Genomic DNA, 57,671 nt, shown 5'->3' with positions numbered 1-57,671 from the left:
GCGTCGCTGGCGTTCATCGCTGGCGCCTCCATGCCTCGTCCGCGGCCGGCGCCGCCCCCGGTCCCGGCGCGCGTCGCCGGGGTGGCTGCCGATTATCGCGCGGGCGGGCGTCCCGGCGGAAGGAGCCCGGGCGCGCGGGCAAGCGGCCGGGCGCGGAGGCCGTTGCCGGTCTCCGCGCCCGGTTACCGCACCGGTCCGGTGCCCGGGTCAGGTACTTCGGGCACACCGGTCGTGCGGGCGCCTTGGTGCATCAGCTGCACGCGGCGCCGTTGAGCGTGAACGCGGTGGGCGAGGCGTCGTTCGAGGTGAAGGTGCCCTGGAACCCGAAGGAGGTGCTGCCGCCCGCGGCGATGGTGCTGTTGTAGCTCATGTTCACGGCGGTGACGGCCTGGCCCGACTGGGTGACGGTGGCGTTCCACCCGTTGGTGATCTTCTGGTCGCCCGGCATCGAGAACCCGACGGACCAGCCGTTGACGGCGGCGGTGCCGGTGTTGCTGACGGTGACGTCGGCCGTGAAGCCCCCCGGCCACTCACTGGTCCTGGTGTAGGCGACGTGGCAGGTGCCGCCGCCCGTGCCCCCGGTGGTCGTGCCTCCGGTCGTGGTGCCGCCGGTGGTCGTACCCCCGGTGGTGGTACCCCCGGTGGTGGTACCCCCGGTAGTCGTACCGCCAGTGGTGGTACCCCCGGTCGTCGTGCCACCTGTCGTCGTGCTCCCGCTGACGTTCCAGGTGAACGACGCGGTGCCCGTCGCCCCTGTGGAGTCGGTGGCGGTCACGATCACCGAGTAGGTTCCCGCGGTCGTCGGGGTGCCGGTGATCTGGCCGGAGGAGCTGATCGACAGGCCCGCGGGCAGTCCGCTGGCCGAGTAGGTCAGGGTCTGGCCGGAGGCCGAGTCGGTGGCCTGGATCTGGAGGCCGGCGATCGCGGTGCCCGTGGTCGCGCTCTGGGTGCCGGGGTTGGTCACCGAGATCGTGTTGGGGCCGGTGGTCGAGCCGTAGCCGGCGGCGGTGATCGCGGCCTGCACGGCGTTCTCGGTGGCGTCGGTGGGGTAGCCGGCGGTGATGGCGCCCTCGAAGAACTCGCCCTGGTCGGAGTTGCTGTTGTCGCCGCCGGTGCCCAGCAGCAGCGAGCTGTCGGTCTTCATCGGCGAGTATCCCTTGGGCAGCGCACCGGAGTAGGTCGTGGTCAGACTCCCGCTGGCGGCGTTGCCGTACTTCAGCGTGAAGTTGCTCGTCCCGTTGTTCTTCTCCCAGGCGCTGACGAACGGGTAGTGGACGCCCTGGTTGTTGGGGTCCTTGTTGGAGCCGGTGCCGGTGTGGTACATGCCGTTCTCCAGGTCGGCCTCGACCCAGGGGCCGGTGCCGACGCAGCCGCCGAACCAGCAGGCGTTGCCCCAGTAGATGGCGTTCATGGTGGCGTTGCCGGTGTCGGTGTGCGAGTTCTCACCGCTGCCGTAGTCGAAGCAGCACCACTGATTGGTGAGGTTGGACGAGGTCACCATGTAGATGCCCTCGGGCTGCGAACCGGTGGGCGCTCCGGCGGCGTGGTCGACCCGGTAGCCGACGCCCGAGGTCACCTTCACGCCGTAGACCTGGTGACCGGCCGCGGTGATGGGCAGCGCCGAGGCGTTGGCGCCGATGTCCGACCCGTTGGGACCGGGGCCCTTCCACAGACCGCCCGAGGAGATCGGCAGGTCGTTGTGCTTGCTGGTCTGGTCGTAGATCTTGGTGATCGTGCACGTGGTGCCCGAGCAGAACGAGACCTGCGAGGCCCCGTCCGCGTAACCGCCCGCCGACAGCAGGCCGATGTCCTTGTAGCTGTGGTCGGAGGAGCGCTGGACCTGGTACAGCGGCCCGCTGTACGCCGCGAACAGCGCGCGGGTCGTGGAGTGCGCCGCGATGCAGGGCGTGCCCCCCGCCGCGTAGATGTCGCAGGGCAACGAGGAAGCCGCCGCGGCCGCGGGGTGGGCGGCGGCCGTGTTCGTGGCGGGGCCGCTCGCGGCGGCCCGGCCGCCGAACACGGCCGCCGCCATCGCCAGGACCAGGAGGAGCACGGCGAGCGGTCTGACCCGGCGCAGGCCGGCGGACGAGGGATACGTACGGTCATGCATGAGTGTTCTCCTTCGGTCGCGGGGTTGTGGTGCTCGCGTTGAAGCGCGTGTGGGCAGGTCCGCCCGCCGGGACACCGGACCGGCGGGCGGCTGCTGGTGGTTCAGCCGGAGAACCGCGCGTCCGCTCCTGGCCGGACCGGGCGCGGCGGACCCCGTCCGGAACCGAGTGCCGGCGGCGCCGGCACGGCCGCCGGCACACGGTTCCGGGCGCGATCGCCCCGCCCCCCGTCGTCGAGCCGCCGCCGTTCAGCCGCCGATGCCGTCCGGACGGGCGACGGGGGCCTGTGGTGTGGCCGTCCGTATCCCTTGAGGCATCCACGCAGCGGATGGCGACCGTCGTCCGCGGCCCACCGGCCGGGGCGTACACGAGGAACCGCACCGCACACCGGCCGCGTTGGGCGCCCGGACATTCGGCGCCGTGCCCGGGGTCAGGACACCCGCGCGCCATCGGCGCGGTGCGCGGGTGCCGCCGTCGGCGAGCGCGGTCGACGGGACGTCGGCGCGACGGTCGGCGGGAGGGCCATGCGTACGGGCGGGCGGGCCCTACGGGCGATGGCCGTGGTCGGATCCCACCGTCAGGTGACGCGCGCTCCTGGTCCGCGGACGCGGGCAGCGGAGGGGGGACGCACTGCTGTGGTCATGAGGCACTCCTGCATGAGGGTCGCGTCGTTGTGAGCGCTCACAACCCTCGCCGTGGGGGGATCGCATGGAGATGAATGGCACACGTGCCCCCTGTACACCAGGCGGCAGGTGGCATGAGACTGACACATGGCGGGGCCCAACTCAAGGGTGCTGCACGGTTCCGCGGTCCGGCACCGCACCGCTCCATCGCCCGGGTCGCCGGCCACGCGCCGGGCGTGCCCCGTCCACGCTTCCGTAGCCGCAGGTCACGGGGGACCGGCCTACTCCCCGCACCCGGACGACCCGGCGGTCCGGGCAGTCGTGTGCCGCAGGGTGCCGGCACCCCGGTCAGGGCCGTTCCACCGAAAATGGGCTTACGGATGCGCCGGGCCGCGGAATGTGTACGGCAGGGCGAGCGCCGCGCCACGAGCCTCAGCCTCGCGGTCCACTCGCCTCGGCCGCCGCCCCCGCTCGCCTGCGGCGCGGCAGACGCGGGACGCGCGGCGCACGCGGGCTCCGGGGCCGGGGCGGATTGCCGCGGGCCGGCGCGTCCTCCAGCTTGAGCGTGAAGAGCGTGGCCGCCGCGCACATCACGGCGAGGACCAGGTAGACGGTCCGGTACGTGGAGGGCGGCGCGGTGCGCAGGCCGTGCGGGGTGCCGGCGATGAGCAGGGACGCCACCAAAGCGGGCGCCAGTGCCGTGGTGAGCTGGAACACCACGCCGCCGAGGGTGGTCGCCTGGCCCATGTCCTCCTTGCCGACCGTGCTGACCGAGGCCACCGTGAGCGGCATGAACACCGCGCCCATGCCGAGCCCCAGCAGGAACATGTAGAGCCGCATGTCCCACGCCCCCGTACCGGCGTCCACGTTCGTCATGCACCCCAGCACGACCGTGACGAACAGCAGTCCGCCGGCGATGATCAACCGCGGGCCGACCCTGTCGTACAGCCGCGCCACTACCTGCACGGTCAGGGCCACGCCGATGGCCTCGGTGAAGGTGCTGGTGCCGGAGCGCAGGGCGGACCCGCCCTGGGCCTCCTGGATGAACAGCGGGGCCGCGTACATCGCGCCCATGAACGGCACCACGCCTATCAGGCCGATCACCTTGGTGTCCCTGAAAACGGCGTCCTTGAACAGCCGCAGCCGCAAGGCCGGGGCGGGAGTGCGCAGTTCGACGACGATGGTCGCCGCCACCAGTACGGCCGCGGCGGCGAGGCTGCCGGCGATCGCCGGGGACGACCAGCCCTGCCGGGCGCCCTCGCACACCCCGTACATCAGCAGCGACATCGCCCCGGCGGACAGCAGGAGGCCGGGCACGTCGAGCCTGCCGGGTGCCGGATGGCGGGGGTTGTCGAGGAAGAGCAGGCCGAAGAGGCAGGTGGCAACGCCGAGGGGAAGGTTGACGTAGAAGACCCAGCGCCAGGAGAGGTCGTCGACGAGCACGCCGCCGAGCATGGGCGCGATGGCCGGCGCGGCCTGCTGCGGGATGGTCATGACGCGCGAGGCCCGCACCCGCTCGGCCGGCGTGAACGTGCGGAAGAGCATCGCGCCGGCCACCGGCATGAGCAGCCCCCCGGCCAGGCCCTGCAGGCCCCGGTAGAGGACGAGTCGGCCGAGGCCGTCCGCGGTCCCGCAGAGCACGGACGCCGCGGTGAACAGCCCCATCGCGCCGATCAGCACCGGCTTGCCGCCGAAGCGGTCGCCGAGCCAGCCGGACAGCGGGATGGAGATGCCCACGCACACCGGGTACACCACGGCGACGCTGTCGCTGCCGGCCGCCGACACGCCGAACTGGCGGGCGATGGACGGCAGCGCGACGGTGGTGATCGCACCGTCCAGCACCACGAGGAAGAACGTGGCGACGAACATGACGGGTACGACCAGGCGCTGATCGAGGCGGCGGCCGGGCATGCTGCTCCTTCCCCGGGCCCGGGGCGGTCCGCGGCGGTCGGCGGACATACGGTTGGGTCGGCGCACAGCCGATATGCTGAGTCTACTCACTATGAGTCGACGCACAACAGGTGGAGCTCGTAGAGGGAGTGAGGCGGAACACCGTGGTGGAGACCCGCAGCAGTGACGTCCTGGTCGACGACCTTTTCCGTACGACGGTGCGGCTGCGCACGTACGTCGACGCCCAACTGCGCTGCCACGGCCTGTCCGTGTCCCGTCTGCGGCTGCTGCGGGCGCTGGCCACGACCACCGAGCCGCTGCGCATGCGCGACCTCGGCGAGGCGCTGGGCATCGCCCCGCGTACCGTCACCTCCCTGGTCGACGCGCTGGAGCGGGAGGGCCTGGTCGAGCGGGTCCGGCACCCCACCGATCGCCGCGCCTTCCTGCTGACGCTCACCCCGGTGGGCCGCACGGTCCACGCGAAAGCCGAGGAGATCGACCGGGCGGCCCTGGCCACGGCGACCTCGGCCCTCACACCGGCCCAGCGCGCCACCCTCCTCGACCTCCTGTCCACGCTGCGCACGGCCGTCCCCGACGCCCCGCCCGGCCCCCTGGAGTAAGGCGGGCCGCCCGGATGGCGGCACCGAAGGTGACCTCGCCGCCGGTCGCTCGTTTCGGACGTCATGATCAACAAACTCGCGGTCACCGCCGCCACAGGCGCCATGATCGCCACCACCGTCCTGACCGCCACCTCCCCCGCCCACGCCGCCCCTGTGCACGAGAGATGCTCGGTGGCGACCCTGCGCGGCGCCTACGCCGGCAACATCATGGGCACCTCCAACACCGGGCCGTTCAACCTCCAGTCGATGACGGTCTTCCACGGCGACGGCACCGCCACCGGCATCAAGGTCACCTTGGCGAACAGGTCGGAGGTGACCACGTTCACCGCCAACGACACCTACACGCTGGCCGCCGACTGCACCGGCACCCTGACGGCGGTGCGGAGCACCGGTGTCGTCGCCCACTACGTGATCGCGGTCGTCGACGGGGGCAGGAAGATCGACCTGCTGCAGACCGACCCCGGTTCCGTCGCGAACGGCGCGTTCGACCGCGTGGCCGGGTAGGGCGTCCGCCCGCCGGGCACCTCCGTCCGGGCTCCGGGCTCCGGGCTCCGGGCTCCGGGCTCCGGGCTCCGGGCTCCGGGCTCCGGGCTCCGGGCTCCGGGCTCCGGGCTCCGGGCTCCGGGCTCCGGGCTCCGGGCTCCGGGCTCCGGGCTCCGGCGGGAGTCGACCACCGGCCGGGCGCGGCCTGGCCGGTGGTGCCCGCGCGTGCCGGGGGCCCGGGCGGCGGCTGTCACGGGGCGACGCGCTCCCCCCTTCGAGAGGGCGTCCGGTGCGCGGGCGCATCGATCGACTCGACGGGTCGGAGCGCGCCTTGGGGCGGCGCGTGCGGCTGGAGAACGGCGACGCCCGGAGGGCCGGGCGGGAGGGCGACGTGGGTACGGTTGCAGCCAGCCGTCCAGCCGCCAGGAGATCGCGCCTATGTCGTCCGCCCCCGCCGTCGCCACGGCGGTCCCTTCGCCGCGGGGCCTGCGCCGCGCCACCATGGCCACGTACATCGCCTTCGCCGGCTCCGGCTTCGCGTTCGCCGGCTGGGCTTCGCGCATCCCACAGGTCCGCGACCACCTCCATCTGTCCCCGGCGCGCCTCGGTCTCGTGCTTCTCGCCATCGCCGCCGGCTCGCTCGTCGCCCTCCCGCTCGCCGGGCCGGTGGTCGACCGACTCGGTTCCAGGCGCACCGTCACCGCCATGGCCGCGCTCATGGCCGTGAGCCTGACCACCGTGGCCCTCGGGTACCTCGGCGGTCTCGCCCCGGTCGTGGCCGGACTGTTCCTCCTCGGCTTCGCCAACGGCGCTTGGGACGTGGCGATGAACGTCCACGCGGCGGTGGTCGAGCGTCGTCTCGGCCGCTCCGTCATGTCCCGCTTCCACGCCGGCTTCAGCCTGGGCACCGTCGCGGGGGCCCTCACCGGCGCGGCCCTGGTCGCGGCCCACATACCGGTCACCGCGCACCTGCTGTTCGTCGCGGTGGTGGTCGCGGTCGTCGTGCCCTGGGGGACCGGCATGTTCCTGCGCGACGACGCGGGGGACGACGCGGGGGCACCGGAGGAGCACGGCGGGGCCGCCGCGCGCGGCCCGCTGGCCGCCTGGCGCGAACCCCGCACGCTGCTGATCGGCCTGTTCGTCCTCACCTTCGCCTTCGCCGAGGGAACCGGCAACGACTGGGTCGGCATCGCCACCATCGACGGCTACGGCACGGCGGCCGTGACCGGAACCCTCGCGTTCGCCGTGTTCCTGTCCGCGATGACCCTCGGGCGCTGGTTCGGGCCCGCGCTGCTCGACCGGCACGGCCGCGTCCCCGTTCTGCGCGCGCTGGCCGTTCTCGGGATCGCAGGCTCGCTGCTGTTCGTCCTCGCCCCGGCGACCCCCCTGGCGTTCGCCGGAGTGGTCCTGTGGGGCCTCGGCACCTCGCTCGGCTTCCCCGTCGGCATGAGCGCGGGCGCCGACGAGCCCCGGTACGCCGCCGGCCGGGTGAGCGTCATCGCCTCCGTCGGATACTGCGCCTTCCTCGCCGGACCGCCCTCCGTCGGCCTCCTCGCCGACCACCTGACCGTCCTGCGGGCCATGACCTCGGTCGCCGTCCTCCTGGGCGTCGCCGCGCTCCTGACCTCGGCCATACGGTCCCCGCGGGACAGCGCGCCCGACGCGGAACCGGTACCGGACGCCGCGCCTCGGTGACGGCCCCCGAACGGGCGCTGCTTTGCGCGGGCCACCGCGGGCCACCGCGCGCCGCCGCGGGCCACCGCGGGCCGCTGCGGCCTTGCCGGAACGGAGGCGTCCGTCGTGGCCGGCCGCCGCTGCCGGAAATGACCGCGGGGGCGCGCTCGTCCCCGTCAGCCGGTGGCTCGGGCGCGTCGCACCTTCCCCCCGCGGCACCTGCCCGTGTGGGCGAGGGGGCGTGCTGTCGTACGGCGAGCGGCGGCCCGCTCGTGATCGCGCCCCCTGGCCGCCGGTAGGCTCCCGGGCCATGACCGTCGCGCGTTCCGCCGCCCTGTTCGTCGTCGCCGCCCTGTTCGAGATCGGTGGCGCGTGGCTGGTCTGGCAGGGCGTGCGCGAGCACCGCGGGTGGCTCTGGATCGGTGCCGGCGTGGTCGCGCTCGGCGTGTACGGGTTCGTCGCCACGCTGCAGCCCGACGCCGACTTCGGCCGCGTCCTCGCCGCCTACGGCGGGGTCTTCGTGGCCGGCTCCCTCGCCTGGGGCCGGGTCGCCGACGGCTACCGCCCCGACCGCTTCGACCTGATCGGCGCCGCGATCTGCCTGGCGGGCATGGCCGTGATCATGTACGCGCCCCGCCGCCACTGACCGGGCCGGGCGCCCTGAAAGCTCCGAACACAATGGCCGCCCTGCCCGCCGCCGCATCCGTATGCCGCCGCGCGGGGCGAGCCCGGCCCGGGGCGAGCGGGGCCGTTACGTGCGCCGCCTGCTCGCGTCGCGCAGCAGCGCGGCCAGCGCCGCGCGCAGCCGCCCGTACCGTCGTGGCCCGTTGCGTGGGACCGGCGGCGCCTTGTCCTCCTCGGCGTCGGGTCGCGTGTGCCCCTGGGCCTGCTCGTGCGTGCCGTCGGGGGGAACGGTGGACTGGTGCGGGAGGCGCGGGGTCAGCGGGACGGAGTTGCTGCGGGCTGCTTCGGCGCGCACGAGCGCGGCAACGGCCCGGTAGGGGTCGCTGGGCACGACGGGTCCTTCCTGCGCGAGGCGGGGTGATGGGGGCTGCGGCGGCCGCGTCCCCGCCGTCGTTCCGCGTCGTGCGGACGAGTCGGTGGCGGGGGGCGGCCGGGCCCCGTCAGCAGCGCAGGACGGTGCCGTGGAAGGACGTGAGGGCGGAGCCGGGCGCCGCGGGTGAGGCGTGGGTGGCGGCGGTGTCCGTCCCGGTGCCGCCCCAGGCGGCCGGGGCGGTCAGGGCGCACGCGGTGCCGGTCGCGGCGGTCTGCACGTGGACGGCCGCGGCCGCGCACGGCCCCTCGGCCGGATGGGAGTGGTGACCCTCGCCCTCCGGGGGGAGGCCGAGCCGCGGCGGGACGCGGTCCGCGGGGTGCGGGAGCGTGAGGGCCTGGTGGGGGCGGTCGCCGTCGGGCAGTGCGGCGTAGCGCAGGCCGGCGGTGGACAGGGCGTGCAGCAGGACGATCATCGCCACGAGCAGGACGGCCCGACCCGTGCGCCGACGGCTCGGACGCCGGCCGCCGCTGGTGTACGCCATGGCCCCTCCCTCCGGCGTCATGCCCAGGAAATCCCCTGCCACGGCCGCCATATCCTTGCATTTGTCAGAATTCACCTATATCAGCGATATATGGCACCGGCGGCGGCCCGGACTTGACGCCTCGCAACGGCTCCCCCGCGGTTCGTCCCGCGCGCGCCGACGGCGTTGCGGCGGTGAGACGGTGGCGCGTCGGCGGGCCCGCCCCGCCGTCCAGTCGCCCCTCCCGCCTCGCGGGCGCGGGTATGACAACGGTCTTCACTGCAGGCTTTGGCGGTCGGGGCACCCGTGCGGTTGGCTGGCGGCAGCCGTACCCCCACCGAGCGGACGAAGGACGTCATGAGCGAGCAGCACGACCTGGACGGCGCGCACGGCCACGGGCACGGCGGCGGGCACGCCGGGCACTCCCACGGCGTCGCCGCCGACGCGGACCGGCGCTGGCTGGTCATCGCGCTCGCCTTGATCACGGCGTTCATGGCGGGGGAGGTCGCGGCCGGGTTCCTCGCGCACTCCCTGGCGCTGCTCTCGGACGCCGCGCACATGCTCACCGACGCCGCCTCGATCGTGCTGGCGCTGGTGGCGATGCGGCTGGCGGCCCGCCCGCCCCGCGGGGACTACACGTACGGCCTGAAGCGGGCGGAGATCCTGTCGGCGCAGGCCAACGGCATCACGCTGCTGGTGCTGTCGGCATGGCTGGTCTACGAGGCCGTCCGCCGCCTGGTCAGCCCGCCCGAGGTCGCCGGCGGGCTGGTGCTCGCCACCGCGCTGGTCGGCGTGGCGGTCAATCTGGGTGCGACGTGGGCGCTGTCGAAGGCCAACCGCACCTCGTTGAACGTCGAGGGCGCCTTCCAGCACATCCTCACCGACCTGTTCGCCTTCGTCGCCACCGTCATCGCGGGCGTGGTCATGGTGACCACCGGCTTCAGCCGCGCCGACGCCATCGCCTCCCTGGTCGTGGTGGTCCTGATGGTCAAGGCCGGCACCGGCCTGGTCCGCGACGCCGGCCGGATCTTCCTGGAAGCCGCCCCGGCCGGGATGGACCCCGACGCCGTCGGCGACCGCCTCGCCGCCACCGATCAGGTCGCCGAGATCCACGACCTGCACATCTGGCAGATCACCTCGGGCCAGGTGGCCCTGTCCGCACACGTCCTGGTCGTGCCCGGCGGCGACTGCCACGCCGTGCGCCGGACCCTGCAGCGGCAGTTGCGCGCGACGTACGACATCACCCACGCCACACTGCAGGTCGACCACCTCGGCCAGAACGACGACGCGGAACTGCTGCAGATCACCAGCCGTCCGCCCGCCGACACCGAGGAGCCGCACGGCGAGGACGCCCACGGCCCGGTCCACCACCGCGGCCCGCACCGGCACTGACCCACGGCCCGGCGACCCGAGCGGGCGACCGCGCCCCGGCCCGAGGGCGGTTCCATCGTACGGACGGGCCCGTGCGCCGGAGGAGGCCGGCGATCCGGGGGGAGGCTGTCAGCCTTCGCGACCGGGGAGCATGGTCAGGGCCCGGGAGCGCTGCGCGACGAGGTCGTCGTAGGTGCCGTCGCGTTCGGCCCAGCGGTGCATGAGGACGCCCTTCACGAGGATCTCGTGGGGGGTGGGGTCCTGCGCGAGCAGGTGCATGACCTCGGTGGCGAAGTCGTGGAGCGGCAGTGCGTGCGGGTTCACCTTCTCCTGGCCCGCTGTGGCGACCGCCGGGGGAACGAGCTCGACGACGCCGACACCGGTGCCGTCGAGCTGCGCGCGCAGCGCCTCGGAGTAGGCGTGCACCGCGGCCTTCGAGGCGGCGTAGCTGGGCATGGGCGGGAACGGCAGGAAGGCGATGCCGGAGGTGACCGTGACGAAGGTGCCGGCGCCCCGCTGGACCAGGTGCGGGGTGAAGGCGTCGACGACCCGGACGGTGCCGACCAGGTTGGTGTCGATCGTCGTCTCCGCCACCTCGAAGTGTGCTGGGTCGCGCAGGTCCTCCAGGAGCATGACTCCCGACATCGTCACCACCGTGTCCAGCCCGGGGTACCGGGCGAGCACGGCGTCGCGGGCGGACGCGACGGAAGCGCTGTCCGTGACGTCGATGCCGAACGCGCCGAACCCTTCCCCGGCGAGTTCCGAGAGCGCCTCCGGGTTGCGGCCGCCGACGGCGACCGTGCTGCCCGCCGCCGCGAACCGCCGGGCCAGCTCCCGCCCGATGCCCGAGGTCCCGCCGACGACGAAGACGGTGCGGTTGGAGAGGTCCATCAGATCTTCCCTTCGGTTCAGCGCGCCGAGAGCGTGCGGGCCCGCGGCGCGGACAGCGATGTCCACTGTCTGTCTCACGTGCCACCGCAGTCTTGACGGGATCCGCCGGGTGTGGCAGAGCCCCCGTCTTCCCTGGTCCTGACAGGGCCCCCGCTGAGGCACCCGCACCGCATTACGGTGTTGGCATGAACGACGAGGAATCCGGCAACCGGCTCGGCAGCTACCTGCGCGCCCGGCGCGAGCTGGTCTCCCCGGCTCAGGCGGGACTGCCGCCCGGCGGGACCCGCCGCGTGCCCGGCCTGCGCCGTGAGGAGGTGGCCCTGCTCGCCGGAATCAGCCCCGACTACTACCTGCGCCTGGAACGGGGACGTGACAAGAACCCCTCACCTCAGGTCCTCGAATCACTCGCACGCGTCCTGCGGCTCGACGAGATCGAGCGGACGTATCTGCTCGGTCTCGCGTCGGCACGCCCCAGGGCGCCGCGCCGCAAGCGGCCCGAGCACGTACCGGCGCGGGTGCACGAGTTGCTCGCCCACCTTCAGATCCCGGCGTTCGTCGAAGGGCGTGCGTTCGACGTCCTGGCCTCCAACCCCATGGCCGTCGCGCTGAACCCCCAGCTGCGGCCGGGTCGGAACCGGCTGCGTTCCGTCCTCCTCGATCCCGAGGAACAAGCCTTCCAGCAGGACTGGACGAAAGCCACGGCCGATCTCGTCGCCGCCCTGCGCACCACTGTCGGCGACGACACGGACAATCCCCGCTTCGTCGAGCTCGTCGGGGAACTCGCGCTGTCCAGTGAGCGGTTCCGCACGCTGTGGGCCCGCCACGACGTCCGCGGTCTGGACGGAGGCACGGCCACGGTCCACCACCCCGTCGTCGGTGACCTGCGCCTCCACCGGGACAAGCTCCCCGTCGACGACGTCCTCCTGGTGGTCTACTACCCCGACAAGGGCAGCGACAGCGACGAGAAGCTGCGGCTCCTCGCCGCGCTCTCGCACACCGAGTCCGCCGGCGCGGCGCACGCCGGGCAGGCGAACGACCCGGCCGAAAGGACCCCCTGACGAACGTGTGCCGTCCCGTCGCCGCGGCCAGGACGCCCGCGCCATGGTCGGTGACCGGGGCGTCCGCAGGTGCCCGTCACCCTTTCCCGTGCTGCCCGGTCAGCCATGCGGCGAGGACGGCGGTCTGGCTGTGGTCCACGTCCTTGGTGGCGGTCAGGAGCGTGAGCTTGTCGTGCGCGGCCAGCTCGCGCAGGCGGTCGGCCGCTTCGCGGTGGTCGGCGTCGCGCAGTTCGGCCAGGTAGCGGCGGCGGAACTCGGTGAAGCGGCCGGGCTCGTGGCCGTACCACTTGCGCAGCTCGCTCGACGGGGCCACGTCACGCAGCCATTCGTCCAGGTGCGCGTCCTCCTTGCGCATGCCGCGGGGCCAGACCCGGTCGACGAGTACGCGCCTGCCCTCGCGGGAGGAGGTCTCCTCGTAGACTCGGCGACAGGTGATCCGTCCGGTCATGGCGACGCCCTTCCCGATCGGTCGGCCGCCCCGGCCGCGGCGGGTGGGCGGCTCCGTACCGCCGGCGCGGAGCGGATGGTCTGGACCCGGCCATTTTATCGGGCCGGCCCGGGGCCGGGCCATGCGGACCGGTCGAGGCGCCCGGGACCGCCGGGATCACGCGGGGCCGGTCACCGCGGGCGCGGCCGGGTCGGGCGGCGAGGCACGCCACGGCGTGCGGAAGAGGAGCACGGTGGAGCAGGCAGTGCCCGGTGGACGCACCCCGCCCGCGTCCTCGCGGTTCCCCGCGCGGGAGGCCGCGCGGGCGGGGGACCTCGGCGAACTGGACACGGTGCTGGCCGGCTGCCGGGCGTGCCCGCGGCTGGTGGACTGGCGGGAGGAGACCGGGCGGGTCAAGCGCCGGGCGTTCATGGACTGGGACTACTGGGCGCGTCCCGTGCCCGGTTTCGGCCCGCCGGACGCGCCACTGGTGATCGTCGGCCTGGCGCCGGCCGCGCACGGCGGGAACCGCACCGGACGCGTCTTCACCGGCGACCCCTCGGGCGACGCGCTGTTCGCGGCCCTGTACGGGATCGCGCTGGCCTCCCGGCCGACCGCCACCGACCGGGACGACGGGATGGAACTGCGCGGGGTGCGGATCACGATGCCGGTCCACTGCGCCCCGCCCGGCAACCGGCCCACCACCGCCGAACGGGACACCTGCCGGCCCTGGCTGGCCCGCGAACTGGACCTGCTGCGGCCCACCCTCCAGGCGGTCGTGGTGCTCGGCGCCTTCGCGTGGCAGGCGCTGCTGCCGGTGCTGGCCGCCGCCGGGTGGGCGGTGCCCCGGCCGCGCCCGGTCTTCGGCCACGGAGCCGAGGTCGCGCTCCACGACCGCGCCGGCCGGGGCCCGCTGCACCTGGTCGGCAGCTACCACCCCAGCCACCGCAACATGGCGACCCGCACCTTGACCCCCGCCATGCTCCGCGACGTGCTGCGCCGCGGCGCGGACCTCGCCGGGCTCGCCGGCCCCACGGACCTCGCCGGCCTCCCCGGCCTCCCCGGCCCCGACGGGCTCCCGGCGCGGCCGCACGACGGCGGACCGGCCACCTGACACCCGCCGCCCGTAGGATCATCGGCATGGCGCTGCGACCCGTCCAGGTGAACATCAAGGCTGTCGACGCCGCGGCGGTCGGCCGGTTCTGGGCGCGGGCGCTCGGCTGGTGCGCCTACAGCCCCGGCGTGACCACCTACGTCGGGCCCGCCGGGGGCCTGGTCTGGCCGGACCCGGTCGCCGTCGGCATCGACGTCGTGCCCGTCCCGGAGGCCAAGACGGCGGTGAAGAACCGGGTGCACCTCGACCTCGCCACCACCTCGGCGGCGCACCAGGAGGAGCTGGTCGCGCGCCTGAGGGCCCTGGGGGCGAGGCCCGCCGACGTGGGCCAGGGCGACGTGCCGTGGACGGTCCTCGCCGACCCGGAGGGCAACGAGTTCTGCGTGCTGGAGCCCAGGGAGGTCTACCGGGACACCGGGCCGATCGCCGCGGTGGTGGTCGACTGCGCGGATCCCCGGGCCATGGCCCGGTTCTGGGACGCGGCACTGGACTGGACCCTGCTGGAGGTGACCGGCGATCACGCGGTGCTGCGCTCGGCCGGGGGCACCGGCCCGTACCTGGAATTCCTCCGCGTTCCCGGTGTGAAGACCGTGCCGGACCGCCTCCATCTCGACCTGCTCCCGTACCCCGGTGACGACAAGGCGGCGGAGGTGGCCCGGCTGCGGGCCCTGGGCGCCGCCGACCTCGATCTCGGCCAGGGCGACGTGCCGTGGACGTGCCTCACCGATCCGGACGGCCACGAGTTCTGCGTCCTCGCCCCGTCCTTGCCGGACGCCGCCGCGCCCCCTGCTCCCCCGGTGTGATCCGCGGCTGCTGACGGCACGGGCGGGTTTCGGCGGTACGGCCGGCCCGCCCACGCCCGTGCGCCCGGCCCGCCGCCGGGACGGCCGGCCCTCAGCCGGCCAGCCGGGCCTTCCAGATCTCCTCGCTGGGCCACCGGCGGGCCCAGTCCGCGGGAACCTCCGCGTAGTCCCGGGGCGCGACCCGCGGCGCCTGGATCTCGATCAGGTCGTCGACGACGAAGCCGGAGGAGCGCAGCACGCGCAGCATCTCGCCGTGCGGCAGGACGAACTCCACGCGGCCGCCCCAGTCCAGCCGCTCCAGGCCGAACTGTCCGCGGGAAAGGGCGGCGGACGCCGGCCCCTCCGGCCGCGCGCACAGGGCGTAGAGCGGTGAGCGGCGCAGGAAGACGAGGTGGCCGCCGGGGACGAGGAGCCGGGCCGCCTCCGGGATCCAGCGGTGGGGGTCGCACCACAACGAGGCGCCGTACTCGCTGATCGCCAGGTCGAAGGTGTTGTCGCGGTGGGGCACCTCCTCGGCGCTGCCCAGTACGAGGGGGAAGCCGATGCCGAACTCCGCCTGCATCGCGCGGGCGGTCGCGAGCTGCTCGCGCGACAGGTCGATCCCGACCGGGCGGGCCCCGGCCCTGGCCAGCCAGGCGGAGACGTAGGCCGTGCCGCAGCCCAGTTCGACGGCGCGCATCCCGGCCACGCCCTCGGGGAGCATGGAGACCCGCGACTCAGGGGTGGCCCACAGCCCCCACCGCGGCTCCCGCTGGGACCAATGATCGCGGGCGAGCGGCCCGTGCCACGCGGATGCCTGCTCGTCCCAGTAACGGCGGTTCCGCGCCACATGGTCCGCACGGCCGTCTCCACCGTCTCCACCGTCTCCACCAATCATGGGGGCATTCGATCGAGGACACCCGCGGCCCGGCAACCGGTTTACGGTTCCGGGCGCCGCTGTCCCGGCCCCGCGCGCCCGGCGGGCGGCCGGCCATGCCCGGCGTACCCCTCACCCGCGAGGTCGGGTCCGCCGAGGAGGCCGAGCCGGCGGAACGGGCGGCGTGCGCGGGGCACCGGCGGCGCCCGGCCACCGCGTGACCGGTCAGCGCGTGACCGGTCAGCGCGTCACCGGTCAGCGCGTCACCGGTCAGCGCGTCACCGACGCCCGAGGTCCTGAGCCGCCCTCGCGTCACCGTGTCACCGGGCCCCGGAGCCCTCGCGTCACCGCGTCACCGCGTCACAGGCCGCTCGCCCGGGGGCCGATCGCGTGCACGTTGGGTGCCCCGAGCCGCTCGTCGCGGTCCGTGACAAGGCGGCGCAGGGCGCGTTCGGTCGCGGGATCGGCGGGCGTCAGGGCGAGCAGGTACTGCTCGGAGCCGTCGCAGGTGGCCAGGACGTCGTAACGGACCGTCAGTTCTCCGGCGCTCGGGTGGCGCAGCCGTTTCGTGCCGTGGCTGCGGGTGCCGATGGTGTGGTCGTCCCACCAGATCCCGAACTGCGGGCTCAGCAGGCGCAGTTCGGCGACGAGTGCGGACATCCCGGGGTCGTCGCGATGGCGGGCGTGGTTGGCCCGCAGGTTTCCCACCGCCTCGCGGGCGATCCGCTCCCAGTCCAGTTGCGCGGCGCGCAGGGCCGAGGACGGGTCGAACAGCAGGCGCGAGGCGTTGGCCGCCCGTCCCGTGCCGAAGTCCTCCCCGAACAGCGCGGCCGCGGCGGCGTTGCGGGCCAGGACGTCCGTGCGGAAGTCGACCACGTAGGCGGGCCACACCGGCATGCCGTCCAGCAGGGTGCGCAGCGACGCGGTGACCGGCGCGGGGGTGTAGGCGACCGGCGGTGCCTCGCCCCGGGCCACCAGGTACAGGTGCCGCCGCTCGGCCGGCGACAGCCGCAGGGCCGCTGCGACCGCGTCCAGCACCGCCGTCCCCGGGACGCCCACCCTGCCCTGCTCCAGGCGGATGTACCAGTCGACGCTGACCGCCGCGAGCTGGGCGACCTCCTGCCGCCGCAGTCCTGGTGTCCGGCGGCGGCCGACATCGGGGAGCCCCGCCTCCCGCGGGCCGATCCGGGCGCGCATCGCCCGGAGGAACTGGGCCAGTTCGGGCCGCCGGGGCCCCTCGCCGCCGGCGTGCCGCGGCGCGGCGCCGTCGCGCCGCTGTCCCGGGTCGTCCGCCACGAGCCCATGCTCCACGGCCGCGCCACCCGCCGTCCACCCGGCAGCCTGGCACTGCCGATGCCAGGTTCCGTACAGCCTTCCTCGCCCCGCCCGCCTCGCCCGATCGTGGGGAGCACACACACGGAAGCAGGAGGACGACATGAGGACCGCCCATCGCATCGGCGCCGCCGTCGCGGCCACCGCGGCCGTCATCACCGGCGGGACCGTCGCGGCCCACGGCGTGACCCCCCATCAGCCCGCTTACGGCCACACGCGGATCCGCGCGGGCATCCCGGAAGGCGCCGCGCGGTTCGCCGTCACCAGCCCCGACGTGCGCGACGGAGGCTCCTTCCCGGCCACCGCCTGGGCGAACGCCTTCGGCTGCACGGGCGGCAACCAGCAGGTGCGCCTGTCATGGCACGGCGCCCCGGCCGGCACCCGCAGCTACGCCGTCACCATGTTCGACCCGGACGCGCCGACCGGAGCCGGCTTCTGGCACTGGGTGAGCTGGGACATCCCGGCGGCCGACACCGGCCTGGACACCACGGGTGTGCCCGCGGGCGCGGTGGCCGGTACCAACGACGCCGGAGCGAAGGGCTACCTGGGCCCCTGCCCGCCGGCCGGCGACATCGCGCACCACTACCGGATCACGGTGTACGCGCTGGACCTGCCCAGCCTGGGGCTGCCGGCCGACACTCCGCCGACGGTCACCGCGTTCACCATGTCCGGCCACGTCCTGGGCTACGCCCGCATCACCGCGACCGCCCGCCGCTGAGACCCCCGACCCGCCCGGTCGAACGGCGCTTCGAGTCCGCTGACGGTGGGCTGGGATAAGGTCCCTCCCGACAGGCACATCTCACGATCGTCAAGGGGGAAACCTGCTGTGACCAGCAGCGAAGACAGCTCGTACGAGGGGTTCACGGCCGAGGAACGCGCCGCGATGAAGGAGCACGCCCAGGGGATGCGCAAGGCCGCGCGCCGCGGCTCGCGCGCGGACAAGGCGGCGGAGGCGGAACAGGACGTGCTCGCGAAGATCGCCGGGATGCAGCCGTCGGACCGGGCCATGGCCGAGCGGATCCACGCCGTCGTCACGGCGAGCGCGCCGGGGCTCGCGCCGAAACTCTGGTACGGGATGCCCGCCTACGCGCGGGACGGCAAGGTCGTCTGCTTCTTCCAGAGCGCGGAGAAGTTCAAGACCCGCTACGCCACGCTCGGCTTCAGCGACCAGGCTCACCTGGACGACGGCTCGATGTGGGCGACGGGGTTCGCCCTGACCGAGGTGACACCGGACGTGGAGGCCCGGATCGCCGCGCTGGTGAAGCAGGCGACGGGCTGAGACGCCCGCACCGGGCCCTCGCGCGGCCCGCGGGTCGCCGCGGCGCTGGGGGTCACCGGTGGGGATCCGCGGACGCTCCGGGGCGGGGCCCGCCCGACGTCCCGTCCCGGCCGCGACCCGGGGCTGGATCCGGGGCGGGAGGGGCTGGAGTTCACCGAGTTCATGGCATGGCCATGCCTTGGGATGGCAGGATGGTCGGCGACGGGTGAAGCACGGTCCCGCTCGGTCCGGGCATGCCCGTCGGACCGTGTACGCGGGCCTTGACGCCGCGGGCCGCCCGAGCGGCCGGAACGGAGAGGTCAGCGATGAAAGCTCCGCACGTGACCGGAGCCCGCCGGATCCGCCGGGCCGTGCTGCTCGCCGCGGCGCTGCTGTCGGCGACGGCGCTGGCCGCGCCGGCGAGGGCGGCGGCCGGCCCTGCCTCCGTACCCGACTCCGTACCGCCCGCGGCACGCTCGGGCGCCGTGACGGCCGCTGCGGCCGCCCCGGCGGTCACCGCCTCCGATTTCCGCCTCAAGGCCGGCACCGACCTGAGCGGGCGGGTGAACGACCTCCTCGCCGCCCTGCCGACGCAGGGCGTGCAGAACCTGATGGACCAGGCCAACAGGACCGCGACGAGCGGCTCCGCGTGCGCCACGGACCCGTTCGGCACCGGTGACGGTGGCATCGCGCCCCTGCCGCCAGCCGTCAAGTGGTGCTGGGACAGCGGCGACGCGGTCGGCAAGGAGTGGATCCCGCAGGCCGTCACCGGCGTGTCCGACGCCCAGGCCGACGAGTACTGGGGCACCAAGCGTCCCGTCGTCGTCTCCTGGTACGACGACAACACCTACTGCCCGTCGGCGGGTTCCAACGCCTGCTACGAGAAGGGCGTGCGGCTGTCCGTGCTCGACCCGGACACCGGGAAGTACCGCCACGTCCTGCTGGCCTACCCGTTCTACAACTCCTACGGCCACATCTCGTACCAGCCGATCGACATCCACGCGGGCGGCATGGCCTGGTACAAGTACCGGCTCTACGTCGCCGACACCCTGCACGGGCTGCGCGTCTTCGACCTGCGCGACATCCTCGACCTGGACCCGGACCAGAACCCCGCCACCGACGACCCCACCCCGGACGGGCTGACCAGCGACGTGCAGGACGGCAGCCAGATGGGCCGGCAGAACAACGTCTGGTACTCCTACGGCTACCGGTACGTCCTGCCGCAGACCGCGTCGTACGACTTCGTCGCCGCCCAGTCCAACACCTCCGCGGGCACCTGCGCGGCGAGCGGCGCGCCGAAGGCGTCGTACCTGTCGATCGACCGCAGCAGCAGCCCGCACCAGCTCGTCATGGGCGAGTACTGCACCACCGACGCCACCCACACCGGCAACGGCCGCATCGGCGCCCTGCCCATCGACGACACCGACGGCAGCCTGTCGGCCGACGGCGGCGTCGTCTCGCCGGCCGGCGTCTGGGACCTGCCCGAGAAGCAGATCCAGGGCGCGGCGCGCTACGACGGCCACTGGTACCTCAACCAGAGCCATCGCTACAGCGACGCCAGCCTGTGGCGCGCGGCCGTCGGCACCGACGGCACCCTCGCGGTGGCCGGCTCCGAGCTGCGCACCGCCGTCGGCGCCGAGGACATGTACGTCGAGCACGGACAGGCCACCGGCGGCCCGCAACTGCTGTGGTCCCTCACCGAGCACCGCGCCGACACCGAGGACTCCTCCTGCGACGCCAAGAGCGCCACCCCCTGCGGCCGGATCCTGTACGCCCACCGGATCAGCGACATCCTGGCCCAGCCGTAGCCGGCCGGGAGGGGCCGGTGCACGGCGGGCCGGGCCGCGTGCGCGCGGACGGCCGCGGCGCGGCACCGCCGACGGAGTGATCTTCGGCGGGCCGCGGCGCCACCGCCGATCCGGCGGGAGCGCCGTCGCGCACGATGACCGCAGGCCCGTGCCCTACCCCGCGACGCGCCTCGACCCGGGAGGCCCCCTTGACCGCCGCGCCCGCCGACCCCGACACGCCGCCGGCCCGCTACGACGACCTGCGGGCCCTGTACGTCAACTGCACCCTGAAGAGGAGTCCCGCGCTCAGCCACACCCAGGGCCTGGTCGACCGCAGCGCCGGCATCATGCGGGAGCGGGGCGTGGCCGTCGACGTCGTACGGGCCGTCGACCTGGACATCGCCACCGGCGTGTGGCCGGACATGACCGAGCACGGCTGGCGGACCGACGCCTGGCCCGCGTTGTACCGGCAGGTCATGGCCGCGGACATCCTGGTCGTGGCGGGCCCCATCTGGCTGGGCGACAACGCCTCGGTGACCAAACGGGTCATCGAAAGGCTCTACGCCTGCTCCAGCCTCCTCAACGACTGCGGCCAGTACGCCTACTACGGGCGGGTCGGCGGCTGCCTGATCACCGGCAACGAGGACGGCGTCAAGCACTGCGCCATGAATGTCCTCTACAGCCTCCAGCACCTCGGCTACACGATCCCGCCGCAGGCCGACGCAGGGTGGATCGGCGCGGCCGGTCCCGGGCCGTCCTACCTCGACCCGGGCTCGGGCGGCCCGGACAACGAGTTCACCAACCGCAACACCACCTTCATGACCTGGAACCTCCTCCACCTCGCCCGCATGCTCAAGGACGCCGGCGGCATCCCCGCGCACGGCAACCAGCGCACCGCGTGGGACGCCGGCTGCCGTAGCGGCGCGGACAACCCCGAGCACCGCTGATCGGACGCGGCCGCCGCCCCCGGGCGGCAAGAGCGACGGACAACGGGTGGCGGACAGCGGCCGGCGTGCGGCGAGCGGCGGGTGGCGGGCGGCCCGAAGGCGGCCGGGCACCGCGGGAGCCGCCGCCCACCGTCATCGCAGGGGCAGTTCGGCCCAGATCGTCTTGCCCGTCGGGGTCTGGCGGGTGCCCCACCGCTCCGCGATCTGGGCGACGAGCAGCAGTCCGCGCCCTCCCTCGTCGAAGGTGCGGGCGCGCCGCAGGTGCGGCGCCGTGCTGCTGCCGTCCGACACCTCGCAGATGAGGGTCTTGTCGCGGATGAGCCGCAACTGGAGGGGGGCGTCGCCGTAGCGGATCGCGTTGGTCACGAGTTCGCTGACGATCAGCTCGGCGGAGAAGGCCTGTTCGGCCAGTCCCCAGTCCGCCACCTGTTCGCCCGCCGTCCGGCGTGCTCCGGCGACGGCCGCGGGGTCCAGCGGGAGGTGCCAGGCGCCGACGTGGTCGGCGTCGAGGGCACGGGTACGGGCCAGGATGAGGACGATGTCGTCCGTGGGCTGCTCGGGGAGGACCTTGCGCAGGATGTGGTCGCAGGACTCGTCCAGCGTGGCGCTCGCGCCGAGCATCGCCTCCCGCAGCAGGTCGAGGCCGACGTCGATGTCCCGGTCCGCGGACTCGACCAGACCGTCGGTGTAGAGGGCGAGGAGGCTTCCCTCGGGCAGCACGGTCTCGGCGGACTCGAAGGGCAGGCCGCCCAGGCCCAGGGGCGGACCGGCCGGCAGGTCCAGCAGCCGCACGCTGCCGTCGGGGCCGGCCACGACGGGCGGGGGATGTCCGGCACGGGCCACGGAGCACCGGCGCGACACCGGGTCGTACACCGCGTACATGCACGTCGCCCCCACTTCCCCCGACGCGTCCTCGGCCCGGTCCCGCACGTCGGGTCCTTCCTCGCGGTCCAGGCGCAGGACGAGGTCGTCCAGGTGGGTGAGCAGTTCGTCGGGCGGCAGGTCGACGTCCGCGAGGGCCCGCACCGCGCTGCGCAGGCGGCCCATGGTGGCCGAGGCGCGGATCCCGTGGCCGACCACGTCGCCCACCACGAGGGCGACCCGCGCTCCCGACAGCGGGATCACGTCGAACCAGTCCCCGCCGACGTCGTTGCCCGAGCCCGCCGGAAGGTAGCGGTAGGCGACGTCGAGCGCGGCGACCCGGGGCAGCCGTTCGGGCAGCAGACTGCGCTGGAGGGCGAGGGCGGTACGGCGCTCCTTGGTGTAGCGGCGGGCGTTGTCGACGCTGACCGCCGCCCTCGCCACGATCTCCTCGGCGAGCAGCACGTCGTCCCGGCTGAAGTAGGCCGATGTGCGGTGGCGCAGGAAGTGCACCAGCCCGAGGGTGACCCCGCGGGCACGCAGCGGCACCATCATCACCGAGTGGATCATGTGCCGGCGCAAGGACTCGTCGCGGGCGCGGGAGGCGCGCACCCACTCCCGCAGGGGCGGCTCTCCGGTGCGGTGGCGGGTGCCGCGGCCGCTGATCAGCACCTGGACCGGCAGGGAGCCCGAGGGATACACGTCCGTACCGCCCACCGGGACCACGGACTCGGGGCAGCCCGGCAGCACCGAGCGCTGGGCGGCGCGGCGGAAGACGACGTCCCCGGTGCTCCTGACGGGTTCCGGCTCGCCCCCGTCCGCCACGGGTTCCAGCAGGTCGACGGCGACGAAGTCGGCGAGGCCGGTCACCGACACCTCCGCCAGTTCCTCGGCGGTCCTGATGATGCCGAGGCTCGTGCCGATGCGGACGCTCGCGTCGTTGAGCAGGACGAGGCGGCGCCGCGCCCAGTACTGCTCGGTGGTGTCGACCGCCATGGCCGACAGCCCCCGCACGGCGCCGGACTCGTCCTTCAGCGGGGACAGGAACACCGACACGGCCTGCTCGCGGGTGCTGCCGGGGCCCTTGCGGTAGAGCTCCCGGAACAGCCCCTCGCCGGTCCGCAGCACCTCCCGCTGCAGCCGGTCGTACTCCTCGTACGGCCAGCCCGGCTCGATCTCCCTCAGCGGCAGGCCCTTCATCTCGTCCTCGGTCCTGCCCATCAGGCGGCACATCATCTCGTTGCACGACACGAACAGGGCGTCCCGGTCGTACACCGCCACGGGCAGCGGGAGCTGCGCGAGGGTCCGGTCCCACAGCCGCGCCGCCGCCACGTCCGACGGCCCGCTCGGGTACGACACGTGCGTGCCCGTGACGAGCCACGAGGTACCCGACGGCGCGTGCGCGAGCGGCACGGCCCGCAGCCGTACCACGACGCGGCTCTCGTCCCGGTGCCGCAGGGCCACCTCGCTCGTGCACGCCTTCCCGGCCGCCACGTGCCGCCGCGCCGCGCGCGGGAGCTCTGCCGCGAGCAGGTCGGCGGCTTCCCGGCCCAGGACGTCCTCCGGCCGGTAGCCGAGCAGGCGCCGGGCCCCCTCGCTCCACGCCATGATCAGCCCCTGGGCGTCGATGACGACCGCGAAGTCCCCGGGCACGCCCGCCTCCCCCGCCCACCCGGTTGTCATGGACTCGGCTCCCATCGGGCTTCCCACGCTCGTCCTCGGCCGGCCGTCGCGCACGACGCGTCCGGCACACGTCAGGGCACTACTCCCAGCATCGCGCCGCGCCTCGCGCTCCTCAAACAGCCGCGACTCGCCGGCCCGGGATCGGCGACCGCCTGTTGACAGGCGGGTGGCCGGTCACGAAGCTGCGTGATGCACCTCACGCCCGCCGGCAAGCGTTCCGGGCTGCCGCACGACCGCTTCTGTGAACGTTCACAACCGCGGTCGGGGCGACGCGGCGATCGCAGCGCGCGCCCGTTCGGCCGGCGGGGCGGGCCGGACGGGCGTGGGTGAAGGGCTTCACGCAGTTCCTGAGCACATCTCGCGCGCCACCGTCCCCCCACCGAGATCGGAGCAGCGATGTACCAACCCCTACGCGGAGTGAGGACAGCCGTACTCCTGGCGGCCGTCGCCCTGCCGGCGTCCGTGCTGACCACGCCCACGAGCGCGCACGCCGCGAACTCGCTCAGCATGCGCGGCGCCGACATGTCGACCACGCAGCGGGCGCTGGACCTGGGCGCCAAGTACTACGACACGAACGGCACCGCCAGGGACCCGCTCGACATCCTGAAGGACGCCGGCGTGAACTACGTGCGGCTGCGGATCTGGAACGACCCGGCCAGCGGCTACAACAACAAGGCCAAGGTGCTGCAGTACGCGAAGGCGGTGAAGGCCAGGGGCCTGAAGCTGCTGGTCGACTTCCACTACTCCGACACCTGGGCCGACCCGGGCAAGCAGTACAAGCCCGCGGCCTGGTCGAGCCACGGCATCAGCCAGTTGCAGAGCGACGTCTACAACTACACGTACGACGTGTGCGCCGGCCTCAAGGCCCAGGGCACCACTCCGGACAGCGTGCAGATCGGCAACGAGATCAACACCGGCATGCTGTGGAACGACGGCAAGGTGGTCAACAACGACTTCACCAACCTCAGCCTGCTCCTCAAGGCCGGCTACAACGCCACCAAGGCGTGCAGCGGCGACACGAAGGTGATCATCCACACCGCGGACGCCGACAGCGACGCGCACGCCCGCTGGTTCTACGACGGCATCAGGGCCAAGGGCGTCAACTGGGACATCACCGGCCTGTCGTACTACTGCATGTGGCACGGCACCCTGTCGAACATGGCGGGGGTCGTCTCCGACATGAGGTCCCGGTACGGCAAGGACGTCATCCTCGCCGAGACCGCTTACCCCTTCACCGCCGCGGACGCCGACGGCACCGCCAACTCGGTGACCTCGGGCTGCTCGGGCTACCCGCTCACCTGGCAGGGCCAGGCCGACGAGTTCACCGCCGTGCAGAACACCGCCCGCGGCGCCGGCGCCATCGGTGTCTTCTACTGGGAGCCCACCTGGTACGCGGTCCCCGGCAACGGCTGGGACCCGGCCGACATCAACGGCAGCGGGGACGGCTGGGACAACATGGCCGTCTTCAACTGGACCGGTCACATCAACCCGAACATCAGGTGGACGCCATGACGCGCTGACGGGCGCCCGCCCCGGGGCGGACCCGGCCGGCGGGCGGCCCGGGGACGGCCCGGGGCCCGGGTGGCGGGCGGTGAACTGTGCTGTTTTCCTGGTGGAAGGACACGGTTCGTCGCAGGTACGGAGTTCCGCCGCCATGGACCAGCGCTCACCCCAGCCACGCAAGTCCGAGGTCGTCACCGGTCCGGCGGAGGGCGGGCTGTTCCGGGAAGGGTGGGCGCACCTGCGCCGGCCGTTCGTCGCCGCGTTCTGGGCCGTACGCCGCCGCTGGCTGCTGCACCGCGGTGTGGTGAGGCCGCGGCACTGGTACAACCCGTGGTGGACCTGGCTGGTGCTGGCCGGCATGGCGCTGGTGATGCTCGCCTTCCTGGCATGGGGTTTCTGGGACGTCTGGATCCACGCCTTCTCGCCGGGCTCGTCGCTCAAGGGGAAGCCGTTCGGTGTTCCGTGCACCAAGTACCCGGGCGCCTGCACCACGGGCAGCACCCTGGTCATGCCCGTCGTCACGCTGGCCATCGGCACCGCGACGTTCCTGGTCGCCCGCATGTTCATCGTGCGCCGGCACTACGCCCGGCGGATGCGCGGCGACGCCAAGCGGTACGTCCAGACCGCGGGCCGGCTGCTGGACGAGGTGGTGGGACGGGACCAGCTCTGCCACGCGATCATGAACAACCTGCGCGACCGGGAGGCGCGGCGCCCGCACGTGGTCGTCGGCCGGGTCGGGGCCGGGAAGACCGCGCTCATGGTCCGGCTCGCCGAACTCCTGGCCGCGCACGGCGCGATCCCGGTTCCCGTCCAGTTGCGGGACGCCACGGACCACCTCGACTTCTGCGAGCTCGCCCGGCAGCGCTTCCGTACGCTCGTGCAGGGCAAGGTGCTCACCGACGCGGAACTCGACCGGTCCTGGCGCTGGCTGAGGGCCCGCTCGGACAAGATCGTGGTGCTCGCCGACGGCCTTGAGGAGGCGCTGAGCGGGAAGAGGGTCACCGGTCAGCGCGACACCATGATCCGGGAGGCGATCCGCCTGGCCGGCGAGCAGGGGCTTCCCCTGGTGATCGCCTCGCGCCCGCACGGCCCGCTGAGGGCGATGGAGGCGGCCATCACCGACCTGGAGCCGCTGAGCGACGAGGTCGCGCTGCGCTACGTGCGGGAGGCGGGGATCTGGCGGTCCGACCCGGTGCTGCTCGACCGGATCGTGGAGGTCGCCCGCGTCGCGGAATCGCCGCTGTATCTGCAGATCACCCGCGACCTGCACCACAAGGGCCGGCTGGAGCCGCTGTGGCGGCCCGGCGTGGCGGCCGACCCGCTGTCGCAGGACACGTGGGCGCTGCGGGCCGACCTGCTCGAAGCATGGCTGGACGCCCTGGTCGACGGTGTGATCAGTCCTGAGCTCCCGATCGACCAGGACACGCGGCTGGCGGCGGTGGAGTACCTGTCCGCCCTGGCCTGCCTTGGCCTGGCCGCCGACAGCGCGTACGTGCCGCTGCGGGCGCTCGACCCTTCCGTCGGGGAGCAGGGACCGGTCCAGGTCGGTGCGGGGGACGGCGGGGACGACGCCGACGGCACGCCCTGGCGCCAGCCGGACGAGGAGTGGACGGACCGCGTGGTCCGCGCCCTGGACGGCGCCGTCGACCGGCTGCGGCCGCCGCCCGAGGCCGACGGGGACCAGCGCGGGCCGTTCGCCCCGCCGTTCGCCCCGCCGGGCGGCGCCGTGGCCGCGGTCGCCGCCACCGGATGGGGCGGCAGGCCGGCCGGTCCTTCCGGAGCCGCGGGAAGGCGGCCGGGGCCTTCGTCCCCGGGCGGTCGCGGCGCGCAGCGCCCGCGGGGCCCGCGGATGGACGTCCGGCTCGCCGCCACCTGGGGGGTGCGGATGGGACTGGTGCGCGAGCAGGGGGAGGGCATCCACTTCCAGCACAGCATCATGCAGGCCTACCTCGGCTCCCGCCTGCTGCACCGGGTCCTCGCACCGTCCGCGGGCGGGCCGCCCGTCCTCGAGGTGCAGTGGGGGATGTGGGTGCGTGCGACGGCCCGGACCCCCGGTGGGGAACCGGCGGCCGGGCGGGCGCGGCGCCCCCGGCGAGGTCCGGGGCGGACGGCGGCGGGCGGCACCGGGCTCCTGCCTGCCGTACGGGAGGACACCGGCCACCTCGCGCGGGGGCTGCACGACGGAGGACGGGAAATGCTGATCGCCCTCACCCTGTACTCCCGCTCGCTGGACGGCCAGTGCCTGTGCGACGACGAGGAGCCGTCGGCGCCGTGCCCGGTCGTCACGGTCCGCGAACTGCTGCGGCAGGAGGCCCGCGATCTGCTGAAGGAGGCGGAGGAGGCCGAGCGGCTGGAGGGTCAGCACGAGCGGGCCCGGCGCGTGTCCGGCGACGGCTCGCACGTCGTGGACCGGACGCTCGACGACCGCGGCAGCCCTCGGATGCGGGCGCTGGACGCCTACGGGGCGGCCGTCGACATCGACAGCGCCGACCTCGGCCCCGCGCACGAGGAACTCGTCCGGGAGATCCGCGGCAACTGGCCGCAGCTCTCACGCGGCGACGACCGGGCGCGGCTGCGGGAGGCCAAGGTGGCCCTGGCGCAGCAGTGCGGGGCCGTGGCCCGCCGGCTGGCCGAGGAGCACTGCGGCCGGCCGGCCTACCTGGAACTCTTCGAGATCGGCAGGCAGGAGCCGGACGAGCAGGTACGCCTGGTCATCGCGCAGGAGATCGGCGCCGGCCACGATGCCGCGTACCGCGACGTGTACCCGCAACTGGGCACGCCCTGGGACGGTTCGCCGGCGCCCGCCCGTCCCGGCGAGGCCGCGCGGGACGGCGAGCCGCTGGTGAGCGCGGACGGGAGCGAACGCGAGCGCCGGGCCCGGCAGCGCGTGCTGGAGCGGAAACTGGCCTTCGAGGAGCGCTGGCGGTCGGCGCGGGAGACCCTCGGGGAGCGGGAGCGGTGGTGGGCGACGACGCTGCGGGCCTGGGTGCTGCCGATGCTGGTCGTCTCCGCTCCGCTGACCCGTCATCGCGGCAGCCCCAGCGCGGACCTGGAGCACTGGGTGCGGGACGTCACCCGCCACGCGGCGCCCGCGCAGCCCTCGCCGCCCGGTTTCCACGACCCGTGGGGCGCGCAGGCGCCGCACCCGGGCGTGCACGGCCGGGGCGAGCGGTGGGCCGTGGGGCTGGCCCTGGCCAAGGGCATGAAGTTCGCGGCCAACAAGCGCACGGGAGTGGGGACGGACAACCGCGAGGCGCGGAAGTTCCTGGTCAAGCAGGCCCGGATCCTGCTGCGGGAAAGTGACTTCTGGTACACCCGGCTCACGCTGCTGCAGGCGCTGACGCTGTGGGAACTCCCCGACGACGTGAGCGAGGACCGGCCGATCCGCGGCCATGGCGCGAATCCGCGCGCCCTGGTCGGTGAATGGCTCGCGTCCGACGAGCCGGGCCCGGAGCACCCCCTGGTGGAGGCGGCCGGGCGGCTGGCCGTCCGCGCGCTGCAGACCCGCCGCCCCGAGCGCTTCTTGTGGATCGACGAGGTCAGCGTGGCCTCCGAGGTCGGCACGGAGGTCAGCTCGCCCGGTGAGCAGCGCGCGCACAACCTGTGGATCCCCCCGTCCACGGGCTGGAGTTCGCTCGATCCCGCCGCGCAGCAGCTCCTGGCCGACGTGCTGCTGCTGGTGATGCTGTCGGAACGCGACTACCGGCCCTCCGACTTGATGGCGCTGTACGAGAGCGGCAAGCACGAGTGGTCCCGCCTGCCGTCCTGCCTGAGCCGGGACCGGACCCGGCTGCATCCCGTCAGGGCGGTGGAGCTCGACGTGCAGCCGGGCGACTACTGCACCGACGACTGCCGGCTGCGGATGTGCCCCTACCCCGCCAAGACGCCGCCGCTGCGCTACGAGTTCACCGAGGTGTTCTGCCTGCGCCAGGGCGAGCTCCTCAAACGCTGGCAGCCGTACGCGTGGATGCGTGCCAGGTTCAGGCGCGAGGCGCGGTGGCAGCACGGCGTCCCGGTCTCGCGGATGCGGCGGTTCTGGGAGCAGATGGGCCGCCGGGCGCGCGACGCCGAGCCGGACACGGCCGGGCCCCACCGCTCGCGGTCCGGCCGGTGACCGCGGTCGTCGTGCGACGGCAAGGTGTGTGCGGGCGGCCGGTGCGGCCGCCCGCACACACCGGGCCGAGGGGTGGGCGGGTACTCAGTCGTGGTGGGAGCGCGGCAGCCACATGCGGAAGTTGCCGCTGTCGTAGAGCATGCCGAGCATGTAGAGCATCCCGTCGTAGTAACGGGCCTGGCCGGAGGGGACCGGGGTGTTCCAGAAGTCCCGGACGAAGGCCTTCTTGTCCTTGTCGGTCGCCGAGACGGCCGAGGTGGAGTTCATGGCCACCAGTCCCTGGGCGTGCGCCGGCTCATAGGTGTTCTGGCCGGAGGTCAGCGGAGTGCCGTCGAGGTGGTAGCGGCTGACGTAGGTGCTGACGCCCTGGCCCTCGAAGAACTTCTCCAAGGTGTCGGACCAGCGGGTCTGCCACGGCTGCACGCCGGTCCAGGCCGCGTCGACGTTGACGTTGGCCACGGCCCGCCAGGCGTCCTCCTGGAAGTTGTGGTCGTAGGCGTTGTCCGTCGGGGTCTCGGAGGAGTTCAGGTACGGCGTGCCGTCGAAATTCGCGTAATCGGGCACCAGTCCCGTCGCCGGGTCCGCGGCCTTCTGCAGCAGGTTCTCGCCCGCCGTGTACGCCTTGTCCCACAGGTCCTTGTCGGAGGGGTCGGCCAGCGCGAACATCCGGTAGAAGGCGGGCAGGCAGTAGGAGGGGTCGGTGAAATTCAGGAACGTGGCCGGCGGTGTGAACAGCGGCAGGTAATCGGTGCGGGTGAACATGTCGACACCGCCGTGGTCGGACTCGTGCCACATCGCGTGCAGGATCTGCTCCGACTCGGTGCCGTAGTCGTAGATCCCGGCGCCGTCGCCCCAGCGGTTGGACGCGAAGTACAGCGCCGCCGCTATCCACTGGTCGCCGTCGGGGGCCACACCGGTGCTCAGCACCTTGCCGGTGGTGTCCGTGTGCCAGGCGAAGAAGTACTGCTCGGGGCCGCTTGTCAGTTGCATCTTGGTCTTGGCGAAGTTCCACAGGGCGTCGAACTCCTGCTTGTGGCCGAGCTGCACCGCGATCATCATCGCGTAGCCCATGCCCTCGGTGCGCACGTCCTGGTTGCCGATGTCCTCGACGTACGCCATGTCGGGTGTCAGCCGGTAGTAGATCGACTGTCCGTCGTAGCGGTTGGCCTGGGTGCCCGGGGCGCCGTGGAAGAGCTGCTGATACGCGGCCTGGACGCGTGCGTCGATCGCCGGGCGCGAGTAACCGGCCCTGGCGAACAGGTCGGGGTACACGCCGGTACGGAGGGCTCCCCCGGGGTTGCCGCCGGTCGTCCGCGACGGCCCGCCGCCGCGGGCCGCGCCGCCGCCCGCGCCGTCGCCCGCTCTTCCGGCGGCCAGCGCGGTCTGCGACGCCGAGGTCAGCAGCGCGGCCGCCGAGAGCAGTGCCACACCGAGCTTTGCCAGCTTTTTCACAGCATTCTCCGAGTTCCAGAATGAATACGGGGCCCGTGCGGTGCCGTGGGGGGAACGATGGGAAAGTCGGGGTGGGACCGTCCCGGTCCTGCCCTGTGGGGCCGGACCGTTCGCCAAGCTAAGGATCGTCAAGATGCATGGTCAACGATCCGTTTTCCCATGGGTTTGCAAAATCCGATTGCCTGTCACCGGAAATCATCTCTTGGTCGGGATATCCGGCTTTGGCGGAGAACTCGCCGCCGGAAAGACGCGTCCTCCCCGGTGGTCGTCCCGCGTTCTCGCAGGTGGACGCGGGGACGGCGGGGAGGGGTCCACGGCGGCGGGGTGGCGGAGGGCGGGCCGGCCGCCGAAAGTTGCGGCCGGCCGGAGGCGGACGCGCCGTCCGTGACGGGCCTTCGGCGACGAGACCGGTGACGAGACCGTTGACGGGCCGCCGGTGACGGGCTGCCAGTGAGCGCCGTCGGCCGCACGCGGCGGTCCGGGCTCCGGCCCGGCGGGGACCCGAAGCCCCGGCAGCGGACCGGCAGTTCGATGGCGCCGGGCCGCGCTCGTTGACACCGCGCGGGCGGCGACGGTGAAGTATCGATGCACCTCCCGACGCGAACACGCCGACCCCAGGGCCAGTCAGGAAGGGAAGCACCACATGCCCCCCACGCGCCTTCTCCTCGCACTCCCGGCCGCCGCGGCCGCCGCCGTCCTCGCCTTCCCCCAGGCCGCGCAGGCGGCCACCATCGACCAGCCGTTCGCCGCCGACTCCGGCGACTCCTGCCACTACGGCACCACCAGCGGCACCCTCGGCTGGACCTACGGCCCCACCACCTCTCCCCTTCCCGTGTCCGGTGTCGAGGTCTCCGGCCGGCTCACCGACCTCCCCCTGTCCACAGGACCGGCGTTCACCTGCCGCGACGACGGCTACTCCAGCACCGTCACCTTCACCGCGTACAGCGGCGCCACCGCCGTCGACCGCGCCTCCGAGACCGTCGACGACGCCACCGTGAGCTTCGCCTTCGTCCTGGGCGCGGCCCGCACCGGCAGCATCGACCACGTCGTCGTGCAGGTCTGCCGCGACCCGGTCATGACCCTGCCGCCGAGCTACTGCGGAAAAGCCGTCGTCTACACCGCCCCGCCCGTCGCCTGACACGGCCCGCGGACCGCCGTGAGAGCAAGCGCCGCGGACCGGGAGGCGCCCGGGGCGGGGACGCTGGAGGGGGGCACGGTCGCGCTGGTGGGCAGGTCCGAGGAGTTGCGGCGCCTTGACGCCGTGCTCGACGCCCTCGGGCAGGACGGCTCTCCCTCGGTCGTCGACATCACCGGGGAGGCCGGCGGCGGCAAGACCCGGCTGCTGACCGAACTGTGCGCGCGGGCCAGGAAGCGGGGCCTGACCGTGCTGTGCGGGCGGGCCACGGAGTACGAACGGCACTTTCCCTTCCGGGTCTTCGCCGACGCCCTCGCCGACGCGCCCGCCGCCGCCCCGGACCCCGCGTGGCCGGACGACGACCCGGCCCTGGCCGCGGCGGCCCCCCTGCTGCGGGGCGTCCCGGACGCGGCGGCGCCCGGCGCGGACCGCTTCGCCGTGCACCGCGCCTGCGCGGCGCTGCTGGCGCGGCTCGGCGAGGACGGTCTCGTCCTGGCGCTGGACGACCTGCACTGGGCGGATCCGGCGGCGCTGGAGCTCCTGGACCACCTGATCCGGCATCCGGTCGCCGGGCGGGTGCTGGTGGCCGTCGCCCGCCGCGACCGGCAGACGCCCGCCCGGCTGAGCACCGCGCTCGCCCGTGGCGCCGGCATCGGCACGGTGCTGGCCCTGGCACTGCGGCCGCTGCCGGAACGGGAGTCGATCGCGGCGTGGGCCGCCGACATCCCGTCCGCCGACGCCAGGGAGCTGTACGCCGCCAGCGAGGGCAACCCCTTGTGCCTGCTGTCCCTGCTGCACGCCTACCGGCACGGGTCACGCCCGCGCGGCGGCGCCGCGGGCGGCGCCCTCGCCGAAGGCGTCCCCGCCGCCCTGCGGGCGCTGTTCCTGGACGAGCTCGCCCCGCTGACCGGGACGCAGCGCCTGATCGCCGAGGCGGTGGCCGTGCTCGGCGACCACGCGACGGACGGCATGCTGGCGCCGGCGACCGGCGTCTCCCCCGCCGTCGTCGAGGCGTGCACCGCGGAGCTGGCACGGCGTGACCTGCTGCGGGCCGGCTCCGGGGGCCGCTGGACGCTGCGCCACCCGCTGCTGCGGGCGCTGGTGTACGAGAGCATGCCGGCCGGGCGCCGGGCACGGACGCACCGCCGCGCGGCGGGCGAGCTGGCGCGGGGCGGGGCTCCGGCCACCGAACGGGCCCACCACGTCGAGAAGTCGCTCACCGGCTGGGATTCCGTGGCGGCCGAGGTGCTCGTCGAGGCGGCGGACCGGTTCGCTCCCACCGCGCCCGCCACCGCCGCCCACCTGCTCGGGGTCGTCCTGCGGCTGATGCCCGACACGTCCTCGTACACGCGGCGGCGCGGCGAACTGACCCTCGCGCGCGCCAGGGCCCTGGGCGTCGGCGGCGACCTGCGCGGCAGCCGCGACCTGCTGCACGCGCTGATCGGCGCGCCGGGCGCGGAGGACGCCCTGCTGCGGGCGGACGCCGTGGCACTGTGCGCGGCCATGGAACGGCACTTGGGCCATTCTCCCGAGGCCACCGCCCTGCTGCGCCGGGAGCTGTCCCACCGGCCCGCGCCGCCGCCCCGCCAGGCGGTGTCCCTCGGGCTGGCGCTGGGCATGTCGGCCCTGCTGACCGGCTCGTACGCCCAGGTGCGCGACGACGTGGCGCGGACCGTGCGCCTCGCCCGCTGCCAGGGCGACGCCACGGACGAGGCCGCCGCGCTCGCGCTGGCCGCGCTGGGCGAGGCGTACGAGGGCCGGATCGAGGCGGCCGGCCGGTTCGCGGACGCGGCGGCGGCGCTGGCCGACGGGCTGACCGACCCGCGCCTCACCGACCTGTGCGAGTCGCTGGTGTGGCTGGCCTGGTCGGAGACCCTGCTCGAACGCTACGCCGATGCCGAGCGGCACGCGGACCGGGGTATCGCCGTCGCCCGCCGCGGCGGCCGGCTGCATGTCCTGCCGCACCTGCTGACGAGCCGGGCGCTGGTACGGCTGAACACCTGCCGGCTGCCGTCGGCACTGGAGTCCGCGCGGGAGGCCGAGTCGATCGCGCGGGCCCTCGGCAGCGGCGACCTGCTGGCGTTCGTGCTGTCGCTCAAGGCGCTGGTGCTGCTGCTGGCGCGGCCGCTGGGGGACCGGGAGGCGGTGGCCACCGCCGAGGAGGCCGTGGCCGCCGCGGGCCCCGGCAGTGTCTGGTGGGCGTCCCTGGCCCGGTGCATGCTGGCCCAGACGGTGCACGTCGCGGGCGACCCGCACCGCGCCCGGGAGACGCTGCTGCGGGCCGGTGGCGGCCCGGGCCTGGAGCGGCTCCAGCCCACCATCCGCCCGGCCCAGTTGGAGACGCTCACCAACGCGGCGCTGGCGGTCGGCGACACCGCCGAGGCCACCCGGTGGGCGGCACGGGCCGCGGCGGAGGCGGATTCGCTGGGGCTGCGGGGCCAGCGGGCGGCCGCCCTGCGCGCCGAGGGGGTGCTCGCCGAACGCCGCGGGGACACCGCGGCGGCCGCCCGGCTCTTCGGCGAGGCCGCCGGACTGTACGCGCGTTCCGGGGCCGCCCTGTGGGAGGCGTATTCCTTGCTGCGGACGGCGCCGCTGGTCAAGGCGGACGGCGACTGGGCGGGCGCGGCCGTGATGTGGCGCCGGGGCCGGCGCCTGGCCGAAGAGGGCGGGGCGCGGCTGCTGGTCGACATGGCGGAGCTGCTGGACCCGGGCGTGCCCGGCACCGGGGCCGGGCCGCCGCCGCGGATCGCCGCCTTGACGGCGCGTGAACTGCAGGTCGCCCGGCTGGTGGCGGAGGGGCTGAGCAACCAGGCCGTGGCCGCCGAGTTGCGGGTCAGCCACCGGACGGTCGAGACGCACCTGTCCGCGATCTACCGCAAGACCGCCCTGCCGTCCCGTTCGGCCCTCGCCGGCTTCATGGTCCGCGAGGCCGCGGCCGGCCCCCCGCACCGGTTGTTCGCTCCGCCTGCCGAGCCCGAGGGCGGGGGCCGGACGGGCGGCGGGGGCGGGCAGGACGGGGCCCGGCCGCCGAGGGGCGCGTGACCTGGGGCGAGCCGGCTCGAACGCCGGGCCGGGCCGCGACCGGCCCGGGACCCGGAACCCGGACCTGGAACACGGTCCCGGACCCGGTCCCGGAACACGGTCCCGGACCCGGTCCCGGAACACGGTCCCGGACCCGGTCCCGGACCCGGGCTCGCCTCACGGGCTGGTGGTGAACACCGCGACGCTGTCGCCGCCGACGGTCAGGTTGTGGCCGCCGGTGAAGTCGGCGGTCAGCGTGCCGACCGGGACCGGGAAGCCGTCGGCGTCGGTGGCAGGCCGGGAGCCGCTGGAGTAGACGTACTTGGCGAGGGCGATCGTCCCGGTCGGCTCGGTGAGCCGCACGCTCTGCGCGGTGCCGGTGCGGTTGACCAGGACGAAGGTCCATCCGCCGGTGGGCAGTTGCGCGGCCAGCACCCGGACGCCCGCCGGTTCGGCCGGGGCGTGGACGACCGACCCGCCGGGCAGGCCACGGCTCATCAGGCTCCACGTGTAGAACCACGGCCGCAGCGCCGTCGAGTGCGCCGACACCGTACCGGGGTCGTCGTCGCCGCGCCCCCACATGCCGCACCAGCCCGCCGGGTAGCCGTCCAGGCACCAGGCCGCGGCGCCGTCCACGCCGGCACGGGCCTCCTGCACGGCGAGGTCGGCCATGCGCAGCGGCTGCACCGTGTCGAGCGCGAAGTCGTAGTCCTTGTTCCCGTCGGCGTCCTCCAGGGCCTTCATCCCGGTCTCGGAGAGCAGGACGGGGGCGCCGGGAGCGGCCGCCCGTATCTGCGACACCGCCTCGGCCAGCACGGGCTCGACGTAATCGGGCGCGGCTCCGTAGAGCTCCTGGCTGTAGAAGTGGGCGTCGCTCGCGGACACCAGGCCGCTGCGCGCCGAGCGCAGCCACCAGTCGACGCCGCTCGACCATGTGCCGGTGTCCAGCGCGGTCTGGGTGCGCGTCAGGTCGTCGAGCGGGTCGCTGACGGCGGTGCCGGTGCCCGTCAGGTCCATGGAGCCGACGGAGTGCTCGTAGGGCGAGGAGGCCACCGACAGGCGCAGGTACTTGGCGTTCGTGATGCCCGAGGCGGTGTAGGTGTACTCCCACATGCCGCCGCCGTTCTTGCCGGTGACGGTGGGCACGGGCGTCGGCGCGGCCACCGTGAGGTCGCGCCAGGTCACCCCGTCGGGCGAGGTCTGGAAGGTCACGGCGCTGTCGCCCCCGTCGGCGGCGAACACCCGCGTGGTGAAGGTGCTCAGTCCCGCGGCCTTCCACACCAGGGACGAGTCGCACGAACTCCGGCAGGCCGGCGCGGTCTGGTGTCCCAGGTCGCCCAGGTAGGCCGAGACGCCCGCCTCCGCGGTGTCCGCGCCCGACACGGCGGTACGCCCGGGGTCCACGCCCGCGGCGCCGAAGGCGGCGACGAGATTGGTGGTCGCGGTCTGCCAGTCCGCGTAGGAATACGACTTGACGCCGTTGTCGACGTTGGGTTCGTTGATCCCGGCCCAGTACGTGGGCGCGGCGCCGTCGTCCTGCAGGTGCTTGACCACGGTCGCCTGGATGGCGGCGGTGTTGGGCGCGGTGTACGTCAGGGTGCCCACGCCGAACAGGCCGCTGACGACCGGCACGCCCTCGTCCACGTAATGCCTGATCACCTTCTCGGCGTTGAGGTAGGCGTCGCTGGTGAAGTCGTAGGTGCCGCCGGAGTCGTCCCCGGTCCAGAACCACGGCAGATTGAGGTTCACCCGGACCAGGCCCGGCTCGATCCAGTCGGTGCGGGAGACCATGCGGTCCCAGTCGGCGCTGTTCCAGGTGGTGCCGGTGGGCGGCTGCGGGTTCTGGTTGTATCCCAGGCCGATCCAGTGGCTGTTCACCACGTCGCCGGACGCGGCGGCGCTCGGTGCGGGGACGGCCAGCAGCGCGGCGAGCAGCGCCGCCGCCGGCAGGGCGGTGTACGCGGCGGCGGCCGGCGGGGGGAAGCGGCGGGCTGACGGGCGTGGACGCATGGGTCCCTCCAGGGCGCGGGGCGAGAACGCCGGGCCGGAAACGTGTCGTGGTACGCGGGGCTCGGGGCACGCGGCGGGCCGGCGGGACCGCTGCGCCGCGGCCGCCCCCGGAAGGCCGGCGGTTTCCCGAGCGCTCCAGCGGCATCACCGTAGCCAGCACGGCGGGGCGCGGGCATCCGTGCAACCACGTAGCCGCGTGCGCGGCCACCACGTAGGTCCGGCGACGTCGTCCGGGCGCGCGTCCGGGTCCGCGTCCGCGTCCGGGTCCGCGTCCGCGTCCGGGTCCGCGTCCGGGTCCGCGTCCGGGTCCGGGCGCGCGTCCGGGTTCGCGTCCGCGTCCGGCCGGACGGGACAGCGGCGCTGGGCGGAGGTCACCCGTGCGGGCCGACACGAGGGCCCGGCACCTCACGGACGGCGTACGGCCCGCACGCCGGCGGGCGGACGGCTCGCCCGCGCGCCGGCGGGCCGCACGCCCGCGGTCAGGCGACCGGCTCCGGGCCGGCGCCCGCGTCCCCGTGGCCCCCGCGGATCCTTGCCAGGAGGGCCTTCTTGTCGGGTTTGCCGCTGGGAGCGACCGGGACGCCGTCCACGACCGTGACGGTGGCGGGCACGGCCCCGTCGCCGAGTTCGGCGCGGACGAGGGCACGCAGCTCGTCCGGGTCGGGAAGGCGGCCGGGCCGGGCGGGCACGACGAAGGCGTGCGCGGCCTCGCCGGTGCGCTCGTCCGGGGCGCCGACGACGTACGCCTGGTCGACGGCGGGGTGGGCGGCCAGCGCGGTCTCGATGGCACCGGCGTAGTGCAGGACGGCGTTGACGAAGATCACGTCGCGGGTGCGGCCCACCAGCCGCAGGAATCCGTCCGCGTCGAGGGTCCCCAGGTCGCGGGTCCTGATCCACCCGTCCTGGAGGACCTCGGCGGTCTGCTCCGGGTCCTGCCAGTAGCCGGACATGGCGCCGGCCGTGCGGACCCATATCTCGCCGGGGGCGCCGGCGGGCACCATGCGGCCCGCGCCGTCGCGGACCTCGATGTCGACACCGGGCATCGGACGGCCGACGGTGTCGCGCACGCGCTCGCCGTACCGCTGCTGGTCCAGCGGGGTGAGCAGGGTGAGCAGGCCGGTCTCGGTCTGGCCGTAGCCCTGGTGGACGACGGGGCCGAGGCGCTCGGCGGCCTCGGCGAGGCGGTGCGGCGGCAGGGGCGAGCCGGCCACCAGCAGCGCCCGCATGTCGCTGGTGTCGACGTCCTCGGCGCGCAGGGTGTCGAGCACCTGGTAGAGGCGCGGGACGGTGCACAGGCAGGCGGTGACGCGGTGCCGCCGCCAGGTGTACGGGAAGGACACCGGTGAGTCGGGGATGACGGCGGTTCCGCCGCCGATCAGGCACAGCGCCAGGTGCTCCAGCATCACCGCGCTGGTCAGGGTGCCGAAGACCAGGAACCTGCGGTAGGCGGCGGCCAGTTCGCGGGCGGCATCGCCCCAGTGCTCGCGCTCCTGCCAGGACCAGTGCTCGCTCAGCGAGCGGTACGTCTGGGCGCAGCCCTTGGGGCGGCCGGTGCTGCCGCTGGTCAGGGTGATCAGGGCGATGTCGCCGGGTCGGCCGCGCGGGGCCGGCAGGGGTGCGGCGGGCGTGCCGCCGGCCGGGGGCGGTCCGCCCGCCAGGTCACGTTCGACGTCGAGGATCCGCGCGCCGGCCGCCTTCGCGGCACCGGCCAGTGCTTCGGTGCGGGTGGTGTCGTCGGCGAGCACGAGGTCGACGCCCTGGGCGAGCACGTCGTCCAGTTGACGGGGAGTCAGGCCGGGCCTGAGTCCCGTGACGCGGCAGCCGAGGAGGTGCGCGGCGATCTGGGCGGCGAAACCGGTGGGGGTGACGGCGGTGGTGACGGCCACGCCGGTCCGGTCGCGGCCGGCGCCGGCGCCTGCCGCGTCGAGCGCCGCGGCGCAGCGGCGGACCAGTTCCAGGACCTCGCCGCGCGGGACCGGGCGTAACCCGAACTCGAAGGCCGGGCGGTCCGGATCGCGGGCGAACGCGTCGAGCAGGGGCTGGGGAAAGACCGGTCGCACGGGATGGTTCATCGGGCCCTCCGATCCGGGCGGGCGGCCGTGGACGGCCAAGGCCGTCCCGGCGGTCGTGGCGGCACGGCCGGTATTTCGATCCGCGTCAGGGCGGAGTTATCCGCACAGCGCGATATCCAATCACCACAGCGGTGTGATATGGATCACATCGGCGACATCTGGAGGACTCCTTGAACTCGAAACTATGGTGTCGCGCACCCCTATCGGAAACTGGGAGGGAACATGGCAGGCGACGCACTCTTGGATTACTTAGTAGTAGGCGCTGGACCCGCGGGACTCCAGGCCGGATACTTCCTGGAACGGGCTGGCCGAAACTATCTGGTGGTAGAGGCAGGAGAAGCCCCAGGCACCTTCTTCACGAGATATCCGCGGCACCGCACCATGATATCGAACAACAAGGTGCACACCGGCTGGGACGACCCGGAACTGAATCTGCGCACCGACTGGAACTCGCTGCTTTCCGAGGAGAACCGGCCGCTGTTCACCGCGGTCACCCCCCGCTACTTCCCCCCTGCCGACGACTTCGTCGGCTACCTCGCGGACTTCGCCGCCACTCACCGGTTGCGCATCCACTACCGCACCCGCATCACACGCATCAGCCGTCCTGCCGAGGGCGGGGAATTCGTCGCCGAGGCCGAGGACGGATCCGTGCTGCGGGCACGGCGCGTGATCATGGCGAGCGGCGTGACCCGCCCGTACATCCCGCCGATCGAGGGGGTGGAACTGGCCGAGTCGTACACCGAGGTGTCGGTCGATCCCGCGGACTTCACCGACCTGCGGGTCCTGGTCATCGGCCGCGGCAATTCCGCCTTCGAGACCGCGGACAATCTCATCGAGACCGCCGCGGTCATTCACATGGTCGGCCCCGGGTCGCTCCGGCTGGCCTGGCAGACGCATTTCGTCGGGCACCTGCGGGCGGTCAACAACAACTTCCTGGATACCTACCAGCTCAAATCCCAGAACGCCCTGCTGGACGGCGAGGTGCTGTCGATCAGAAGGCCGGACCCGGACGGCAGGTACCTCGTCGCGGTGAAATTCGCACGGGTCGCCGAGGTGGTGAAGGAAATACCCTACGACCGAGTGATTCTGGCCACCGGCTTCCGCTTCGACGCCTCGCTGTTCGACGAGGAATGCCGCCCGGAGCTCACGATCAAGGACAGGTTCCCGGCCCAGACGGACTCCTGGGAGTCGGTCAACGTGCCCGACCTGTTCTTCGCCGGCACGATCACCCAGGCCCGCGACTTCAAGAAGTCCACCAGCGGGTTCATCCACGGATTCCGCTACGCGGTGCGGGCGCTGCACCGCATCATGGAGCAGCGCTACGAGGAGGTGGCCTGGCCGCGCCGGGAACTGCCGGTCACCGCCGAGGCCGTGGCCGACGCGGTGCTGGAGCGGGTCAACCGCACCTCCGCGCTGTGGCAGATGTTCGGCTTCATGAGCGACGCGGTGCTCCTGCCCGCCCCCGCGGCGGCCGACGGGCCGGCCGGCGCCGGCGCCGCGTACCTGGAGGAACTCCCCCTCGACCACCTCCACCGGTCGGTCGCGGACGGGGTCTTCGGGCCGGTGGACCGGTATCTGACGGTGACGCTGGAGTACGGCGCGGACCACGACAAGGTCAATCCGTTCGACATCTCCGTCGACCGCCGCGCGCAGACGGACACCGGCGGGCTGGACAGCCGCTACCTGCACCCGGTGATCCGGCTGTGGCAGGACGGCAAGTGCGCCGCGGAGCACCACATCACGGAGAACCTGGAGAACGAGTGGGACAGCGAGGAGGTCCACCGTGCCCCGCTCGTCCGCTTCCTGTCCGGGCAGGGACTCGGCCGGCCAGCCGTCGCGAGCCCGTCGTGACCGCGTCCGCCGGTCTCCTCGGCGACCTGCGTGAGAAGGCCAGGACACGGCTCGACCCGGTGCACTGGGACTACTTCGAGGGCGGCGCCGGCGAGGAGACGGCGCTGGCCGAGAACGTCCGCGCCTTCGCCCGGCTCGCGCTGCTCCCCCGGGTGCTGCGCGGCGCCGGGCCGCCGGACCTGTCGGTGCGGCTGCCCGGCGCCCCCTCGACGCCGCCCGTGCTCGTCGCCCCCACCGCCTTCCACCGGCTCGCCCACCCGGACGGGGAGCGCGCCACCGCCCGCGCCGCGGCGGCGGCCGGCACCGTACTGATCACCTCGATGGCGGCCACCACCGCCGTGGCCGACGTCACGGCGGCCGCCCGTGAGGTGGACGCGGACGCCGCGGTGTGGTTCCAGATGTACCTGCAGCCGAGCCACGGCGTCACGCGGGAGCTGGCGGCCAGGGCGGAGCGGGCCGGCTGCTCCGCCCTGGTGGTCACCGCCGACTCCCCCGCGTTCGGCCGGCGCCCCCGCGACGACCGCAACGGCTTCCACGACCTGCCGCCCGGCTACGCCACCGAGAACATGCGCGGCCTGGCCGGCGCCGCCCCCGGCGAGCGCCTCCCGATCGCGATGAGCCCGGCCCTGTCCTGGGCCGATCTGCGCCGGCTGCGGGCGGCCACCGGCCTGCCGGTCTGGCTCAAGGGCGTCCTGCATCCCGCGGACGCCCGCCGGGCCGCCGACGAGGGGGTGGCCGGTGTGATCGTGTCCAATCACGGCGGCCGGCAGCTCGACGCGGCACCGGCCGCCGTGGAGGCGCTGCCGGCGGTCGCCGAGGCGGTGGGCGGCCGGATCCCGGTGCTGCTCGACGGCGGGGTGCGCTCCGGTGCCGACGTGGTGACCGCCCTCGCGCTCGGCGCGCGCGCGGTGGGCGTCGGCCGGCCGGTGCTGTGGGGGCTGGCCGCCGAGGGCGAGGCCGGGGTGGCGAGGGTGCTGGCCGAGCTCACCGGCCAGACCGCGCACGTCCTGACGCTGTGCGGCGCCCGCGACTGCTCCGACGTCGGCCGCGACCAGGTGGTCGTCCGGGGCCCGAAGGGGGTGCCGTGCCGGTGAGTCCACGCGGCCTGGCAGGGGCCGTCGCCGCCGCGGGCGCGCTGTCCAGCCCGTACTGGCTGCCCAAGGCGCTCATCACGCTGCGCGGAAAGGTGTTCGAGAAGGTCAACGGCCCCGAGGGCGTCACCGTGCCGGGCGGGCCGGTCGGGCCGGAACGGTTCGCCGAGTTGTACGCGCACCCGGCCGCCGACGGCCGCAGCAAGGGCGCCGGACTGTCGGACCTGTTCTGGTACTGGCTCTCCCCCGGACCGGAGGTGCACCAGGAGCACCTGGAGCCCGGCCCCCGCTACGAGGCGGTGGCCCGGACCACCGCGGCCGTCCTGGCCGGACGCAGCGCGGACCTGTCGGCGGCGGCCGCCCGCTGCGCCGCGCGCGTGCTCGACGAGCGGGTGACCGGCGGCGCCGCGCTGCTGCGGCTGCGCGACCTGATGATGCCGGTGTGGGCGGAGTTCTTCTACGAGCTGGTGTTCCGCGGGCCCTGCCCGCCGCACGCCCGCGCGCTGATCGTCGCCAACGCCGAGGACGTGGTCGACTCCCTGAAGAACACGCGGCTGCGGCACATGCGCCGCCGTGAGCGGCTCACCGCGTTCCTGCTGGGGAAACTGGCCGCGGGCGAGGTCCCGCACGCCCTTCCCGCCGAACTGGCCACCCCGCTGGAGCGCGCCCACTACCTCCAGGGCACCTTCTTCAACACGGCCGTGGTGCAGATGTCCGAGGCCATGGCCCACCTGCTGCTGGCGCTCGCCCAGCACCAGGACGTGCAGCGGCGCGTGGCCGCGCGCCCCGACGACGACCGCTACCTGGGCAACGTCATGAACGAGACGCTGCGCATGTACCCGCTGTTCGGCATCGCGCACCGGATCACCAGCGCCGACATCGACCTCGGCGACGGCGTCGGCTACCCGGCGGGCACCGTGCTGTGCTTCGACTACCCCGCCTATCACGCCACCGGCTACGACCACCCGGAGGTCTTCGACCCGGACCGCTGGGAGCTGCTGTCCGCCAAGGACGCCCACCACATCCCGTTCGGTGTCGCCGCCAACCGGCCGTGCCCGGCCTGGCGGCTGGCCCCCCTGGTGATGCGGGCCGTCACCCGCGAGGTGCTGCGCCGCTTCACCCTCCACTCGTCCGTCTCCCACACCCGCCCCATCCCGCACCGCGCTCCGTGCCTGCTGGTCGCAAGGGACCGGCCCCTGCCGCGCCGCCGTACGACCGCGGTCCTCGCGGGCATGCGGATACGCGACCGCTGGGAGGACGTCGGCCGCAGCCTGCTCCAGCTCGTGCTGGGCACCGTGATGGTGCTCCACGCGCGGCGGCTGCGGCCGGCCCGGACCTGGTTCGCCGCACACGACACCCAGGGCCGCCCGCTGGACGCGCTCGCACCCGAAGCGCGGCCCGACCCGCGGGGCCGGGGCCCGGCGCCGGGCGGCTGCCCCTACCGCGGCCGCTGACGGCCCCTCACCCCCGCCGTTGACGGCTCATCACCCCGCACCGCACGTACCGCGCACCGCCATCCCCCCACCGGGCCCGCCGCGGGCCGTACACCGCTTCGCCGCGGGCCACCCCGTTGAAGGGCCTGCCTCCCATGTCCACGACCGAACTGGGTACAGCCTTCCTACTGGCCGCCACCGTCATCCTGCTCGTCTGCCGGGCCGTCACCGCGCTCCTGCGGCCGCTCGGCCAGCCCCCTGTCGTCGCCGAGATGATCGCCGGCGTGCTGCTCGGCCCGTCGGTGCTCGGGCTGCTGCTGCCGTCCGTCGAGGACCACCTCTTCCCCACCGCCCTGCGCCCGGTGCTGTACGTCGCGGGGCAGCTCGGCCTGACGCTGTTCATGTTCCAGTCCGGGTACGAGTTCCGGCTCGACCGGATAGGTGCGATGGCCCGTTCGGCCGCGTCGATCTCCGCCGTGGGCATCGCCGCCCCGCTCGCCCTGGGCGCGGCCCTGACCTGGGCCGCGCACGGCTCGGTGGACACCTCGCCCCCCGGGGTGTCCCGCCACGTGACCGTGATGTTCGTCGGTGTCACCCTGGCCATCACCGCGTTCCCCATGCTCGCCCGGATCATCACCGAGAACCGGCTGACCGGCACCACCTTCGGCACGGTCTCGCTGGGGGCCGGCGCGCTCGACGACGTGGCCGCCTGGATCATGCTGGCCGGCGTGGTGAGTGTCGCGCGCGGCAGCGCCGGGACGGTGCTCCTGGCCGTCGCGGGCGCCGCCGGGCTTGTCGTGGCACTGACCGCGCTGGTGCGCTGGCGCGGGCCGGCGCTGCGGGCCGCCGACCGCCTCGCCCCCGAGCAGCTCATGCTGGCCCTGCTCCTGGTGCTGTGCCTGGCCGCCTGGTACACCGACCGGGTCGGTCTGTACGCGGTGTTCGGCGCGTTCAGCCTGGGCGCGGCCTTCCCCCGGTCGCCGCGCATCGACCAGGCGGTGGAGGCGACCGCGCCCTTGAGCCGGGTGCTGCTGCTGCCCTTGTTCTTCACCTACTCGGGCCTGAACACCGACACCGGTCTGCTCGGCGACCCGGCCCTGCTGCTGTTCGCGGCGGGATGCACCCTCGCCGCCGTGGTCGGGAAGTTCGGGGGGTGCTGGGCGGCCGCCCGGCTGGGCGGCCAGTCGAACGCGGTGGCGCTGCGGATCGGGACGCTGATGAACGCCCGCGGGCTCATGCAGCTCGTCGCGATCAACGTCGGCCTGTCCGAGGGGATCGTGTCCCCGTCGATGTTCACCGTGCTGGTGATGGTGGCGGTGGTCACCACCGTGATGGCCACGCCTCTGCTGCGCCTGTGGGACCGGCTCGACGGCGGCGTCGCGGACGACGGCGACCCGCTTCCCGAGGTGCCGCCCGTGGTCGAGGACGTGCCGGCCGCGAGTGCCGCGAGGCCGTCCGAGGCGCAAGGGTGACCTCTGCGGCACAACTCGCGGCCGGTTACGCCTGGTTGCCTCAGACGTAACATGTGTCACAGTAATCTCCGCGGGATCGCGACGAGTTGGCGTCCGGCGTGGGTGCGGGCGCCAGGTATCCCCCCACGGATATCCCCACGGAGGAAGACATGACCATATCGAGAGGCGGCCGCACGGCCTCGGTGCTCGCGGTCTCGGCCGCGCTGGTCACCGCGGCGCCATTGGCCGGCCGGCCCGCCACCGCGGCCGTACCGCACGCGCGGCAGGCGGCCCCGTCCACGGTCCGGCCGGTGGCCGCGCCGGTGTCGAGAACCGTCACCCTGGTCGACGGCCGGCGGGTGCGGGTGGACATGGCGGGCGGGCGGGTCCTCGCCTACCGGGTGCTGCCCGGCGGGGCGCACGGCGCGCTGCTGTCCTTCGGCGTCGGGGACGGCGACAGGTACGCCGTCCCGGCCGACGTCATGCCCGAGGTCGGCCGGCAGCTCGATCTGTCGCTGTTCGACCTCACCGCCCTGGCCCGGCAGGGCACCGCCGACGGCCGCGTCCGCCTCACCTGGTCCTCCGCCGCGGGGACGCCCGCCCCCGCGCCGCCCGGCGTGCGGCTCACGTCCGTCAGCGGCTCCACCGCCACCGGATTCCTCACCCCTGCGTCGTACGCCGAGTTCGCCAGGGCGGTGCGCGGGCGGGACCTGCCGAGGACCCTGCGCTCCCTGCGGCCGGCCGGCGCCGCCGCGCCGAAGGCCCCGGTCCGCCCGGACTTCCCGCTGCACACGCTCCGCATCAAGGCCACGGGCCTCGCCGGAGCGCCCGCCGAAACCCCCATGGGGAGCATCGTGCTGAACACCGACGACGTCGGCCGTTTCGGTGCGGCGGTCCCGGTGGACGGCGGCGAGGGCGACGTCCAGGTGCCCGAGGGGCATTACGCGGTCTACACGGCTTTCGTCGACCGGGACGCGAAGGGCGACGAGACCGCCTTCCGCGAAGTGGCGCTCACCACGACGGTGGACGCCGGCGCCGACACCACCACCGTGGCCGCCGACGAGAGCGCCGCCGACCGGCGCGTCACCGTCACCACACCGCGGCCCGCCACGGCGGACCTCCTGAAACTCACCTGGTTCCGCAAGGGCCCGACCGGCCAGGTGTCCTTCGACAGCGTCCAGGTCGGCGACCCGGCGAGCGAGGACGTGTACGTCAACGCGCAGCAGGCGGCGGCGGACGGTTCGCGCTACGTCGTCCAGTGGGGCGGCGCCGCGCCGGCCGGCGGGGCGTACCGCTACGACGTGGCGTTCGGCTCCGACGACGTCCCCGCGAACCAGTCCTTCGACGTGCTGCAGGGCCAACTGGCCACCGTCGAGCACCACTTCTCCGCGGACCCGGCCGGCACCTCCACCGGCGCCTTCTTCGCCCTGCCCGTGAACGACTACACCAGGGCGGTGGAGGCGGTCGGCGAGGCCGTCCTGGAGCCCGCCGTCGACTCCGGCCACTCGCCCATGCCGGGCACCCGTACCGAATACGTGGGCACGGCCGACGGCGGCCAGTGGGTCTACAGCGACCTGACGCCGCGGGCCACCACGTTCGAATCCGACATCCAGGTCTTCGCCGCCGGCTCCACCCGGCGGATCGACTGGGCCCACGGCCCGCTGGCCCCGGGCCTGGGCGCCCACCACGACCAGCAGTTGCGCACCTGCACCGCGTGCGCCGGCGGCGGCAGCTTCAGCCTCTGGTTCCCGACCGGCGACAGCGAGCCCGACCACATCGGCAGCGAGGCGGGCCACACCAATTTCGCGCTCTACCAGAACGGCACGAAGGTCGCCGACCAGCCCGACGTCCTCGGCGCGCAGGTGCCCGCAACCGACAGCGCCACCACCTACCGCGCGGTCTTCGACACCGATCTCACCGGCACGGGCGCGAGCCAGTCCACCCGGACGCACACCGACCTCGCGTTCCGCGACCCCGGGCCGGCCGACCCGGCACTCGCCCTGCCGGCGGACGTGCCGTGCCCGGAGACGTCCTGCCGGATCATGCCCGCCCTCACCGTGAACTACCGCCTGGACACCGACCAGTCCGGCACCAGCGCGCTGAGCGACCAGACCATGGACCTCACCGTGGGACACCTGTCGTACGACGGCCAGGGCTCGCGGGCCGCCATCACCTCGGCCGCGGTGTCGGTCTCCTTCGACGGCGGCGCCACCTGGCAGCCGGCCACGCTCGCCGGGACCGGCGGCACGTACCACGCCACCTGGAAGAACAGCGGGACCACCGCCCCCTCGCTGAAGATCGGCGCGACGGACGCGGCCGGCGGATCCCTCACCCAGACGGTCACCGACGCCTACACCATCGCCGCAGGGAGCAGCCGATGACGTCCGCACGCCGGATCGCGAACGCCGTGGCCGCCGCGACCGCGACCGCCGCCCTGGCGGCGGTTCCCACCGGGGCCACCGCCGCCGCACCGCACCGCCCGTCCAACGTCCGTGACGTGTGCGGGCCGGCCGAGCCGGGCTTCGCCCGCTGCCTGGCGCGGATCCGCACCGACCTGCGCGCCGGCCTGGGGGTACGCGGGCCCCTCGCCGGGACGGCGGCGCGGGCAGCGCTGCCGCCCGGGTACGGGCCGGCCGACCTGCGCGCCGCCTACGGCCTGCCCGCGACCGGCGGGGCGGGCCAGACCATCGCCGTGGTCGAGGCGGGCGACGACCCGGACGCGGAGGCCGATCTGGCCGTCTACCGCACGACGTTCGGCCTGCCCGCCTGCACCTCGGCCGACGGCTGCTTCCGCACGGCGGACGAGCGCGGGGACGGCGGCGCGCTCCCGCCGGACGAGGGGTGGGCGACGGAGACCGCCCTGGACCTGGACGCCGCCTCCGCGCTGTGCCCGCAGTGCCACTTGCTGCTGGTGGAGGCCGACAAGGCATCGGGCGCCGACTTCGCGGCGAGTGTCGACACTGCGGCGAAGCTGGGCGCCACCGAGATCTCCAACAGCTACGCGGCCGACGAGAGCAAGGAGAACGCGGCGTTCGCCGCCGACTACACGCACCCCGGCGTCGCCGTCGTCGCGTCCTCCGGGGACGCGGGTTACGGCATTCCCAGTGTCCCGGCCGCCTACCGGAGCGTGATCGCGGTCGGCGGCACGACGCTCACCAAGGACCCCGGCTCGGCCCGCGGCTGGTCGGAGAGCGCGTGGAATGGAGCGGGCAGCGGCTGCTCGGCCTGGGTGGACAAGCCGGGCTGGCAGCACGACGCCAACTGCCCGGGCCGGATGACGGCCGACGTCTCCATGGACGCCGACCCCGAGACCGGACTGGCGGTCTACAACACCGACGCGGCCGGCGGTGACGGCGGCGGCTGGGCCGTGGTGGGCGGGACCAGCGCGTCGTCACCGATGCTCGCCGCCGTGATCGCGCTGGCCGGACACCCGGCCCGTTTCGCCGACGCCTCCCCGCTCTACGGCGTCACCGCGGGCCTGACCGACGTGACCACCGGCACGAACGCCGCCGGCACGGACTGCGGCGGCGACTACCAGTGCGCCGCGGGCCCCGGCTACGACGGCCCCACGGGCAACGGCACCCCGGACGGCCTCGGCGCCTTTTGACGCGGGCCCGCGCGGGGACGTCCCGCGCGACGACCGGGTGTCCTGGTCCCCCGCGTCTCCGATCGGTCTCGCGGCCGCGCTCGTCGACTCGCGGGGGCCGGGGCCCGGCACTCCCGGCACGACGGCACGACGGCACGACGGGAACACTGTCCGTAACAGGGGTTAACGCGTCCGTAACGCCGCCGAACTAACCTGCTCGGTCTGTGCCGGGTCCTGGCCCTGACGACGGTGAGGTGTGGCCGTGCGATTGACTCCCCACGAGCAGGAGCGGCTGCTCGTCCATGTCGCCGCCGACGTGGCACGGCGGCGGCGCGAGCGCGGGCTGCGGCTCAACCACCCCGAGGCGGTCGCGCTGATCACCGCGCACGTCCTGGAGGGCGCCCGGGACGGCAGGACCGTCGCCGAGCTCATGGTCTCCGGCCGCACCGTCCTGTCCCGCGGCGACGTCATGGACGGCGTCCCCGAGATGGTGCGCGACGTGCAGGTCGAGGCGACGTTCCCCGACGGCACCAAGCTCGTCACCGTCCACCAGCCGATCGTCTGAGAGGCGGCGACCGTGATCCCGGGAGAGATCCTGCCCGCCGACGAGCCGGTGCCCTTCAACGCCGGCCGTCCTGTCACCCGCCTGACCGTGCTCAACGCCGCCGACCGCCCCGTGCAGGTCGGCTCGCACTACCACTTCGCGGAGGCCAACCCGGGGCTGCGCTTCGACCGCGCCGCCGCCCGCGGCAAGCGGCTCAACATCGCCGCCGGCACCGCCGTCCGCTTCGAGCCCGGCATCCCCGCCGAGGTCGAACTGGTCCCGATCGGCGGCCTGCGCGTGGTGGCCGGACTGCGCGGCGAGACGGCGGGCGCCCTCGACACGAGCGGGGCGCCCGATGCCTGAGCTTCCCCGGTCCGTATACGGCGACCTGTTCGGGCCCACCACCGGCGACCGGATCCGGCTCGCCGACACCGACCTGCTCGTGGAGGTCGAACGCGACCTCGCCGGCGGGCCGGGCCTGGCCGGGGACGAGGCCGTGTTCGGCGGCGGCAAGGTGATCCGCGAGTCCATGGGGCAGGCCAGGACCACCCGGGCCGAGGGCGCCCCCGACACCGTGATCACGGGGGCGGTGGTCCTCGACCACTGGGGAGTGGTCAAGGCCGACGTCGGCATCCGCGACGGCAGGATCACCGCGCTGGGCAAGGCCGGCAACCCCGACACCATGGACGGGGTCCATCCCGGCCTGGTCATCGGCCCCGACACCGAGGTCGTCGCGGGCAACGGCAGGATCCTCACCGCGGGCACCGTGGACGCGCACGTGCACTTCATCTCGCCGACGCTGATGCACCAGGCGCTGTCCAGCGGCGTCACCACCGTCATCGGCGGCGGCACCGGCCCCGCCGAGGGCACCAAGGCCACCACGATCACCCCCGGTGCCTGGCACCTGGCGCGAATGTTCGCCGCCTTGGAGGCGTACCCGGTCAACGTGGGGCTGCTCGGCAAGGGCAACACCGTCAACCAGGCCGCGATGCACGCCCAGTTGCGGGCCGGAGCGGTCGGCTTCAAGATCCACGAGGACTGGGGGGCCACCCCCGCCGCCATCGACGCGTGCCTGCGGGTCTGCGAGGACAGCGGCGCCCAGCTCGCCATCCACACCGACACGCTCAACGAGGCCGGATTCGTCGAGGACACCCTGGCCGCGATCGCCGGTCGCGGGATCCACGCGTACCACACCGAGGGCGCGGGCGGCGGGCACGCGCCGGACATCATCACCGTCGTCTCCCAGCCGCACGTCCTGCCGTCCTCCACCAACCCCACCCGGCCGCACACCGTCAACACCGTCGAGGAGCACCTCGACATGCTGATGGTCTGCCACCACCTCAACCCGGCGGTGCCCGAGGACCTCGCCTTCGCCGAGTCCCGCATCCGGCCCTCGACCATCGCCGCCGAGGACGTCCTGCACGACCTCGGGGCGATCAGCATCATCAGCTCCGACTCCCAGGCCATGGGCAGGATCGGCGAGATCGCGCTGCGCACCTGGCAGACCGCGCACGTCATGAAGCGCAGGCGCGGCCCGCTTCCCGGGGACGGCCGTGCCGACAACCTCCGCGCCCGCCGCTACGTCGCCAAGTACACCATCAACCCCGCGATCGCCCAGGGCCTCGACGCCGAGATCGGCTCGGTCGAAGCGGGCAAGCTCGCCGACCTCGTGCTGTGGGACCCGGCCTTCTTCGGGGTCAAGCCGGAACTGGTCATCAAGGGCGGGCAGATCGCGTACGCGCAGATGGGCGACGCCAACGCGTCCATCCCGACCCCGCAACCCGTATTGCCGCGCCCCATGTTCGGCGGTGTCGGCGCCGCCCCCGCCGCGAACTCCGTCAACTTCGTCACTCAGGCGGCGGTCGAGGACGGTCTGCCCGAGCGTCTCGGACTCGGCAAGCGGTTCGCCGCGATCCGCTCCACCCGGGCGGTGCGCAAGCACGACATGCGGGAGAACGACGCGATGCCGCGGGTGGACGTGGACCCGGACACCTTCACGGTGCGGATCGACGGCGAGGTGGTCGAACCCGCCCCGGCGGCCGAACTGCCGATGACCCAGCGGTACTTCCTCTTCTAGGCCGGTGGGAGCCGATGCCCGGCCACGAGGAGGAACGGTGAGCGGCGGTGCCGGCGGCGGCCGGGCCGCGCTGCTGCTCCTGACCGACGGTCGCTTCCCCGCCGGGGGGCACGCGCACTCCGGCGGTGCCGAGGCGGCGGTCACCGACGGCCGGATCCGGGACGCGGCCACGCTCGCCGCCTTCTGCCGCGGCCGGCTCCACACCACCGGCCTGGTCACCGCGGCCCTCGCGGCGGCGGCGACGGCCGCGTACGGGCCGGCCCGCACGGACACGGCCGCAGACCCGGGCCGAACCGCCGCAATGGATGCGGCCGCAGACCCGGGCCGAACCGCCGCCATGGATGCGGGCACAGTCCCGGGTCGGACCGCCACCATGGATGCGGCCGCAGACACCGGTTGGGCCGCCGCCATGGATGCGGGCACAGGCACCAGTTGGGCCGCCGCCCTGGACGCGGCCGCCGACGCCCGTACGCCGTCGGCGGCGCTGCGTACGGTCTCCCGCCGGCTCGGCCGGCAGCTGCTGAGGGCCGCGCGGGCGGTGTGGCCGCACCCCGGGCTGGACGCTCTGGCCGCGGCCTTCCCGCGGGGCGCACACCAGCCGGTCGTCCTCGGGGTCGCCGCCCTTGCCGCCGGGCTCGGCCCGTTGGACGCCGCCTATGCGGCGGCCTACGAGTCGGTCGGCGGCCCCGCGGCCGCGGCCGTGCGCCTGCTCGGGCTGGACCCCTTCCGGGCCGCCGCCGTGCAGGCCCGCCTGGCCCCGGAGATCGACGAGGTCGCGGCCGCGGCGGCCCGCGCCGCCCGGCGCGCGGCGGCGGAGGGCCCGGGCGTCCTCCCGGCAGCCTCCTCGCCCCTGCTCGACATCGCCGCCGAGCAGCACGCCGCCTGGCCGGTGCGCCTGTTCGCGTCCTGAAAACAGCGGACGGCCGACGGCCGGCCGGACACGTCCACGATCGGAGCCGACCATGCACCTGGACCACCCGGAGACGTATCCCGAGCGGTACACCTTCTCCGCCGCCGCCTCCGCCGGTTCCCGGGCCCTGAGAGTGGGGCTGGGCGGGCCGGTGGGATCGGGGAAGACGGCGACGGTCGCCGCGCTGTGCCGCAGGCTGCGCGACGAGCTGGCGATCGGCGTCGTGACCAACGACATCTACACCCGTGAGGACGCCGACTTCCTGCTGCGGGCGGCCGTCCTGCCCGCGGAGCGGATCGTGGCGGTGGAGACCGGCGCCTGCCCGCACACCGCGATCCGTGACGACATCTCGGCGAACCTCGAAGCCGTCGAGGAGCTGGAGGCGGCGGCGGGCCCGCTGGACCTGGTGCTGGTGGAGTCCGGCGGCGACAACCTCACGGCGACGTTCTCCCGTGGCCTGGTGGACGCGCAGATCTTTGTCATCGACGTCGCCGGCGGCGACGACATCCCGCGCAAGGGCGGTCCCGGCGTCACCACGTCCGACCTGCTCGTGGTGAACAAGACCGACCTGGCGCCCCACGTCGGGGCCGACCTGGAGCGGATGGCGCGGGACGCGGCGGCGCAGCGCGGCGCGCTGCCGGTGGTGTTCACCGCGGTGGCCCGCGAGGGCGGCGTCGAGCCGGTGGCGGCGTGGATCGGGCAGCGGCTCGCCGCTTGGCGGCCGGTGACGGCGTGAGCGCCGGCCCGGCAGCCGGGGTGTGCGCCGCCGCCCGGTTCCGGGCGGCGGCGGGCCCTGGCGGCGGCACCGTACTGCCGCTGCTCGCGGGCAGCGGTCCGCTGGCCCTGCGCCGCACCCCCGTGCACGGCGTGCCGGACGCAGCCGGGATCACCGTGGTCGGCGCGATGAGCGCGCCGCTGGGCGGGGACCGGCTGACCGTCGAGGGCGAGGTCGGCCCGGGGGCCCGGCTGGTCGTCGGCGCGTCGGCGGCCACCGTGGCGCTGCCCGGACCGCACGGCGAGCGGGCCGTGTACGACGTGCGTCTGGCGGTGGCCGACGCAGGGACGCTGCACTGGCTGCCGGAACCGCTCATCTGCGCCGAGGGCAGCGACCTGCGGACGACCACCCGGGTGGACCTCGCGCCCACCGCACGGCTGCTGCTGCGCGAGGAACAGATCCTGGGCCGCCACGCGGAGGAGCCCGGCAGGCTCACCTCCCGGCTCACCGTCCATCACGGCGGCCGGCCGCTGCTCGACCAGGAACTGTCCTTCGGGCCCGGCGTTCCGGGCGTGGCAGGCACGCTCGGCGGCCACCGGGCGGTGGGGCAACTGCTGCTGGCCGATCCGGCGTTCGCGCACGCACCGGCCGCGCCGCGCACCTGGAGCGGCGACGCGCGGGCCGCCCTCACCCCGCTCGCCGGGCCCGCCGTGCTGGTCACCGCCGTCGCCCCGGACGGCCTGCGACTGCGGCGGATCCTCGACGAGGCGCTCACCGCGGCCCTCGCCGCCCGCGACCAGGCCGCCGACCGGGCCGGGGACCGGGCCGCCGACCGGTTCACCGACCCGTGCGCCGCCGGGACCCGCCCGGAAGCCGCCGGCGGCCCTGTCACCCCCGGGGCGGTGGCCCGCTGACGGCTTCCGCCCGGAACGCCCGGCCGGCGCGGGGCCGCGGCGGGGCAGGGGCGGGGCAGGGGCGGGGGACCCGGGGAAGCCCGCTCAGTCGCTCACCTGGAGGACGATCTTGCCGCGCCGGTGTTCCCGTTCGAGCGCCTCGTAGGCGGCGCGCGCCTGGCTCAGGGGCAGGAGGCGGTCGATCGGCGGTGCCAGGCGGCCGTGCTCCACGAGGTCGGTGATGGACCGGAGTCCGGCCCGGTCGGGTCGGACCACGAAGAAGACGCCGCGGGCGCCGTGCCGTGCGGCCTCCTCGGCGTCGGGCGGCGCCGCGATGCCGACCACCGTGCCCCCCGGGCGCACCACCTGCCAGGAGCGGTCCAGGGTGGGGCCCCCGACCAGGTCGACGACGAGGTCGACGTCGTGGACGCGGTCCTCGAACCGGTCGTGCGCGTAGTCGACGGCGATGTCGGCTCCGAGGGACCGTACGAAGTCCAGATCGCGGCCGGCCGCTGTCGCCGCCACCTCGGCGCCCAGTGCCGCGGCGATCTGGACGACGAAGGAGCCCACGCCTCCCGCTCCGCCGTGGACGAGTACGCGCCGACCGCGGCGCAGGTGGCCGTGGTCGACCAGAGCCTGCCAGGCGGTGAGCGCCGCCAGCGGCACGGCCGCGGCCTGGTCGTGGGTCAGGGACTCCGGCTTCGCCGCGACGACGTCGGCGGGAACGGCGGCGTACTCGGCGGCCGCGCCGTCCATGGTGAAGGGGATCAGCCCGTACACCTCGTCACCCGCCTGCCAGTCGGTGACGTCGTCGCCGAGGGCGGCGACGACGCCCGAGAACTCGTGCGAGGGGATGATGGGCGTACGGTCACGCCCCGAGCCGTCGAGGCTGTCCGTCCAGGTGGCGTCCCAGCCCAGTTCGCCCGCCGTGATCGACGCGGCGCGTACGGCGACGAGCACCTCACCGGGGCCGGGCCGCGGGCACGGGGCCTTCTCGTGGACGAGTTGTTCCGGGCCGCCGCGGCGGTGGGCGCGTACCGCGTTCATCTCACGCATGGCATTCCTCCGTCGGTGAGGTGAATCCGGACGGGAAGCGCCGCGACGTTCCGCTCGCGGCCGCGGGGGCGGGCGCTCACCAGGTGGGGATGAAGCCGCCGTCGATGAGCATGTCGGCGCCGGTGATGTTCCGCGCGCTGTCGCCGGCAAGGAACAGGACCAGGTCGGCGACTTCCTGCGGCTTGGAGAAGCGGCCGGTGACAATGCTCTTGGCGGCCTGGGCCACCACGTCGTCGGGTGAGATGCCGGCCGCGGTCGAGACGGTGGCGGCCACGCCCTCCCCGCCCAGCCACAGGTCGGTCTCCACGGGGCCGGGGCTCACGGTGTTCACGCGGATGCCGCGGGGTCCGACCTCCTTGGAGAGGGCCTTGGAGAAGGCGACGAGGGCGGCCTTGCCCGCGCTGTAGTCGATGACCAGCGGGTCGGGGAGGGTGGCGTTGACGGACGCGACGGTCACGATGGCCCCCGTCCCCGCGTCGAGCATCAGTGGCAGCGCCGCGCGCGTGACGCGCACGGCGCTGAGCAGGTTGAGGCCGAGGGTGTGCTGCCAGTCGGCGTCGGTGACCGAGAGGAAGCCGCCGGTGCGCGCGGGGGCCGTGCCCACGTTGTTGACGAGGATGTCCAGGCGGCCGCCGGCGGCCGCGACGAGCCGCTCGGCCTCGTCGGCGCGGCCGAGGTCAGCGGCTACCCAGGTCACCCCGCCTTCGTCGGACAGCGCCTCCAGTTCGGGGCTGGAGGTGCGGGACCCGGCGATGACGGTGGCTCCCGCCTGTGCGAGGGCCGTCACGATCGCCAGCCCGATCCCTTTGCTCGCGCCCGTCACGATGGCGGTCCTGTCGCGGAGCGATGTGTCCATGGCGGCTTCTCCTCGGAGGCGGCGGCGCGGCATGCGTGCGGCAGCGGCGGGACTTTCCGGGCCACGCCTCGCCGGCCGCCGGGTGCCGGCCGGCATCGGGACGTTCCGAACCCGTCCCGGACCGGCGAACCCTCCCAGGCTCCGCCACCGGCAGGCGACCCGCAATTCCTCCGACGACGAGACCACCCGGCGTCGCGGGCCGGACGCGGAACGGCACTGTGTACGCGGGCGCCGGACGAAGCCGGTCGGGCCGGAAGCACCGGCCCGACCGACCGGCGGACCCGGCCGAACCTGCCGGACGGCCCGATCGAGCGGCCAACGGCGCCGGGCCTACTCGCCGGTCCTTCCCTCGCGCAGGCGGGCCAGCACCACGGGGTCGATCCTGCCCGGCACCAGCCTGTTCTCGAGGTTCTCCACGCCGGCCCACATGTCCAGCGTGGCGTAACCGCGCTCGGCGACGAGGCCGCGGACCTCGTCCGCCAGTTCGCCCGACAGTTCCAGCAGGGTGTCCGGGTCCGGCGTGCCGAACAGCAGCTCGTGGACGTCCAGCAGGCGCCCGAGCTCCGCGACGGGGTCGGGATGGTCGTCCACGCGCAGGTCGCACGCGACGTCGCTGCCACCGCCGTACCCCGCCCCCGCCGACACCACGTACAGGGCCGCGCTCTGCCGGCCGCGCCGGTCGCCGCCCGCGCTGTCGCCCGCCGCCAGCACGGCGAGCAGCTTCCGTTCGAGCGCCTGCTCGCGGGAGGCCAGCCAGGCCGACTCCATGGCCTCGACCACCTCGGGGCCGGTGAGGATGTTGCCCTGGATCGCGTAGCCGTCGCCGGCCGTCCCGCCCGCCCAGTCCAGGCACTCCTCGCCCGTGTAGGTCGCTCCGTCGCCCTCGGGGCCGACGATTCCCACCTGCCGGTACGCGCGTTCCCCGTCCGCGGCCACGAGACCCGCCACCGCGTCCGCGGGCCGCACGCCCGTACGCAGCAGCGCCAACGCCTGCGGGCGGTAGCGCAGGTTCGCCGCCGCCTGGGTGGCCACGGCCCCGGCTCCGGCCCGTGCGGCCGGCACCAGGGCGCCGACCGCCAGGAACTTGCTCGCCACCGCTACACCGAAGGCCGGGCCGGACCTGGCCACGATCGAGAACGTCATGGACAGGACAGTAGGACCGTGGCAACGGCGGCGCCAGGAGTCGTCCCGCGCGCCCCGCCGGCGAATCCGCCGGGTACGGCGGGTACGGCGGGGCCAGCCGGACTCGGCCGAGCCGGCCACCGGACCGGACCGGCGGCACGCGCGCCACCCGGCCCCGCCGGACCCACGGGTCCCGACGAACCCGCGATCCCGCCGAACCCACGAAACGCACGAAACCCGCGAAACCCGCGAAACCCCCTGTGAGCGTTCACAATTCCGGCCTCGGCGGAGGCGGGGATCACCTGCCGCCAGCAGGCCGCCGGACGCGCGGCGCCTGTCCGGCCGGAGGACGAAGGGCGGGAAGGCGGCCGACGTACGCCATGAGGGCGTCCACGGGCGTGGCGGAACACGCCGGGAACGCGGCGGTCCGGTCGGACGAGCCCCTTATGGGCGCCCCCGCCGGTCGTGATCCCACGATTCCCGGACACCCCTCGATGATGTGAGCGCTGACAACGCGCCTCTAGCCCCCCGTGGCGACCGTGTGCTACAACGACATCCCATGTGTTGGTCGTGCTGCCCCATCAGCATGACGCGTCGACACATCCTGGAGGGCCGCGGATGTCCGCTCAACACCGGTTACGGCTCGATGCCGTGGCTGCCGCCGTCGCGAAGGCCGCGGCGCCGGCCGGGCACATCCGTTCCGCAACGACCGGCCCCGGCACGAGGAGCGGCGCCGTCGGCACCGCGGTCCCCGGTCCCGCGGATCCACGCGCCGGAACCGGCACTCCGGCCGCGGGCGCCAATCCGTCCGGCTCGAACACGAGCGCCCTCAGGACTGCCTCCGGGTCCGTCCACGACAGCAGCGTCCCGCCGAGTGGCAAGGTCTCGTCCGGGTTCCGGGGGGCGGGGGACGGCGGCCACACGCGCCCGGCCCCGTCCGCCTCGAACAGAACCACCCGCGGCTGACGGCGGACCCTCCCCCCACACCGAAAGGCAGTTACCCATGCCCATCCCACGCAGACGGCCCCGAGGCCGGCTCGGCGCCTCACTCGTCGCGGGGCCGACGGCGTTCACCGCGACCGCGCTCGTCGTCGCACCGCCCTCCGCGCCTGCCGTCCAGGGCACTTGGAACTGCGACGACTCGTCGCCGACGAGCTTCGCGCCGAACGGCGCCGCCCGCACCTGACGCACGTCACAGGCCACCGTACGGGTGCCCGCCGAACCCTGAGTCCGGCGGGCACCCGTACGGTGCCGGGCCCGAGGACGCCCGTCCCCGGGCCCGCCCGCTCCTCCTCGCTCCACAGCACGTGTCCCCCCACACCCGACTCGACCGGGAGGTCGATCAACCATGAACACTGACGCGGTCCGCAGACGAGCACGCGCCCTCGGGCGCCTCCGGGCAACTCCCGCGAAGGCCGCGGCGGCGCTCGCCGGACTGTTGGTCTCCCTCGCCGTCCCCCTGGTCGTCGCCGGCGG

The 57,671-nt window shown here is 74.4% G+C and carries 45 protein-coding genes (1 of these 45 running past the window's edge); 29 read left to right on the top strand and 16 right to left on the bottom strand.

Features of this window, described 5'->3' with window-relative positions:
• The 3 genes from K7G61_RS31650 to K7G61_RS31635 form a co-directional block, all read right to left on the bottom strand.
• On the bottom strand, positions 1-17 hold the beginning of the coding sequence (locus tag K7G61_RS31650) for a condensation domain-containing protein (RefSeq protein ID WP_225850505.1). 1,420 nt of this gene lie to the left of the window's left edge; 17 of the gene's 1,437 nt are visible here — the first part of the coding sequence; it begins with the start codon at positions 15-17; its stop codon lies off the left edge, out of view.
• A 233-nt stretch (positions 18-250) separates the two neighbouring features.
• Complete coding sequence (locus K7G61_RS31640) at positions 251-2,110, bottom strand: arabinofuranosidase catalytic domain-containing protein (RefSeq protein ID WP_308190763.1); 1,860 nt, start codon at positions 2,108-2,110, stop codon at positions 251-253.
• Between the two features lie 1,053 nt (positions 2,111-3,163).
• Complete coding sequence (locus tag K7G61_RS31635; RefSeq protein ID WP_225850504.1) at positions 3,164-4,642, bottom strand: DHA2 family efflux MFS transporter permease subunit; 1,479 nt, start codon at positions 4,640-4,642, stop codon at positions 3,164-3,166.
• Between the two features lie 128 nt (positions 4,643-4,770).
• Here K7G61_RS31635 and K7G61_RS31630 point away from each other — a divergent pair, with 128 nt between their 5' ends.
• The 4 genes from K7G61_RS31630 to K7G61_RS31615 all read left to right on the top strand — a co-directional run bounded on the left by K7G61_RS31630 (position 4,771) and on the right by K7G61_RS31615 (position 8,044).
• Positions 4,771-5,241: a MarR family transcriptional regulator gene (locus tag K7G61_RS31630; protein WP_225850503.1), complete on the top strand. Its 471-nt coding sequence runs from the start codon at positions 4,771-4,773 to the stop codon at positions 5,239-5,241.
• A gap of 63 nt (positions 5,242-5,304) precedes the next feature.
• Positions 5,305-5,745 (top strand): hypothetical protein, encoded by a 441-nt coding sequence (locus K7G61_RS31625; protein WP_225850502.1) that lies wholly within the window; start codon positions 5,305-5,307, stop codon positions 5,743-5,745.
• 417 nt (positions 5,746-6,162) lie between these two features.
• Positions 6,163-7,419, top strand: a complete 1,257-nt coding sequence (locus K7G61_RS31620; protein ID WP_225850501.1) for a sugar MFS transporter — start codon at positions 6,163-6,165, stop codon at positions 7,417-7,419.
• A gap of 289 nt (positions 7,420-7,708) precedes the next feature.
• The gene (locus K7G61_RS31615) at positions 7,709-8,044 is read left to right on the top strand and encodes a YnfA family protein (RefSeq protein ID WP_225850500.1); all 336 of its coding nucleotides are present in this window, start codon (positions 7,709-7,711) and stop codon (positions 8,042-8,044) included.
• Positions 8,045-8,149: 105 nt separating this feature from the next.
• Here the strand turns inward: K7G61_RS31615 and K7G61_RS31610 are convergent, their stop codons facing one another.
• Positions 8,150-8,413 (bottom strand): hypothetical protein, encoded by a 264-nt coding sequence (locus tag K7G61_RS31610; RefSeq protein WP_225850499.1) that lies wholly within the window; start codon positions 8,411-8,413, stop codon positions 8,150-8,152.
• 109 nt (positions 8,414-8,522) lie between these two features.
• Positions 8,523-8,936 carry a hypothetical protein gene (locus K7G61_RS31605; protein ID WP_225850498.1) on the bottom strand — a complete coding sequence of 138 codons (414 nt, stop codon included), beginning with the start codon at positions 8,934-8,936 and terminating at the stop codon, positions 8,523-8,525.
• Positions 8,937-9,272: 336 nt separating this feature from the next.
• On the opposite strand from K7G61_RS31605, the gene K7G61_RS31600 reads away from it, so the two are divergent.
• On the top strand, positions 9,273-10,307 hold the full coding sequence (locus K7G61_RS31600) for a cation diffusion facilitator family transporter (protein ID WP_225850497.1): 1,035 nt from the start codon (positions 9,273-9,275) through the stop codon (positions 10,305-10,307).
• Positions 10,308-10,415: 108 nt separating this feature from the next.
• On the opposite strand, the gene K7G61_RS31595 is transcribed toward K7G61_RS31600, so the two are convergent.
• The gene (locus K7G61_RS31595; protein ID WP_225850496.1) at positions 10,416-11,177 is read right to left on the bottom strand and encodes an SDR family oxidoreductase; all 762 of its coding nucleotides are present in this window, start codon (positions 11,175-11,177) and stop codon (positions 10,416-10,418) included.
• Between the two features lie 185 nt (positions 11,178-11,362).
• On the opposite strand from K7G61_RS31595, the gene K7G61_RS31590 reads away from it, so the two are divergent.
• Positions 11,363-12,235 (top strand): helix-turn-helix transcriptional regulator, encoded by an 873-nt coding sequence (locus K7G61_RS31590; RefSeq protein ID WP_225850495.1) that lies wholly within the window; start codon positions 11,363-11,365, stop codon positions 12,233-12,235.
• Positions 12,236-12,311: 76 nt separating this feature from the next.
• Here the strand turns inward: K7G61_RS31590 and K7G61_RS31585 are convergent, their stop codons facing one another.
• On the bottom strand, positions 12,312-12,683 hold the full coding sequence (locus K7G61_RS31585) for a DUF488 domain-containing protein (protein WP_225850494.1): 372 nt from the start codon (positions 12,681-12,683) through the stop codon (positions 12,312-12,314).
• A gap of 232 nt (positions 12,684-12,915) precedes the next feature.
• On the opposite strand from K7G61_RS31585, the gene K7G61_RS31580 reads away from it, so the two are divergent.
• Positions 12,916-13,776, top strand: coding sequence for a uracil-DNA glycosylase (locus tag K7G61_RS31580; RefSeq protein ID WP_225850493.1), 861 nt, complete (start codon positions 12,916-12,918; stop codon positions 13,774-13,776).
• A 26-nt stretch (positions 13,777-13,802) separates the two neighbouring features.
• The gene (locus tag K7G61_RS31575) at positions 13,803-14,579 is read left to right on the top strand and encodes a VOC family protein (protein WP_225850492.1); all 777 of its coding nucleotides are present in this window, start codon (positions 13,803-13,805) and stop codon (positions 14,577-14,579) included.
• A 91-nt stretch (positions 14,580-14,670) separates the two neighbouring features.
• On the opposite strand, the gene K7G61_RS31570 is transcribed toward K7G61_RS31575, so the two are convergent.
• Both K7G61_RS31570 and K7G61_RS31565 read right to left on the bottom strand, forming a co-directional pair.
• Entirely contained in the window at positions 14,671-15,408 is a 738-nt protein-coding gene (locus K7G61_RS31570; protein ID WP_225850491.1) for a class I SAM-dependent methyltransferase, read from the bottom strand.
• Positions 15,409-15,795: 387 nt separating this feature from the next.
• Positions 15,796-16,731 (bottom strand): helix-turn-helix transcriptional regulator, encoded by a 936-nt coding sequence (locus K7G61_RS31565; RefSeq protein ID WP_225850490.1) that lies wholly within the window; start codon positions 16,729-16,731, stop codon positions 15,796-15,798.
• A gap of 139 nt (positions 16,732-16,870) precedes the next feature.
• On the opposite strand from K7G61_RS31565, the gene K7G61_RS31560 reads away from it, so the two are divergent.
• The 4 genes from K7G61_RS31560 to K7G61_RS31545 all read left to right on the top strand — a co-directional run bounded on the left by K7G61_RS31560 (position 16,871) and on the right by K7G61_RS31545 (position 20,759).
• The gene (locus K7G61_RS31560) at positions 16,871-17,485 is read left to right on the top strand and encodes a YbhB/YbcL family Raf kinase inhibitor-like protein (RefSeq protein ID WP_225850489.1); all 615 of its coding nucleotides are present in this window, start codon (positions 16,871-16,873) and stop codon (positions 17,483-17,485) included.
• Positions 17,486-17,650: 165 nt separating this feature from the next.
• Positions 17,651-18,046 (top strand): DUF1801 domain-containing protein, encoded by a 396-nt coding sequence (locus tag K7G61_RS31555; RefSeq protein WP_263985112.1) that lies wholly within the window; start codon positions 17,651-17,653, stop codon positions 18,044-18,046.
• A 305-nt stretch (positions 18,047-18,351) separates the two neighbouring features.
• Complete coding sequence (locus K7G61_RS31550; protein ID WP_225850487.1) at positions 18,352-19,833, top strand: hypothetical protein; 1,482 nt, start codon at positions 18,352-18,354, stop codon at positions 19,831-19,833.
• Between the two features lie 188 nt (positions 19,834-20,021).
• Positions 20,022-20,759: a flavodoxin family protein gene (locus tag K7G61_RS31545; RefSeq protein ID WP_225850486.1), complete on the top strand. Its 738-nt coding sequence runs from the start codon at positions 20,022-20,024 to the stop codon at positions 20,757-20,759.
• Positions 20,760-20,891: 132 nt separating this feature from the next.
• Here the strand turns inward: K7G61_RS31545 and K7G61_RS31540 are convergent, their stop codons facing one another.
• Complete coding sequence (locus K7G61_RS31540) at positions 20,892-23,303, bottom strand: SpoIIE family protein phosphatase (RefSeq protein ID WP_225850485.1); 2,412 nt, start codon at positions 23,301-23,303, stop codon at positions 20,892-20,894.
• Positions 23,304-23,720: 417 nt separating this feature from the next.
• On the opposite strand from K7G61_RS31540, the gene K7G61_RS31535 reads away from it, so the two are divergent.
• Together K7G61_RS31535 and K7G61_RS31530 are read left to right on the top strand one after the other, a co-directional pair.
• Positions 23,721-24,815: a glycosyl hydrolase 53 family protein gene (locus K7G61_RS31535; protein WP_225850484.1), complete on the top strand. Its 1,095-nt coding sequence runs from the start codon at positions 23,721-23,723 to the stop codon at positions 24,813-24,815.
• A 142-nt stretch (positions 24,816-24,957) separates the two neighbouring features.
• Positions 24,958-28,920: an NACHT domain-containing protein gene (locus K7G61_RS31530; protein ID WP_225850483.1), complete on the top strand. Its 3,963-nt coding sequence runs from the start codon at positions 24,958-24,960 to the stop codon at positions 28,918-28,920.
• Positions 28,921-29,004: 84 nt separating this feature from the next.
• On the opposite strand, the gene K7G61_RS31525 is transcribed toward K7G61_RS31530, so the two are convergent.
• Positions 29,005-30,372 (bottom strand): glycosyl hydrolase family 8, encoded by a 1,368-nt coding sequence (locus K7G61_RS31525; protein ID WP_225850482.1) that lies wholly within the window; start codon positions 30,370-30,372, stop codon positions 29,005-29,007.
• Between the two features lie 643 nt (positions 30,373-31,015).
• On the opposite strand from K7G61_RS31525, the gene K7G61_RS31520 reads away from it, so the two are divergent.
• Positions 31,016-31,510: a hypothetical protein gene (locus tag K7G61_RS31520; RefSeq protein WP_225850481.1), complete on the top strand. Its 495-nt coding sequence runs from the start codon at positions 31,016-31,018 to the stop codon at positions 31,508-31,510.
• Positions 31,511-31,528: 18 nt separating this feature from the next.
• Positions 31,529-34,549, top strand: a complete 3,021-nt coding sequence (locus K7G61_RS31515; RefSeq protein WP_225850480.1) for an AAA family ATPase — start codon at positions 31,529-31,531, stop codon at positions 34,547-34,549.
• A 156-nt stretch (positions 34,550-34,705) separates the two neighbouring features.
• Here the strand turns inward: K7G61_RS31515 and K7G61_RS31510 are convergent, their stop codons facing one another.
• Together K7G61_RS31510 and K7G61_RS31505 are read right to left on the bottom strand one after the other, a co-directional pair.
• Positions 34,706-36,538 (bottom strand): hypothetical protein, encoded by a 1,833-nt coding sequence (locus K7G61_RS31510; RefSeq protein WP_225850479.1) that lies wholly within the window; start codon positions 36,536-36,538, stop codon positions 34,706-34,708.
• Between the two features lie 479 nt (positions 36,539-37,017).
• Positions 37,018-38,610, bottom strand: a complete 1,593-nt coding sequence (locus K7G61_RS31505) for a class I adenylate-forming enzyme family protein (protein ID WP_225850478.1) — start codon at positions 38,608-38,610, stop codon at positions 37,018-37,020.
• 222 nt (positions 38,611-38,832) lie between these two features.
• Between K7G61_RS31505 and K7G61_RS31500 the strand changes: the two genes are divergently transcribed.
• The 12 genes from K7G61_RS31500 (at position 38,833) to K7G61_RS31445 (ending at position 53,182) form a co-directional block, all read left to right on the top strand.
• Positions 38,833-40,461, top strand: a complete 1,629-nt coding sequence (locus K7G61_RS31500) for an NAD(P)-binding domain-containing protein (protein ID WP_225850477.1) — start codon at positions 38,833-38,835, stop codon at positions 40,459-40,461.
• Complete coding sequence (locus K7G61_RS31495) at positions 40,458-41,555, top strand: alpha-hydroxy acid oxidase (protein ID WP_225850476.1); 1,098 nt, start codon at positions 40,458-40,460, stop codon at positions 41,553-41,555. Before K7G61_RS31500 ends, K7G61_RS31495 begins: the two co-directional genes overlap by 4 nt.
• Complete coding sequence (locus tag K7G61_RS31490) at positions 41,552-43,006, top strand: cytochrome P450 (RefSeq protein WP_225850519.1); 1,455 nt, start codon at positions 41,552-41,554, stop codon at positions 43,004-43,006. Before K7G61_RS31495 ends, K7G61_RS31490 begins: the two co-directional genes overlap by 4 nt.
• 134 nt (positions 43,007-43,140) lie before the next feature.
• Positions 43,141-44,457: a cation:proton antiporter gene (locus K7G61_RS31485; protein ID WP_225850475.1), complete on the top strand. Its 1,317-nt coding sequence runs from the start codon at positions 43,141-43,143 to the stop codon at positions 44,455-44,457.
• Between the two features lie 149 nt (positions 44,458-44,606).
• The gene (locus K7G61_RS31480; RefSeq protein WP_225850474.1) at positions 44,607-46,817 is read left to right on the top strand and encodes a hypothetical protein; all 2,211 of its coding nucleotides are present in this window, start codon (positions 44,607-44,609) and stop codon (positions 46,815-46,817) included.
• On the top strand, positions 46,814-48,043 hold the full coding sequence (locus tag K7G61_RS31475; RefSeq protein ID WP_225850473.1) for a S8 family serine peptidase: 1,230 nt from the start codon (positions 46,814-46,816) through the stop codon (positions 48,041-48,043). The genes K7G61_RS31480 and K7G61_RS31475 overlap by 4 nt, the downstream gene beginning before the upstream one ends.
• Before the next feature lie 241 nt (positions 48,044-48,284).
• Positions 48,285-48,587 (top strand): urease subunit gamma, encoded by a 303-nt coding sequence (locus K7G61_RS31470; RefSeq protein WP_225850472.1) that lies wholly within the window; start codon positions 48,285-48,287, stop codon positions 48,585-48,587.
• A gap of 12 nt (positions 48,588-48,599) precedes the next feature.
• Positions 48,600-48,929 carry an urease subunit beta gene (locus K7G61_RS31465; RefSeq protein WP_225850471.1) on the top strand — a complete coding sequence of 110 codons (330 nt, stop codon included), beginning with the start codon at positions 48,600-48,602 and terminating at the stop codon, positions 48,927-48,929.
• Positions 48,922-50,643, top strand: a complete 1,722-nt coding sequence (locus tag K7G61_RS31460; protein ID WP_225850470.1) for an urease subunit alpha — start codon at positions 48,922-48,924, stop codon at positions 50,641-50,643. The genes K7G61_RS31465 and K7G61_RS31460 overlap by 8 nt, the downstream gene beginning before the upstream one ends.
• Positions 50,644-50,680: 37 nt before the next feature.
• Positions 50,681-51,553, top strand: coding sequence for an urease accessory protein UreF (locus K7G61_RS31455; RefSeq protein ID WP_225850469.1), 873 nt, complete (start codon positions 50,681-50,683; stop codon positions 51,551-51,553).
• A gap of 52 nt (positions 51,554-51,605) precedes the next feature.
• Entirely contained in the window at positions 51,606-52,289 is a 684-nt protein-coding gene (gene ureG / locus K7G61_RS31450; protein ID WP_225850468.1) for an urease accessory protein UreG, read from the top strand.
• Complete coding sequence (locus K7G61_RS31445) at positions 52,286-53,182, top strand: urease accessory protein UreD (RefSeq protein WP_374204310.1); 897 nt, start codon at positions 52,286-52,288, stop codon at positions 53,180-53,182. The genes ureG and K7G61_RS31445 overlap by 4 nt, the downstream gene beginning before the upstream one ends.
• 84 nt (positions 53,183-53,266) lie before the next feature.
• Here the strand turns inward: K7G61_RS31445 and K7G61_RS31440 are convergent, their stop codons facing one another.
• The 3 genes from K7G61_RS31440 to K7G61_RS31430 form a co-directional block, all read right to left on the bottom strand.
• Complete coding sequence (locus tag K7G61_RS31440; protein ID WP_225850467.1) at positions 53,267-54,217, bottom strand: NADP-dependent oxidoreductase; 951 nt, start codon at positions 54,215-54,217, stop codon at positions 53,267-53,269.
• Positions 54,218-54,293: 76 nt separating this feature from the next.
• Positions 54,294-55,073, bottom strand: coding sequence for an SDR family NAD(P)-dependent oxidoreductase (locus K7G61_RS31435; RefSeq protein ID WP_225850466.1), 780 nt, complete (start codon positions 55,071-55,073; stop codon positions 54,294-54,296).
• A 330-nt stretch (positions 55,074-55,403) separates the two neighbouring features.
• Complete coding sequence (locus tag K7G61_RS31430) at positions 55,404-56,216, bottom strand: DUF1028 domain-containing protein (RefSeq protein WP_225850465.1); 813 nt, start codon at positions 56,214-56,216, stop codon at positions 55,404-55,406.
• A 982-nt stretch (positions 56,217-57,198) separates the two neighbouring features.
• On the opposite strand from K7G61_RS31430, the gene K7G61_RS31425 reads away from it, so the two are divergent.
• Positions 57,199-57,381, top strand: a complete 183-nt coding sequence (locus K7G61_RS31425) for a hypothetical protein (protein WP_225850464.1) — start codon at positions 57,199-57,201, stop codon at positions 57,379-57,381.
• Positions 57,382-57,671 lie beyond the last annotated feature (290 nt).

The sequence above is a fragment of the Streptomyces sp. HPF1205 genome, from assembly GCF_020400825.1.
GTDB lineage: Bacteria > Actinomycetota > Actinomycetes > Streptomycetales > Streptomycetaceae > Actinacidiphila.
This window is presented reverse-complemented; position numbering and strand designations above follow the sequence as displayed.

What these genes read in the sequence shown, in the direction of transcription:
- K7G61_RS31640 (WP_308190763.1), bottom strand. Translation starts at nt 2,110, where the DNA reads ATGCATGACCGTACGTATCCCTCGTCCGCCGGCCTGCGCCGGGTCAGA.
- K7G61_RS31635 (WP_225850504.1), bottom strand. Translation starts at nt 4,642, where the DNA reads ATGCCCGGCCGCCGCCTCGATCAGCGCCTGGTCGTACCCGTCATGTTC.
- K7G61_RS31625 (WP_225850502.1), top strand. Translation starts at nt 5,305, where the DNA reads ATGATCAACAAACTCGCGGTCACCGCCGCCACAGGCGCCATGATCGCC.
- K7G61_RS31620 (WP_225850501.1), top strand. Translation starts at nt 6,163, where the DNA reads ATGTCGTCCGCCCCCGCCGTCGCCACGGCGGTCCCTTCGCCGCGGGGC.
- K7G61_RS31615 (WP_225850500.1), top strand. Translation starts at nt 7,709, where the DNA reads ATGACCGTCGCGCGTTCCGCCGCCCTGTTCGTCGTCGCCGCCCTGTTC.
- K7G61_RS31605 (WP_225850498.1), bottom strand. Translation starts at nt 8,936, where the DNA reads ATGGCGTACACCAGCGGCGGCCGGCGTCCGAGCCGTCGGCGCACGGGT.
- K7G61_RS31600 (WP_225850497.1), top strand. Translation starts at nt 9,273, where the DNA reads ATGAGCGAGCAGCACGACCTGGACGGCGCGCACGGCCACGGGCACGGC.
- K7G61_RS31595 (WP_225850496.1), bottom strand. Translation starts at nt 11,177, where the DNA reads ATGGACCTCTCCAACCGCACCGTCTTCGTCGTCGGCGGGACCTCGGGC.
- K7G61_RS31590 (WP_225850495.1), top strand. Translation starts at nt 11,363, where the DNA reads ATGAACGACGAGGAATCCGGCAACCGGCTCGGCAGCTACCTGCGCGCC.
- K7G61_RS31585 (WP_225850494.1), bottom strand. Translation starts at nt 12,683, where the DNA reads ATGACCGGACGGATCACCTGTCGCCGAGTCTACGAGGAGACCTCCTCC.
- K7G61_RS31575 (WP_225850492.1), top strand. Translation starts at nt 13,803, where the DNA reads ATGGCGCTGCGACCCGTCCAGGTGAACATCAAGGCTGTCGACGCCGCG.
- K7G61_RS31560 (WP_225850489.1), top strand. Translation starts at nt 16,871, where the DNA reads ATGAGGACCGCCCATCGCATCGGCGCCGCCGTCGCGGCCACCGCGGCC.
- K7G61_RS31555 (WP_263985112.1), top strand. Translation starts at nt 17,651, where the DNA reads ATGAAGGAGCACGCCCAGGGGATGCGCAAGGCCGCGCGCCGCGGCTCG.
- K7G61_RS31550 (WP_225850487.1), top strand. Translation starts at nt 18,352, where the DNA reads ATGAAAGCTCCGCACGTGACCGGAGCCCGCCGGATCCGCCGGGCCGTG.
- K7G61_RS31540 (WP_225850485.1), bottom strand. Translation starts at nt 23,303, where the DNA reads ATGACAACCGGGTGGGCGGGGGAGGCGGGCGTGCCCGGGGACTTCGCG.
- K7G61_RS31530 (WP_225850483.1), top strand. Translation starts at nt 24,958, where the DNA reads ATGGACCAGCGCTCACCCCAGCCACGCAAGTCCGAGGTCGTCACCGGT.
- K7G61_RS31520 (WP_225850481.1), top strand. Translation starts at nt 31,016, where the DNA reads ATGCCCCCCACGCGCCTTCTCCTCGCACTCCCGGCCGCCGCGGCCGCC.
- K7G61_RS31510 (WP_225850479.1), bottom strand. Translation starts at nt 36,538, where the DNA reads ATGCGTCCACGCCCGTCAGCCCGCCGCTTCCCCCCGCCGGCCGCCGCC.
- K7G61_RS31505 (WP_225850478.1), bottom strand. Translation starts at nt 38,610, where the DNA reads ATGAACCATCCCGTGCGACCGGTCTTTCCCCAGCCCCTGCTCGACGCG.
- K7G61_RS31500 (WP_225850477.1), top strand. Translation starts at nt 38,833, where the DNA reads ATGGCAGGCGACGCACTCTTGGATTACTTAGTAGTAGGCGCTGGACCC.
- K7G61_RS31485 (WP_225850475.1), top strand. Translation starts at nt 43,141, where the DNA reads ATGTCCACGACCGAACTGGGTACAGCCTTCCTACTGGCCGCCACCGTC.
- K7G61_RS31480 (WP_225850474.1), top strand. Translation starts at nt 44,607, where the DNA reads ATGACCATATCGAGAGGCGGCCGCACGGCCTCGGTGCTCGCGGTCTCG.
- K7G61_RS31475 (WP_225850473.1), top strand. Translation starts at nt 46,814, where the DNA reads ATGACGTCCGCACGCCGGATCGCGAACGCCGTGGCCGCCGCGACCGCG.
- K7G61_RS31460 (WP_225850470.1), top strand. Translation starts at nt 48,922, where the DNA reads ATGCCTGAGCTTCCCCGGTCCGTATACGGCGACCTGTTCGGGCCCACC.
- ureG (WP_225850468.1), top strand. Translation starts at nt 51,606, where the DNA reads ATGCACCTGGACCACCCGGAGACGTATCCCGAGCGGTACACCTTCTCC.
- K7G61_RS31440 (WP_225850467.1), bottom strand. Translation starts at nt 54,217, where the DNA reads ATGCGTGAGATGAACGCGGTACGCGCCCACCGCCGCGGCGGCCCGGAA.
- K7G61_RS31435 (WP_225850466.1), bottom strand. Translation starts at nt 55,073, where the DNA reads ATGGACACATCGCTCCGCGACAGGACCGCCATCGTGACGGGCGCGAGC.
- K7G61_RS31430 (WP_225850465.1), bottom strand. Translation starts at nt 56,216, where the DNA reads ATGACGTTCTCGATCGTGGCCAGGTCCGGCCCGGCCTTCGGTGTAGCG.
- K7G61_RS31425 (WP_225850464.1), top strand. Translation starts at nt 57,199, where the DNA reads ATGCCCATCCCACGCAGACGGCCCCGAGGCCGGCTCGGCGCCTCACTC.